Here is a 50,556-nt window from a genome sequence, read left to right as displayed (position 1 = left end):
GGGCCCTCGCACTACTAATCTCCCCCCCCCCGGCCCGCTGTCGTGTCGCCCCGCCGACGTCCACCCTTCGACGAGGAGACCCTTCACCCGTGCCCGAGCAGAACCCAACGCCCGTGACGGGCCGCACCGATTCGGCGGTGACCGCGCGCGACTGGGCCGCGGTGACCGCACTCGGGTTGGCGGTCTTCACGATCACCACCACCGAGATCATGCCCATCGGCCTGCTCCAGCCGATGGCCGCCGACCTGGGCGTGTCCGAAGGGCTCATCGGACTCACCGTCACGGTGTTCGCCTTCGTCGCCGCGGTGGCCGCACCCACGTTGTCGTCGCTGACCCGCCGCATCGACCGCCGCAGGATCGCGCTGGCGGTGATGGCGGTGTTCGTGGTCGGCAACACCCTCACCGCCCTCGCCCCGAACTACGCGACGCTGGTGATCGTGCGGGTGCTGATCGGCGTGGCCCTGGGCCAGATGTGGACCATCGTCGCGCCGACCGCGGTGGCATTGGTCTCCACCCGTCATGCGGTGCGCGCCAACACCATCGCTTTCTCCGGCGTGTCGATCGCCTCGGTCGCCGGGATGCCGTTGGGCACCTTCGTCGGTCAGCTCGCCGGTTGGCGGAGTGCCTACTGGGCGTTGTCCGGATTGTCGGCGGTGACGTTGGTGGCACTCGCCGTGTTCATGACGCCCGTCGCACCGGCCGGAAGCCTGTCCCTGCGTCGACTGCCGTCGATGCTGCGCGAGCGCAACCTGCGCGTCACGATCATCGTCACCGCACTGGTCATCACCGGCGCCTACGCCGCCTACACCTATGTGACGCCGCTGATCGTGGACACCATCGGCATCGACGCCGACCTGGTGAGCGCGGTGCTGCTGGCGATGGGTGTGGCCGGGGTCGCGGGCAACTTCGCGGCCGGTGCCTTCCTCACCCGGACCCGCTCGATCCGCGGATCCCTCGGCGTCCTCGTGGGCCTGCTCGCCGTCGCCCTGGTCCTGGTGGTCGCCACGTCGTCGCTCACCCCGCTCGTCCTGGTGGTGCTGATGGTGTGGTCGGCGGGCTACGCCGCGATCCCCATCGGCCTGCAGACCACGGTCTTGCGGGTGGCGCCGACACACCGGGAGGCGGCCACCACCATCTACTCGACCACGTTCAACCTCTCGATCGGTCTGGGTGCACTCGTCGGCGCCGTGGCGATCGACCGTGCGGGCTCCCTCGCCCCAACCCTGATCGGCGCGATCTGCGCGGTCGCGGCCCTCGCGGTGACGTTGCGGTTGCCGACTAGGGTGTAGTCCGTGGACGCGACGATCTATCACAACCCGCGATGCTCGACCTCCCGCAAGACGCTGCAGAAACTGCGCGACGCCGGGATCGAACCGAGCATCGTGCGCTACCTCGACGAACCGTTCACCCGGGAACAGCTCGACACGTTGCTCGCCGATGCGGGGCTCACCGCAGCTCAGGCGGTGCGTAAACGGGAATCCCTGTACTCCGAACTCGGTCTCGCCGACGCCGACGAGGAGACGCTGCGTGAGCAGATGGTCGCTCATCCGGTCCTCGTCGAACGTCCCTTCGTGGTGACGGACAAGGGCACCCGATTGGCCCGCCCCGTCGACAATATCGACGAGATCCTCTGACACTCGCGCGCACGACAATCCGGACATAGCTCTCGGCGTTCTCGACGCCTGTCATCCCCTGTGCTAGAACGGCACTGGTCAACTATTTAGCAACGCTAACTAGATAGGGGTGTGTCATGTGCGGTATCACCGGATGGCTCGGATTTCATCACGATCTGCGCAACGAACGTCACGTCATCGACGAGATGACGGCGACGATGACACGACGAGGCCCCGACGACTGCGGGGTCTTCATCGACACCCACATCGGCCTCGGTCACCGCAGGCTCGCGATCATCGACCTGCCGCTCGGGCATCAACCGATGACCGTCGAGACCCCCGACGGCGTGGTGGCCATCGTCTACAGCGGCGAAACGTACAACTATCGGTAACTGCGCACAGAATTACGTTCGCGGGGGCATCATTTCATCACCGACTCCGACACCGAGGTGGTGTTGCACGGCTATCTGGAGTGGGGTGCACACCTCCCCCATCACCTCAACGGTATGTTCGCCTTCGCGGTCTGGCACGGCCGTACCGATGAGTTGACGATGGTCCGAGATCGACTGGGAATCAAGCCGTTCTACGTCTCGGAGACCGCCGACGGGGTGGTCTTCGGCTCCGAACCCAAAGCGCTGCTGGCCAATCCGCTCATCGGTCGCGACGTCGACCTCGACGGACTGCGCGAACTGTTCGCGATGACCAAACAACCGGGCTGGGCGCTGTGGCGTGATATCCGCGAACTCGAGCCCGGTGCGATGGTGACCGTCAACCGCAGCGGATGGCAGCACCACACCTACTGGACGCTGCCCGCTCGCCGGCACCGCGACTCCCTGGACTTGACCATCGACACGGTGCGCGATCTGCTCACCGACACCGTCGATCGCCAGCTGATCGCCGACGTCCCGCGGTGCGTCCTGCTCTCCGGCGGGCTCGACTCCAGTGCGCTGACCGGTCTGGCCGCCAAGCGTCTGGGTACCGAAGGACAACGGGTGCACAGCTATTCGGTCGACTTCGCCGACCAGGAGTCCAACTTCATCCCCGACGAGATGCGCGACACCCCCGATTCCCCGTTTGTCCGGGACGTCGCCGCACACGTGGGATCGATGCACCGCGACGTCGTCCTCAATCTCGCCGATCTCAGTGATCCCGACGTGCGCCGGGCCGTCATCGCCGCGCGGGACATCCCCGCGGGCTTGGGCGACATGGACACCTCGCTGTACCTGCTGTTCCGGGCGATCCGGGAGGAATCGACGGTCGCCTTGTCAGGCGAGTCGGCCGACGAGGTGTTCGGCGGCTACCGCTGGTTCTTCGACGAGGCCGCCCGCACCGCACATACGTTCCCGTGGTTGGCATTTCAATCGTCGATCACCACCGGCCGCGACGCGCTGCTCACCCCGGACCTGCGCCGCGCCCTCGACCTCGACGCCTACGTCGACGAACAGTACTCGGCCGCGCTCAAGGCGGTCCCCGTCGTCGACGGCGAGACCGGCGACGAACGCCGGATGCGCGAGATCTGCAACCTGCATCTGACCCGAATGGTGCGGATGTTGCTCGATCGCAAGGACCGCGCCTCGATGGCGGTCGGACTCGAGGTGCGGGTGCCGTTCTGCGATCACCGACTCGTCGAGTACGTGTACAACACCCCGTGGGCGTTCAAGACCTTCGACGGCTGGGAGAAGAGCCTGCTCCGCGAGGCAACCCGACATGTGTTGCCGCAGTCGGTGATCGATCGCACCAAGAGCCCGTATCCGTCGACGCAGGACGTCAAGTACGCGGAGTCGCTTCAGCAGCAGCTCGCCGATGTGGCCGCCGACCGAGATCATCCGGTGTTCTCCCTCGTCGATCACGACTGGGTGAGCTCTGCCGTCGGCGCCGATGCCGCGTCGCTGACCGGGGCGCCCCGGACTCAGCTCGATCGCACGCTGGACCTGTACCACTGGATCGACATGTATTCGCCGACCCTGCACCTCGCCTGAGGCGGGCACTCCGTCGGCTCAGATGGCCAGCACGAGCCTGACCACACCAAAGATCACCCACCCGGCGAGCACAAACTTGGCCACCGGATTCCAGATCAACCGATCGAGTCTCGGCGGCTCCCGGTGCCGCACGCGCTGAACGATCGCCGCTACGGCCAGCAGCAGCAACCCCATCAGCAGCGGCAGCCCGAACGGGTGTGCCGCAAAGGATTGCGCCCAATCACCGTGCGCGCCATACACCCATGACCGGGTCAGGCCGCAGCCCGGACAGGGAAGACCGGTCGCCAGCCGGAAGGGACACAGGATCGGGCCGTCGTCGATGTGGGCGGGACTCAGCGCGAGAGCGACTCCGAACCCGGCGACGCCGATCGCACCGGCCACCTCGCTGGGCGCGAGCCGGTGGGTTCGAGTGGGAACGGTTACGCTCATCGACCGGTTCTGCTCAGTCGCGCAATGGCCGGTTGTTGACGTCGGGCACCTTGCCGACGAGCATCAGGATGCCGTCGATCAGGGGCCAGATCGCGCCGACACCGCAGGTCAGCCACGTGACGGCGATCTGTGCGATGCCGATGCCGGTGTATCCGAGGTAGAAGCGGCCGACGCCGAAGCTGCCGAGGAACAGTTGCAGCAATCCGGCGGTGAGTTTGCTCTTGTCGGAGAACAGGCCGGGCACCTGGACGGCCGGAAACGGGTACGGAGCGTCCGCCGACCGGACCGGTGTGCTCGCCTGCAACTGGCCCGACACCGCCATGTACTGCAGTTCGGGAAGGCTCAGCGGCCCCTGTTCCTGACCGAGGATGTTGACGTAGAAACTGCCGGTCGGCTGAGGCCCGTAAGGTCCGGGTTGCTGGTAAGCCATGGCGTCGATGCTAGGCCAGCGGTCCCGTGGTGCGCAGAACCCGTGTCGTGTGTTCGTCGGGCAACGGCCGCACCACCGCGGGCACGACCACGCCTAGCAGACCCTTCAGCAGGGCCTTGGTCATGTCGAAGTAATCGAAGTAGTCGCGCCACACGGTGATCTGCGCGTCGGCGATCTCGAAACGCCCGCACACCCAGAACTGCAGGATGAACCGCCCGAGCCGGATCTCGTCGACACGTTCGGTGAGGACCACACCGGCCTCTTCGTCGGCGCTCACGTTCACCATCCGGTAGTTGAACGAGGCGGGTGAGGCGTCGAACTGTTTGAAGATCCTCTTGACCTTCGCCCGTCCGCGAATGGTGGGCGTCGAGACGTTGGTGTAGGCGATCTGATCGGCGACGTCGATCATTCCCGCGGCGCTGTCCCCGCGGGCGAGTGCGTCCAGAAATCCGGTGACGATGTCGATGGGGGTCCGTGAGGTCATGGCCGTCAGTATGCCGCCCGTCACCCCCACCCCGCGCGGATATGACATCCGCGCAGTTCATCGGCTATTCTGTTCGGGTTGTCTCGGCGAGGGTGAGTGATCACCGTGATCGGCGCGGCCACGCTACGTCTCCTCTGGCGCCTCTGTGCGAGTGCGCCGCGACGGTCGTGATGTGGGTGTCGGCGCAGGTCCGCATCCGAGAAGCACCGACCGGCCGCCCCGCGGCCCCGCACGAAGGAGAAGCCCCATGGCAAACCAGACCGCCACCCTGGCCGTCACCACCCGTACCGAGAAGGGCAAAGGCGCCGCACGCCGCGCCCGCCGCGAGGGCCTCGTCCCCGCCGTCCTTTACGGCCACGGCACCGACCCGCAGCACCTGAGCCTGCCGGCCCGTGACCTCGCCACGATCCTGCGTAACAACGGCACCAACGCCGTCATCGACCTCGACATCGAGGGCACCAGCCAGCTCGCGCTGACCAAGCAGGTCGACGTCCACCCGATCCGCAACTACATCGAGCATGTCGACCTGCTCGTCATCAAGCGCGGCGAGAAGGTGACCGTCGAGGTCAACATCGTCGTCGAGGGTGACGCCGCCCCGGGCTCCCTGGTCGTCCAGGACGCCAACACCGTCGAGATCGAGGCCGACGCGCTGTCGATCCCCGAGCAGATCACCGTCGACGTCGAGGGCAAGGAAGTCGGTGTGTCGATCCTGGCCTCCGACCTCGATCTCCCCGAGGGCGTCACCCTGGTGACCGACGCCGACACCCTGATCGTCGCCGTCAACGAGGCCCCGACCGCTTCCGACCTCGAGGAAGAGGCCGTCGAGGCCGGCGCCGAGGTCCCGACCGAGGGCGAGTCGGAGTCGGAGTAATCTCCGACCGACGACTCTCTGGAGTCACAAAACGTGAAACTCATTGTCGGGCTGGGTAATCCAGGTCCGAAATACGAGAAGACACGACACAACATCGGCGCGATGGTCGCCGATCGTCTGGTCACCTCCGCCGGTGGGCGATACTCGGTGCACAAGCGCTCCGGCGCTGAAGTGGCATCGGTACCGTTCGCCGGCGGTTCGGTGCTGGTGGCCAAGGCCCGTACCTTCATGAACACCACCGGCCGTCAGATCGGTCCGCTGGCGAAGTTCTACTCGGTGTCACCCGAGGATCTGATCGTTCTGCACGACGAACTCGACATCGATTTCGGGCTGGTCCGGCTCAAGCGGGGCGGCGGCGAAGGCGGACACAACGGCCTGCGTTCGATCAGCCAGACCATCGGCACCCGCGACTACCTGCGGGTCCGGCTCGGCATCGGACGCCCGCCGGGACGCCAGGATCCGGCCGACTACGTCCTCAAACCCTTCCCGTCGGCGGCCCGCGCCGACGTCGACCTACTCATCGAACACGGCGCCGACGCCGTCGACCTGTTGCTGCGATACGGTCTGGAGTCCGCCCAGAACACCGTGCACGCAAGGTGACGCCTGCGGCCAGGGGGCCGCGATGTCACGATGAGGTATGTCGGATGCGACGCTGAGCCTGATCGTGCTCGCTGTCACGGTGGTGCTGTTCATCTGGAATCGACTGCCGGTGACGATGGTCGCCATCTCCTCCGCGCTGGTCCTCTACGCCTTGGGCCTCATCGACCTGTCCACCATGGCCTCCGGCCTCGGGCAGAGCGTCATCGCCTTCATCGCCGCTCTCTTCGTGGTCAGCGAGGGCCTCGAGGCGTCCGGGATCACCGCATGGGCCGGTCGCCTGCTCAGCAACCTGGCGGGCACCGGCCGGTTCCGGGTGATCGCGGCCATCATGATTCTCGCCGCCCTCCTCAGCGCACTCATCACCGTCAACGGTGCGGCCGCCGCCCTGGTGCCGGTGACGGTGTCGGTGGCACGTCACGCCGGTCTGCGGCCGTCCAAGGCGCTCATCCCCCTCGCGTACGCCGCGAGCGCCGGATCGATGCTGACGTTGTCGGGCAGCCCGGTGAACGTGATCGTCGACGAGGCCGCCGTCGAGCAGACCGGCTCGGGATTCGGCTATTTCGAGTTCGGCCTCATCGGTGTCCCGTTGGTGCTGGTCACCATCGCGATCACCGCGACCATCGGCCATCGTCTGCTGCCGATCCGCGAATCCCTCTCGCTACCTGCCGATTTCAGCAGCTACGTGTCGACCGTCGTCGAGCACTACGAACTCGACGCCTCCGGTGCGGGTGATCAGACCTTCCGTCTGCGCGTGGGTACGGAGTCTCCGGTGATCGGGTCGAGTCGACGGCGATTGGAGTTGGCCGACGGGTTGCGTGCCGTGGGCGTGCAGGGCCAGTCCGGCAAGGTGCTCTCGTCGGGCCACGAACTCGCGCCCGACGACGTGCTGGTCGTGTACGGCCGACGTGACGTGGCCGAGAGTTTCGCTCATGCAAATGATCTCACCGTCGAGGACGTGATCGGTCGGCGACGCAACAGGGGCCGATTGGTCGATCGGGACCTCGGCGTCAGCGAGGTGGTCATCCCACCACGCTCGGAGTGGATCGGGCGCAAGGCTTTTCCCGGGATGGTCCGTGCCGAGGACGGACTGCTGGTGTTGTCGGTGCGGCGTTTCAGCTCCGACGTAGGACCGAAGTCGGTCGAACTCGCCGAGGGTGACGCACTGCTCGTCCACGGTCCGTGGCGGGTGATCGACGCACTCGTCGACGACCAGAACCTGATGGTGGTGGCGTCCTCCGAACAACTTCGCCGCCAGACCATTCCACTCGGACGCAGCGCCCCGCGCGCCGGTCTCATCCTGGTCGCGATGATCGTGTTGCTGGCAACCGGGGCGGTCCCACCGGTGGTGGCCGGCCTCCTCGCCGCCGTCGCGATGGTGCTGACCCGGGTCATCGCCAGCGAGCAGGCGTACCGCGCGATCCCGTGGCAGACCCTGGTGTTGATCGCCGCGCTGATCCCGATGTCGGAGGCCATCACCGACAGTGGTGGCGCCGAACAACTCGCGAAGCCCATCGTCGACCTCGTCTCCGGACACAGTGCCTACGTCCTGCTGGTCGCGCTATTCGTGCTCACCGCGGCGCTCGGCCAGTTCATCAGCAACGCCGCGACGGTGCTGATCGTGATCCCCGTGGCGCTGGCCGCGGCCCGCGATCTCGGTGTCGACCCCCGAGGCATCTTGATGCTGACGTGTGTTGCCGCGGCCGCCGCGGTACTGACCCCGATCGCCACGCCGGCCAACATGATCGTGATGAATCCCGGCGGCTACCGGTTCGGCGATTACTGGCGCCTCGGCATCGTCATCATGGCCGCCTGGCTGGTGACCAGCGTGCTCCTGGTGCCGGTGTTCTGGCCGCTGAGCTGAAACGCGCGGCCGAACTGATGAACCGGCGAGTTGAACCGCCGCGTGTGACGCGCCGAACGCCGGGACCATCGGCTCACGTGTGGCGCCCGCCGAGGCGCATACACTCTCTCACGGCGCAACCCGAAGGAGAGACACGTGGGACAACTCGCGGTGAACACCGGACATCAGAATGTGGCGATGCTGGGCATCGGTGCCTACCGTCCCCGACGGCTGGTCAGCAACGACGAGGTGTGCGAGGTCCTCGACAGCACCGACGAGTGGATCTTCGAGCGCAGCGGCATCCGCAATCGACGCTGGATCAGCGGTGACGAGTCCGCGCGGTCGATGGCCGCGGCCGCGGCCGAACGCGCCATCGCGAACTCGGGGGTCGACAAGGAGAAGATCGGCGCGCTGATCCTCGCCACCAACAGCTGGAAGACGAAGATCCCGCACGGCGGCCCGATCGTCGCCTTCGACATCGGAATCAACGGCATTCCCGCCTACGACGTCGCCGCCGGGTGCGGTGGGTTCGGGTACGCGCTCGGCGTCGCCGCCGACACCGTACGCGCCGGATCCGCCGAGTTCGTGCTGGTGGTCGGCGTGGAGACGATGTCGGTGGTGATGGATCCGACCGATCGCAACACCGCCTTCATCTTCGGCGACGGCGCCGGCGCGGTGGTCGTCGGACCGAGTGAGCTGAACGGGATCTCGCCGACCGTCTGGGGTTCCGATGGTGAGAACGCCGAGGCCATCGGCCAGAACTACGACATCCCCGAATACATGGACCGCGCGCAGGAGTTCCAGCACAAGGACCCGGAGACCGATCCGGTCGGCCGGATGGTCGTGACGATGCAGGGCCCGCGGGTGTTCCGCTGGGCCGCCATCACCCTGCCCAAGGCCCTGGCCGCGGTCATCGACACCTCGGGGGTGTCGGTGGACGACATCGAGGTGTTCATCCCGCATCAGGCCAACGCACGCATCAACGAACTGATGAAAAAGAACCTCGGCTTCCCGGAGGATCTCCCGATGGCGGGCGACATCGAGAACACCGGCAACACGTCGGCGGCGTCGATCCCGCTCGCGATGGAGGAGATGCTGGCCACCGGCAAGGCCAAGGGCGGACAGACCGCCATGCTCCTGGGATTCGGCGCCGGCCTGTCGTATGCGGGTGCCATCGTCACGCTGCCGCCGGCGCCTGCGGTGAGCAGCTTCGACGGGCTCGACTGACCGCCGATCCTGTTTCCGCACAACCGGTTTACTTCCCGCGCAACCGTTTTGATTCCCGCGTAACCGTTCTCTTCCCGCGCAACGATATGAGTGCGCGGGAAGAGATCGAGTGCGCGGGAGGCCGGGCCGCAAACTCGTGCGGCGAAGGGTCACCGCGGGATCAGCCCGAGGTGACGCAGCCGCTCCTCGAGCATGGGGATGACGGCATTTCGCTCCAGATCCGCCCAGATCCAGCGCGCCACCATCGGTCCGGTACCGCGGATCTCGTCCTCGCGACGCTTCTCCCGCATCACCGCGTCGGCGATAGATTCGCCTGCACGGCGAAATCTCCCGTACTTGCTCAGCCCGTCGAACTCACCGACGAGGAGCCAATCCCAGTCGAAGTCGGTGTAGTAGGTGCGGCCCGAGGGCACCACGATCTTGTGTTGCAGTCGCGGAACGGTGAATCCGGCGACGATGATCTCGGCGCGGCTCCACGATTCCCCGACGCTGCCCGACAACGGGTTCGCCGACAGGAGCGCCTGCTCCGCCATCACACCGTTGCGGCGACGTCGGGTCACGATCATCTCGTGCATCAGCGCGCGGTCGGCATCGCACCGGAGTGCGTGGTCGAAAACCGTCAGCGCCTGGGCGAAGGTGCCCGAGGTGGCGACGTCGACCGCCGTACGTTCGAGTGAGGTGACCGCGACGCCGTCGATCGTCACGATCTCCGTGGGCTCGATCGGTGCCACGTGCACGTGCCGATGGGTGCCGATCGATCCGCCCGACGACGCGCCTCTCGTGACGTGGACGCGTTCCAGATCGGGTTTCAGCAGAGGTAGGCCGTGCATTGTCGCCGCAGATGAGTGGCTGAGCGGGAGTGCGGGTCCGGTAGCCAGCTTCGACGTGGCCACCGCAATCGACCTGAGCCGGTGCAATTTCTGCGCACCGTCATGTCCGTCGAACTCGGCGCTCGGTTCCACGTCGACGCCGGGGATGAGTGTGATGAGTTGGCCGTCTCTGACGTCGTTGGCGCGACGGGCGTCGGTGATGCCCTGCCGAAGCGCCGCGTCACGGCGAATCAGACCGTATCGATCATGGGGATATGTGGTCACGGGAGTTGGACGCAACGCGATGGTGTTCGGTTCCATCGGATTCCGTGCCGTTCTTCCGCGCGGCCGTGCATTCCCGCGCACTCGTCTGCTCCCCGCGCAACGATATGAGTGCGCGGGAAGAGATCGGATACGCGGGAGCGAGGTCAGCGCCGCACGCTGTTCTCCGGCGACAGATCCACCCGCCGCAGCAACTGCGCGTTGAGTGCGACGACGACCGTCGACACCGACATCAGGATGGCGCCGACGCTCATCGGCAGCAGGAAGCCGATGGGGGCGAGAACACCGGCGGCCAACGGCACCGCGATGAGGTTGTATCCGGCTGCCCACCACAGGTTCTGCTTCATCTTGCGGTAGGTGGCGCGGGACAGTTCGATGACCGACAGCACCGACCGCGGGTCCGACGAGGCGAGGATGACCCCGGCCGAGCCGATGGCGACGTCGGTACCCGCGCCGATCGCGAGGCCCACGTCCGCCTGCGCCAGCGCGGGCGCATCGTTGACGCCGTCGCCGACCATGGCGACCCGGCGGCCCTCGTGCTGGAGTTCGGCGACGGTGTGCGCCTTGTCTTCTGGTCGCACCCCGGCGTAGACGCGGTCGATGCCGAGGTCCGATGCGACCGTCTCGGCGACGGCCGTCGCATCGCCGGTGACCATCACGACGTCGACGCCGCGGCGCCTCAGCGCGTCGACGGTCTGGCGGGACTCCGGGCGGATCTCGTCGGCCAGCGCTACGGCGCCGATCACCTCATCGTCGGCGAGGACGTGCAGGATGATCGCTCCCTCCTCGCGCCAACTCTGGGCGATGGGCAGCTCGTTGGCGCCCGCATCGTCGAGGAGTGCCGGACCGCCCACGCGGATCGTGCGGCCGTCCACCGTGGCGCCGACCCCGACCGCCGGCGACGAGGAGAAGTCCGACGCCGCCGGAACGTCGAGACCGCGGTTGGCGGCGGCCCGGGTGATGGCCCGGGCCAACGGGTGCTCACTGTCGGTCTCGGCGGCCGCGGCCAGGGCGAGTACCTCGTCGTCCGCGGACCCGGAAGCCGATTCGATGCCGGTGACCTGCGGTTCCCCGCGCGTCAGGGTGCCGGTCTTGTCGAAGAGGACGGTGTCGACGGTGCGCATCGATTCCAGCGCCAGGCGATCCTTGATGAGCACTCCCCCGCGTGCGGCACGTTCGGTGGCGATGGAGACGACCAGCGGGATGGCCAGGCCCAGGGCGTGCGGGCAGGCGATGACGAGCACGGTGATGGCCCGTACGATCGCCGAATCGGGCATGCCGATGGCGGTCCAGATGATGGCGGTGAGTACGGCGGCGCCGAGGGCGTACCAGAACAGCCAACGGGCGGCGATGTCGGCGAGGCGTTGGGCCCGCGACGTCGAGTTCTGGGCGTCGGACACGAGTTTCTGAATCCCGGCGAGGGCGGTGTCGTCGCCGACCGCGTCGACCTCGACACGCAGCCCGGAATCGGTGGCGACGGTCCCGGCGACGACGTGATCGCCGACGTCCCTTCGGACCGTTGCCGATTCACCGGTGACCATGGATTCGTCGACCGATGCCGAGCCGTCGACGATGGTGCCGTCGGCGGGGATGGACGCGCCGGGACGGACCACCACGACGTCGCCGACGCGCAGGTCGCCCGGCGCGACGGTGACGATGTCGTCGCCGTCGACGCGTTCGGCCGTATCGGGCAGTAACGCCGACAGCGAATCCAGCGCGGACGTCGTCTGCGCGAGCGAACGCATCTCGATCCAGTGCCCGAGGAGCATGATCACGACGAGAAGTGCCAGCTCCCACCAGAAGTCGAGCTCGTGGTCGAGCAGGTGCAGCGTCGAACCCCACGACGACAGGAACGCGACGGTGATGGCAAGTGCGATCAGGAGCATCATTCCCGGTGCGCGGAAACGTATTTCACTGACCGCTCCGGTCAGGAACGGTCGACCACCCCAGAGATAGATGACGGTACCGAGGATCGGCGACACCCAGCGCAGCCACGCGGCGTCGGGCAGCGTGTAGCCGAGGAGGTCGGCGAACATCGGACTCAGTGCCACGGTGGGGATCGCCAGGACCAGGGTGATCCAGAACATTCGCCGGAATTGGGCGACGTGGTCGTGGTGGCCACTGTGTCCCATGCTCGCGTGGTCCATGCCGCTGTGGTCCATGCCGCTGTGGTCCATGCCGCCGTGGTCCGAGCCGCTGTGGCCCATCGAGCCATGGCCCATGGACTCGTGATTCACGGACCCGTCATTCATGACGTCATGTGCCGCCTGGGAGCGGTCGTGTTGCGGGGTGGACATACCATCCACATATACCCCTATAGGGTATATGTGGCAACCGTCTCCGCCTCAGGCATTCTCCTTCCGGAAAACCGATGTGCCCCACCAGGTTCCCAGTGTGGCCAGCACGACCGCGGCCAGCACCGACCACAGCACGGCCATCGTGGCGATGTCCCCGCCGAAGCTGTCGCGGACACCGTCGACGATCCAGCGGAACGGCATGAAGTCACTGAGACTCTGCAACCACTGCGGCCCCAGGGTCATCGGCAGCAGGATGCCCGACAGCAGCAGCACCGGCATCATCACCATGTTGATGACCGGGGCCATCACGTCCTCACTCTTGGTGGTGAGGGCCAGCGCATTGGACGCCGCGGCGCACGCGCCACCGATCAGCAGGGTGATGACGATGCCGACGGTCACGCCGAGCACCGATCCGCGCATCCCCATGATCCAGCCCAACAGCACCAGGATCAGCGCCTGGACGAACAACTGCAGGACATCACGCATGAGCCGCCCGGTGAGCAGCGCGGTGCGACTGGCCGGCGTCACCCGTTCGGCCTCGATGACGCCTTCGCGCCACTCCCCGATCAGGCTGAAGCCGGCGAACAACGCGCCGAACAGGCCGAGCTGGACGAGGAGCCCCGGCACCAGGAAGGTGTACGGGTTGTCCGCGCCGCCGGGGAACTGTGCGACCAGGGGTTTCAGCAGCGGCCCGAACAGCACCAGGTAGAGGATCGGTTGCAGCACACCGATGAGCACCCAGGCGGGATTGCGCAGGTTCATCCGGATCTGGCGGCGGAAGACGATGTGGGATTCGCGCAGAAAGGTCATCGCAGGGCTCCTTCGTTCTCGAGCTCGGTGGCGGCGGGGTTGTCGGTGGCGGCCTCCGCGTCGCGCAGGGAACGGCCGGTCATGGTGAGGAAGACGTCGTCGAGGGTCGGCCGGATGATCTCGATCGACTCCAGGTCGATGGATTGCGTCGTCAGGTCGCGCATCAGGCCGGGCATCTCGCGTCCGGCGCGCAGCACCCGACCGCGGACGTGACAGCCGTCGGTCTCCACCGGCCCGGCGATGGTGGCGAGCCGGGCGGCGGCCGCGGTCACGTCGCCGGCGTGGGCGACCTGCAGGTCGACGAGGTCACCGGACACCCTGGCCTTGAGGTTGTCGGCGGTGTCGGCGGCGACGATCGTGCCGTTGTCGATGATCAGGATGCGGTCGGAGAGTTCATCGGCCTCGTCGAGGTAGTGGGTGGTGAGGAACACCGTGGCACCACGGTCGGCGCGCAATGCGCGGATGTGCTCCCACAGATTGGCCCGCGCCTGCGGATCGAGGCCGGTGGTCGGCTCGTCCAGGAACACCAGGCTCGGGTCATGGACGAGCCCCATGGCGATATCGAGCCGGCGCTTCTGTCCGCCGGACATGTTCTTGGGCATGCGATCCCACAGGCCGTCGAGCTGCAACCGCTCGAACAGTGCTCTGCCCCGATTCGTGGCGTCGGCGCGCGAGAGCCCATAGAGCATGCCGTGGTCGACGACCTCGTCGCCGGCCTGCGCCTGACTGAACGTCCCGCCGGCCTGGGAGACGTAGCCGATGCTGCGCCGCACCATGACCGGATCGTCGACGATGTCGTAACCGTTGACGGTCGCGGTGCCGGCGGTCGGACGCAGCAGCGTGGTGAGCATGCGCAGGGTGGTGGTCTTGCCCGCGCCGTTCGGGCCGAGGAAGCCGACGACCTCGCCTTCGGCGATGTCGAGATCCACTCCGTCGACGGCTCTGACCTCGCGTTTGTTCTTCCCTCGTCCGGTCTGGAAGGTCTGCACCAGGCCTCGTGCGTGGATCATGGGTCTCCTCGTCTCGCTGGGTGGATGGCGGTCGCGATGGTGTTATGACCACTGTGCGACCCAGCATTCATCGGATTGCGGACAATGAGTGTCCGCGTACATCGTCTGCTCACGCCTACTTCCAAGTAGTGGGGGTTGTGTGAGACGGTCTATGGCGGATCGCATAGCGGAAGGAACTCACGATGACCGTGATCGCAGAAACCACCGGCGTGAACAACATCGGCATGCTCGGGATCGGCGCCTACCGCCCCGAACGCGTCGTGACCAATGACGAGATCTGCGAGAACATCGATTCCTCCGACGAGTGGATCTACACCCGCACCGGCATCAAGACGCGACGCTTCGCGCGGCGCGACGAGACCGTCGTCGACATGGCCGTCGACGCCGGGCGTAAGGCCATCGCGAACGCCCTGCTGTCCGGCTCCGACATCGACGCGGTCATCCTCGCCACCAACACGCACCTGCTGCTGACCCCGGCGGGCGCGGTCAAGGTGGCCACCGAACTCGGCGCCAACGGTGTCCCGGCCTTCGACGTCACGGTCGGCTGCGCCGGATTCGGGTACGCGATGGCCATCGCGACCGACATGGTGCGCGGCGGCAGCGCCACCCACGTTCTCGTCATCGGCGCCGAGCAGTTGTCGGTGGCCATGGACATGACCGACCGCACCAACTGCTTCATCTTCGGTGACGGCGCCGGTGCCGTGGTCGTCGGACCGACCGAGGACCAGCAACTCGGTCCGGTCATCTGGGGTAGCGACGGCACCCAGTACACCGCGATCGCCCAGGACATCGACTGGGTCACCTTCCTCGACAGCGACCGCGTGCAGCGCCCCTACCTGCGTATGGAGGGCACCGCGGTGTTCCGGTGGGCGGCGTTCGAAATGGGCAAGGTCGCCCAACGTGCCCTCGAGGCGGCCAAGATCGGCGCGGAAAACCTCGACGTGTTCGTCCCGCATCAGGCCAATTCTCGGATCAACGACCTGCTCGCCAAGAACCTGCACCTGCCCGAGGGCACTGTCGTCGCCAACGACATCGAGCACACCGGCAACACGTCGGCGGCGTCGATCCCGCTCGCCATGGAGGATCTGCTGTCCACCGGCAAGGCCAAGCCCGGCGATACCGCGCTGTTGCTGGGCTACGGCGCCGGTCTCAGCTACGCCGCCCAGGTGGTCAAGTTGCCGCCGGTGCCGTTCGAGTGATGCCGCATCCGACGCCTCGCGTCTGACGTTTTGGTGGGCTCCGACCTCGCCCGATAGCCTCGTCAGGTGAGTTCTGATGTTGCCACCGAGGTGAAGCGTCGCCGTACCTTCGCGATCATCTCCCATCCCGACGCCGGTAAGTCGACGATGACCGAGGCCCTGGCGTTGCACGCCCGCATGATCAGCGAGGCGGGCGCCATCCACGGCAAGGCTGGACGCAAGTCCACCGTCTCGGACTGGATGGAGATGGAGAAGGCTCGCGGCATCTCGGTGTCGTCGACGGCATTGCAGTTCAACTACTCCCCTCGAGGTGCCGGCGCCGACGACGAGCCCGCCGTCATCAATCTCGTCGACACCCCCGGTCACGCGGATTTCTCCGAGGACACCTACCGCGTGCTCACCGCGGTCGACGCCGCGGTGATGTTGATCGACGCCGCCAAGGGACTCGAACCGCAGACGCTCAAGCTGTTCCAGGTGTGTCGCCATCGCGGCATCCCGGTGATCACCGTGATCAACAAGTGGGACCGGCCGGGCCAGGCACCGTTGGAACTCATCGACGAGATCAACGAACGGATCGGCCTGCTGCCGACCCCGCTGTATGTTCCGGTCGGCATAGCCGGTGACTTCCGTGGTCTGCTGGATCGGCGCACCGGTCGTTACATCCATTTCACCCGTACCGCGGGCGGCGCGACGATCGCCCCCGAGGAGATCCTGGATGCCGACGCCGCGTCGGCCCGCGAGGGCGACGCATGGAACGACGCTCTCGAGGAGAGCGACCTGCTCTCGGAGATGGGGCAGGATCACGACCAGGAACTGTTCCTCGGCGGACAGACGTCGCCGATGATCTTCGCCTCGGCGATGCTGAATTTCGGTGTGCGACAACTGTTGGAGACGTTGGTCGAGTTGGCCCCGGCGCCGGGATCGCGCACCGGCATCGACGGTACCGTCCGTGAGCCCACCGATCCGTTCAGCGCCGTCGTGTTCAAGGTGCAGGCCGGAATGGATGCCAGCCACCGAGATCGGTTGGCGTTCATGCGGATCGTGTCGGGCGAGTTCGAACGCGGCATGGTCGTCACACATGCGCAGACCGGAAAGCCGTTCGCCACCAAGTACGCCCAGGCCGTCTTCGGTCGTGATCGCTCGACCGTCGACACCGCCTATCCCGGCGACGTCGTGGGTCTGGTCAACGCGACCGCCCTGGCCCCTGGCGACACTCTCTACGACGATCCGAAGATCCAGTTCCCGCCGATTCCTTCCTTTGCGCCGGAACACTTCTCGTCACTGCGTGCCACCACCGCCGACAAGTACAAGCAATTCCGCAAAGGCATGGAGCAACTCGACAGCGAGGGTGTCGTCCAGGTACTGCGCAACGACATCCGCGGCGACACGTCCCCGGTGCTTGCGGCCGTCGGACCGATGCAGTTCGAGGTGGTCACCGCACGCATGAAGTCAGAATTCAACGTGGACACGGTGATCGAGCCCCTCGGCTACACCTTGGCCCGTAAGACCGATGCCGAGAGCGCCGATGAACTCAACCGTCAGCGCGGTGTCGAGGTGTTCACCCGCACCAGCGACGGCGTGCTCCTCGCCCTTTTCAGCGACAAGTGGCGGCTGCAGTACATCGAGAAGGAACTCCCCGACCTGACGCTGGAACCGCTTGTGGCCGCGGCGGATTGACGCACACCGCAAACCCGGTTTCCGCCGGTCGAGCTGCTCTTCCACCCGCCCGTCGAGTGCGCCGCGCGAGCGAAGCGAGCCCCGTGGCGTGTCCGCCGGGCCGAGGTTGTCGAGGTCGAGACCACCTTCGCAATCTGATGCCGGAAACCGGTTGCAGCGCCACCACCCGGGAGCAGGCCGACGGCAGCCGCCTACCGCGGGTAGGTGGTGATGGTTTCCCCGGTGACGGGGTCGCGCCAGATGACCGCCCGATCGGCGAGCATGGTGGGGATCAGCAAGCCCATGTGTTTTCGTTGGTGGTCCGGGGTGCACAGCGGCATCAGGTTGAATTCCACCGTCCAGCCACCGGTGATCGGATCCTGGTGCACGAATTTCACCACGCGATCGATCTGGCAGTCACTGGCCGGCCGACCGCACTGCGGATACCGGCAGGTGCCATCCAATTCGATGATCTTCTCCCGCAACCACGCCGGTATCCGATACGTCAACGCACCCGGTGGTGGGAGCAGATAGCCGCCGTGCCCGGACGGGTCGACCGGCGTTGCGGGGAACGGATCATCGAGACGACGCCACGCCGCCGGTATCCGATCCAACGAGGTGGCCGTGCTGATGCCGGGTATGTCCAGGGTCGGAAACTCGGTGACGGTCACCAACTGTCCCGAACTGATCAACACTCTGGCATGCGAGTCGTCCACCACGCCGAAGTACTCCAGCCGGGCCTCCCGCTGCCCGGACGGATCGGTGATCAACGACAGCGACAACTGCAAATCGCTTTCGGGTTCGGTGTCGATGTTGAGGTGCGCCTCGGCGGTATCCGTTGCCGCACAATCAGCGTCGCCCTCGGTGATCGTCTCGGGATCGACGGTCACGTCGGCTGCGACGTCAACGTCCGATTGGGGATCATCGGTCACGTCGGCATCCGCATCGACATCGCCAGACAGATCAGCCGCGTCAACATCGATGTCGAGGTCGGTCAGGCCACAGGGTTCCTCCGGCAACGGGACCGCCCGCGAGCAGTCACCCCGACCGCACTCACACGACAGGTACGCACCGGGTAGTCCCTGGATTTCGGCGAACGCCGCGACCTGCACCTCACCCCGACGACGCTGATCACGCGGGCAGATCCGCTCACGGACCATCTGTGCGATCCGCGCCGCCAGATGCGCACCCACCTCCCCCGGTGCGTACACCGAGATGCTGCAGTGCCCGTTGGTGTCCCGACGGACCCGCACATTCTGATCGCGTGCGGCGGCCTCCTCCCGGCGGTCGGCGGCACCGTCGGGATCCAGGGCGATCACCATTTCGGCGACCTGATCCCGCAGGGTCGTGTCCGCCTGATTACGTCCGGCGAGTTGCAGTGCACGGGTTTCGGCGAACGCGCGCACATCCTCGTCGGACAGGACGACGATCTCGCCGGCGATGATGCGGATACGTTCCAGGGACTGGTCACCGGCCAGGAACGCCGCGGTTACCGTCGGGAGTGTCGACAGCAGGAAGCTCAGCGTCATCCACGCGGTGGCGTGCGGTACCGACACACCCAGCGCGGTCGAGACCTTGCCGGTGGCGGCTTTGTCGACCGCACCGGTGGTGTGCACATTGGTCACGTGACCCGACAGCAGCATCTCGTCGTACACGGCATGCCCGACCCGCGCCGCCGACAACACCTTCCGGGCGATCACCTGCCGTTCCTGGCGTTGCAACGATCGGGCCAGAGCGGTGGCCTGCTCGGCGGGGAGGTGATCGATCATGGCGGCGTCGTCGGCGGTCATCGACAGTTCCGGCGCGGTAGTCGTGCGAATTGTGGTGTCGGCCATGATGTTCACCCCCTTGATCGGTCGCTCCAACTGAACTGACTCAAGTGTAGCGACGACCACCGACAACTTCTTCAGCGCGGAATCTGTTGGGGATGAACGCTGTCGGCTGTATCACGCGTGGGTTCGGTTGGTGGTGGCGCGATTTCGTCGTCGGGTTGCGGAGGTGACCTCGTCAAGCTCGGCACGGCGGATACGCGACGAGGTCGCCAGGATCGCGCGGCGCACTCGGCCAGCGGGGGTTTGCGTCACTGGACCTGCGGGAACGGCCGAGCGACCAGGTCAGGCTCCGATGATGGCTGCCACCGTGGCGGGGTCCACGTCGTCGATCTCGGCCGGGTCGAAGTTCGGGGAGCGGTCTTTGTCGACGAGTACCGCTCGCACTCCCTCCCGGAAATCGTTTGTCATGGTGATGTTCTCGGCCGCGTTGAGTTCTCGTTCCAGGCATTCGTCGAGTAGCGAGTCGGCGCCGAGTTCGAGCAGTCGCGCGGTCACCCACAGGCTGGTCGGGGATGCGTTGCCGATCAGATCGAGCATCTCGGCGGCCCACTCGTCGCCGACGGCGCCGCGCAGGCCACCGACGATCGCGGTGACATTCGAATCGGAGAAGTACTCACCGATCGCCTCGACCGGCAGTGGTGGATGGTCCTCGTGTTTGGTCGGATCGGGCACGAGGATGTCGCCGAGCGGGGCGCCGGAACGGATTCGGTCTGCCACGGACGGCAGATCCGCCGACGGTACGAAGTGGGTCGCCAGCCCGACCGACAGCGCTTGCGATCCGCGTACTCGAGAACCCGTCAGTCCCAACCACATTCCGACGCCGCTGGGAAGTCGCGGGAGAAAGTAGGTGGAGCCGATGTCGGGGAAGAAGCCGATAGCGGTCTCCGGCATGGCGATCATCGCCTTCTCGGTCACCACCCGGATCTCGCCGTGCACACTGATACCGAGGCCACCACCCATCGCCGGACCGTCGATCAATGCGATGTGCGGCTTCGGGTACTCGGCGATCAGCTGATTCAGGCGGTACTCCCCCGCGAAGTATCGGGTGATCGCCTCACGGTCTCCGTCGATCGCGAAATCCCGGATCGCGCGGATGTCGCCGCCGGCACAGAACGCTCGTTCACTGGCCGAGGTCAGCAGCACCGTCTCGATCAACTCGTCGTCGGCCCACTCGCGCAAGATCTGATCCATGTCGTCGACCATCGACTGGTCGAGTGCGTTGAGCGCCTTGGGTCGATCGAGAATGATCTCGCCGACACCGTTGGCAACGTGCGTACGGATGAACGACATGATCTCAACGCTAGCGCGTCCGGTCCCGCAAAAGCCATTGACACCGACCCACCGTCAGGGGATATGGTCGTGTTCTTATTGCCCACCCGAGGAGTGATCTCACACCATGAACCACTGAGGCCGGTCATCCATCGCGACGTCACCGATGCTCGCGATCCCCCCGCACCTCAGGAGTACCCATGGCTTCCTCCCCTGCGTCGCACCCGTCGACGCCCGGCACACCCACATCGTTGTCCCTCTCGGACCTGACGTTCACCTGGCCCGATGGCACCGTCGTCTTTGACGGCATCTCACTCACGATCCCGGCGGGTTCGGTGTCGCTGGTCGGCGCCAACGGCGCGGGCAAGACGACCTTGCTGCACCTTGTCGCCGGCACCCTCCAGCCCACCCGTGGCAGTGTCAGCGTCCGCGGCGACGTCGGACTGGTCCCCCAGCATCCGGACGCCGACCCTGCCGCCACGATCGCCGATGTCCTGGGCATCACCGCGAAGCGCTCGGCACTGTCGCGCATCGAGAACGGATCGAGCGATCCGCTCGACTTCGAGATCATCGGCGACGACTGGGATATCGAGGAACGCGCCGCTGCGGAACTCGCTTCGCTCGGACTGGTCGCCGATCTCGACCGCACCGTCGGCACCCTGTCCGGTGGAGAGTCGACCATGCTCGCCATCGCCTCGACGCTCCTTCGCCGCCCGTCGATCCTGCTTCTCGACGAACCCACCAACAACCTCGACAGGAACTCCCGAACAAGGCTTTTCGAGTCGATCGAGCGATTCCCCGGGGCTGTCCTGGTGGTCAGTCACGACCTGGAACTACTCGAACGCGTCCAGCACACCCTCGAGCTCTACCACGGAGATCTGCGACTCTTCGGCGGGGGATACTCGGCCTACCGTGAGATCATCGACGCCGAGCAGCAGGCGGCGTCGGCAGCGGTCGCCAACGCCGAGAACGACCTGCGCAAGCAGAAACGGGAGATGGTCGACGCCCAGGTCGCCCTGGATCGTCGGGCGCGCACGGCCGCGAAAGCCGAACGTGAGAAACGGGTTCCGAAGATCGTCGCGCACCTACGACGCGACGCCGCGCAGGTCTCGGCGGGCAAGTTCCGGGGCGAACACCGCGACGACGTGAAGACCGCGGCCGATCGCCTCGAGTCGACCCGCGCCGATGTCCGCGACGACCGCAGCACCCGGATCGCCATGCCCGCCGTCGACCTGGCCTCACATGCCCAGATCGTCGCCGACGACCGGACGCGAATCGACGGACCGGAGCGGGTGGCCCTCGTCGGAGCCAACGGATCGGGGAAGACCACGCTGATCACCGATCTGATCGAGCGCGGTCACATCATCGTGCCCTATGCGTATATACCGCAACGCATCACCTTCCCCCACTCGCATTTGAGTATCGCCGAGCATGTCGCCGCCGCCCACCCCGCGGCGACCACCCAGCAGGTCAGAGCCCACCTGGCCCGATTCCTGTTCCGCGGCACCGCGGGTGACCGGGTGCTGGCCGAACTTTCCGGTGGTGAACGTCTTCGCGTGGCGCTGGCCTCGGCGCTGCTGACCGATCCGACGCCCAAGCTCCTGATCCTCGATGAACCGACGAACAACCTCGACATCGACACCACCGAGGAACTGATGTCCGCGCTACGACAGTGGACGGGAGCACTGCTGATCGTCAGTCACGACACCGAGTTCCGGCGGCAGATCCGCATCGACCGCGAGATCACCGTGCCGACAGCGTGACCGGTTTCAGCAGCACCGTCCCTGCGGGTTCTTCTCGGTGTGATCCCAACGCGCCCGCCAATATTCGCGTTCGGTCATCGGCGGACGGTCATCACCGTCGGCGCGATGCGCCGCGTGATGGTCGAGGTAGCGCTGATAGTCCCGGTCGCCCATCACGCTGCCCACATACCACGCCACCTGACCACCGGCGCGGCGCAGCGACGCGATGACCTGCGCGCCGGTCACGGTGCCGCCTCCGCGGGTGACCGGTGCCCGTGTTTCTGCGCCTGGAGGGCATCCCACTCGTGCTGCACCTCGCGTTCGGGCGCGGTGGTGATCAGGCCGCGTGGACCGAAGATCCGGGACGGCACCGGTTTCTCCTCGGTGGTCGGCAACCCACCGCGCCGCCACGCCTTCACCATCAGGTACACCCCGACGACCACTACGATCAGCACCAGCACGGCGAAGATGATCGACAGCGTCCCCTGGATGAAGGTATTGCGGATGACCGCATTCATCTCGTCGAGGTTCTTCGCGGTCTTGAAACTCGTCTCCCCGGCATCCTTGGCGTTTACGAAGGCACTGTGCTGCGCCCAGTACCCGATCGACGGATTCGACGAGAAGATCTTCTGCCAGGACGCCGTCATCGTGACGATCACATCCCATACCAGCGGAACACCGGACACCCACGCCCACTTGGACTGTCCCCGTTTGAACAGGATGACGGTGACGACGGTCAACGCGACGGCGGCGAGCAGCTGATTGGCGATGCCGAACAGCGGGAAGAGGGTGTTGATGCCGCCGAGCGGGTCGGTGACACCCATCAGCAGGATCGAACCCCATGCGGCGCAGACGATCACCGTGCATAGCCAGGCGCCTGGCCGCCACGACGGGTCCTTGAATCGCTGAGCGCCGGGGATGTTGCCGATGCCGTCGGAGAGCATGAAGCGCGCCACCCGCGTACCCGCATCCACCGTGGTCAGGATGAACAACGCCTCGAACATGATCGCGAAGTGATACCAGAAGGGCCGCAACGACTCTCCACCGATCGCATCCTGCAAGGTGTCGGCCATCCCCATCGCCAACGTCGGTGCGCCACCGGTCTTCGACACAATCGACGACTCCCCGACCGCCTCTGCGGCCTGCGTGAAGTCCTCGGCCGTCACCGACTGACCATGCACCCCAAGACCGTTGACGTAGTCGGCGGCGCCCTGAGCGGTACCGTCGGTGAGCGCCTTCGGGGCATTCATCCCGAAGTAGATGTGCTGATCGAGGATACATGCGGTGATCAGCGCCATGATCGCCACCGACGACTCGGTGAGCATGCCGCCGTAGCCGATGATCCGCGCCTGTCCCTCCTTGGCCAGGAGTTTCGGGGTGGTCCCCGAGGCGATCAGGGCGTGGAATCCGGAGAGCGCACCACAGGCGATCGTGATGAACAGGAACGGGAACAGCGCACCGGCAAACGCGGGACCCTTGCCGTTCCAGGCGAATTCGCTGACCGCGGGTGCCTGCATCACCGGCTGCACGATGACGATGCCGAGCGCCAGCAGCGCGATGGTGCCGACCTTCATGAAGGTCGAGAGGTAGTCACGTGGCGCGAGCAGCAACCACACCGGCAACACCGCGGCAGCCACGCCGTAGATGATGATCGCCCAGCTCAGAAACACCGGCGACAGACTGAACCAGTCGCTGCCCCAGGATGATTCGCCGACGTAGCGGCCGGCCACGATGGCCGCGAGCAACAACACCACCCCGATGATGGAGACCTCGCTGACCCGACCGGGCCGTAGGTACCGCAGATAGACACCCATGAACAGCGCGATCGGGATGGTCATCGCGATCGAGAAGACACCCCACGGACTTTCGGCCAGGGCGTTGACCACCACCAGCGCCAGCACCGCGATCAGGATGATCATGATGACGAACACGGCCAGGATCGCCGCGATACCGCCGACCGGCCCGAGTTCGTCGCGCGCCATCTGTCCCAGGCTGCGTCCGCGGCGCCGCGTCGAGATCGACAGCACCAGGTAGTCCTGCACGCAGCCGGCGAACACCGCACCGAGGATGATCCAGATCGTGCCGGGCAGGTAACCCATCTGCGCGGCGAGCACCGGCCCGACAAGCGGCCCGGCCCCGGCGATCGCGGCGAAGTGATGACCGAACAGCACCCGCCGGTCGGTCGGCATGTAGTCCTGCGCGTTGTCGAATTCCTCAGCGGGCGTGGCGTGATCATCACGCGGACGCACCACCTTCATCTCGATCATCCGCGCATAGAAGCGGTAGGCGATCACATAGGTGGCGACCGCCGCGACAACGAACCAGACCGCGTTGACGTTCTCCCCACGAATGAAGGCGATCAGAGCCCACGCCACCGCACCCAGCAGTCCGATGATCGCGAAGAGAATCTTCTTCGGCGTCGTCATCGGCGTCCGGTCGATGATCGCGACCGGTGGCAGATCCGGATCGTTCTTGACGAACTCGACGTCCGGATAGCCGTCCCGACGTTCGGCGATGGGTGATGTCTCGGTCATCGTCATGGCGGTGGCGTGCCTTCCGATTGCTCGACAGGTCCACAAACAGTGGCCTGCGTCACTATACGCGCGGTCCTCGCGGCGGCATACTGACACCCGATGAGCAGCAACGCCACTCCCGTCGTCCTCGTCCACGGTCTCCGCGTCAGCGGTGCGTCGATGCACCGCATCGCCGCGGCGATCACCGAACGCCCCGTCATCCACCCGGATCTGCCGGGCCACGGCGACCGCAGCGCCGAAACGTTCACGATGGACGACGCCGTCGACGCCGTCCTCGACGCCATCACAACCGTCGGGGAGCCCGCGGTGGTCGCCGGGATCTCCCTCGGCGGCTACGTCGCAATGGCCGCCGCGGGGCGTCACCCAGACTCGGTCGCCGGGCTGGTGACGATGGGATCGACCGCGCAACCGAGTGCGCTTCTCGCAGCACCGTTTCGGGCGTTCGGCGCGGCCACCAGTGTGCTCCCCGCGCAGGCCGCGGCCATCAGCCGCGGCCTGACGCGAGTCGCGTTGGGCCGGCAAGTGGCGCAGGACATGGAGGCCGGCGGACTCGCACTGCACTCCATCGCCGACGTCGTCGACGCCATCGCGGATTTCGACGCGCTCGGTGAGCTGTCCGCCTACCCGGGACCGATACTCTTCGCCAACGGCGGCTGGGACCAATTCCGCATCCACGAAAAGACTTTCGCCGCATTGTCGACGCAGGCCGAACTGCGCATCATCGGCCGGGCGTCGCACCTCTACCCGCTCATCCAGCCGGAGATGACCGGGGCGATGATCGGCGATTTCGCGACCCGGATCGATGCGAGCGTACCGAGCTGAGCCGCACCCGGCGACTCACCTCGAGCCTCACTCACTCCAGCTTTTCCGCGGCCTCCAGCCACGCGGCCTCGGCGGCGTCCTTGTCCTCGATGACCTGACGCAACTCGGCGCCGAGCGACACCAACCTGTCCGGGTCGGTGGCGGCCGCGGCAAGCGCGAGATGCAGTTGCTCCTCGCGTTTGGACAGCTGCTCGAGTTGACGCTCCGCGCGATTGGCCGCCTTTCGGGCCTCGCGGTGTTCGGCGGCGCTGACGGCCGGAGCCGCGGCGCTCGCGGCCTCGGCGGCACCGTCCGCCGACGGTGACGATGCCGCGGTGGCCTCGCCCGATGCCGCCTGCGACGACCCCACCGCCGAGCCGGATGCCGATGCGCCACGCTGCATCTCCCGACGGCGCACGAGATATTGCGCGATGCCGCCGGGCAGGTTGGTGAGTGTGCGGTCGCCGAACAGCGCCCACGTCGAATCACAGATCCGCTCGATCAGATAACGGTCGTGCGAGATCACCACCAGTGTGCCGGCCCACGAGTCGAGCAGATCCTCGAGTTGCTGCAGCGTGTCGATGTCGAGATCGTTGGTCGGCTCGTCGAGCAGCAACACATTCGGCTCGGCCATCAACACCCGCGTCAGTTGCAGCCGGCGTCGTTCGCCGCCGGACAGATCGCCGACCGGGGTGCGCTGGCGTGCCGGCGAGAAGCCGAGACGCTCGGCGAGCTGACTCGCCGACATCTCCTTGTCGCCCAGCATGATTCGCGCGGCCACCGATTCCACGGCGTCGAGCACACGCTGGTCGGGATCGAGATCGTCGAGTTCCTGACGCAACCACCCGATGGTCACCGTGACGCCTTCGACGCGGCGGCCGGGCGTGACGTCGACCTCCCCGGCCAGCGCGCGCAGCAGCGTCGTCTTGCCGGACCCGTTCACCCCCACCAGACCGATCCGCTCCCCCGGCGCCAGCCGCCAGGTCAGATCATCGAGAAGTGTTTCCCCGGAAGGGGTTTCGATGTGCGCGTCCTCGAGCTCGATGACCACCCGGCCCAGCCGCCGACGCGCGAACGCCGACAGCGCGACCGAATCGCGTGGTTCGGGCACATCGCTGATGAGCTTCTCCGCGGCCTCGATCCGGTAGCGCGGCTTGGATGTTCGCGCCGGCGGACCACGCCGCAGCCACGCCAGTTCCTTGCGTGCCAGGTTGCGACGACGCTCCTCGGCGGCGTCGGCCAACCGGACCCGCTCGGCGCGGGCGAACACCCAGTCGTTGTAGCCGCCTTCGTATTCGTCGACATTGCCGTCGTGCACCTCCCAGGTGCGCATGGCGACGGTGTCGAGGAACCAGCGATCGTGGGTCACCACCACCAGCGCACTGCGTCGCGTGATGAGGTGCTCGGCGAGCCACTCCACGCCCTCGACGTCGAGGTGGTTGGTCGGTTCGTCCAGGATGAGCACGTCTGCGTCGGCGACCAGCGCCGCGGCCAGACCCACGCGGCGTCGCTGGCCACCGGACAGTTCGTCGACGCGGGTGTCGAGCAACTCGTCGATGCCGATGCCGGCGAGGATCGAACGGACCCGCGCATCGCCGGCCCACTCATGCGCGGCGACCTCGGGACCACCGACGACGACCTCCGCGACCGTTTTCCCGGCCGGCAGTTCACCACGCTGGGTGACGACGGCGATGCGTGCACCACCAGCCCGTGACACCCGGCCCGAATCGGGTTCGGTGACACCGCCGAGGATTTCCAGCAGCGTCGTCTTGCCGCCGCCGTTGAGGCCGACGACGCCGATGCGTTGACCTTCGTGCACACCGAGGCTCACCTCGTCGAGCAGTGCGCGGATGCCGTAGCTCTTACTGATGCGATCGGCGTTGATCAGCGCGGATGCGGGGGCAGGAGACACCGGTAGACGGTATCAACCACCGTGGCGCACGGGTACATCACCGTCAGTCCCGCCCGAATGCCGAGGACACCGTCGTCATCACCTCGCCGAGCGCGCCGGCGACGACCTCGGTGTGGTCGTCGCGGCTGTGGGTGTGCAGATCGACGTCGGTACCGGACTCCTGCATCGACCGGACCAGTGTCGCTGTGAGCGGGAACGGAACGATCGGGTCGAGCAGTCCGTGGTCGATGCGGATCGGCACGGTGTAACCGCCGGTCGGGACGCGGGTGTAGTCGGCGAGTGCGGCGGTGACGGCGTCGTCACCCAGCGGTTCGTCCAGCAGCGATCCCGGCGCCACCGACCGCAGCACCTCGGACACCTCGCCGTTGCACTGTGACCGGGCCAGGTCGAGATAGCGCTTGCCGTCGTCGGAGAGTCGGTCGGTGATGTGCAGGTCCGGCCGGGCATGATCGAGCCCGGCCAGGATGTAGAGGTAGAGCGCGCTGATGGTGTTGACCCGTCCCAGGCTCGGCACGCTCGGGGTGAACGACTTGGTGAGGACTCCCTCGATCCCCGACGCCGGTGCGATCGCGACGATCTCCCGCAGGTCGAGTTGCGGTGCGTACGAAGGCGCTTCGTGGCCGGCGAACAGGGCGGCGTGCCCGCCCTGGGAATGCCCGACCGACACCCACTCGGTGCCCAGGCTCGCCTCGGTCGAGCGGGCGGCGCGGATCATGTCGATCACCGAGTGTGCGGCCGCCCGTCCACCGAGGTATTCGGTCTCGCCGGCGGCGCCGAGGCCGGCGTAGTCGGTTGCGGTGACGGCATAGCCGGCCTCGAGTGCGTCGATGACGGGCCGGTCGACGCCGCTGCCCTTGCGGGTGCGGCTCGGTGCGCACTGATCGGCGATCCCGGTGGTGCCGTGCGCCCACGAGAAGATGCGCCACCCGCCGCGCGGTGCCGTGCCCTTCGGCAGGTAGAAGACGCCGGTGGACAGGGCCATCCGATCGTTCTGGTCGCGCGTCACGTAGGTGACCTGCTCGCCCGATGCGGCGCCGGGCGGAAGATCTTCGGCGGCAATCGATTCGGTGCTGAGCACCCGGCCGGCCAGCGGCGCCGCCATGGTGGGTGCGGCGGTGATCACACCGACGGTCACCGCCGCGCTCAGCGCCGTCCCGAGAACACCCGCCGCCCTCACCGTCGAGTACATGCGTCGCCTGCTCACGCGCTCGGCACCTGCCGCGTCGCACCACTGACCGGACCCGATGCGGTCCGCACCGAACGCGCCACGCCGGCGCCGGACAGTTCGGCGGCCACCGCGACGGCCGCATCCGCGTCGGCGCACAGGAACATACACGTCGGGCCGGACCCGGAGACGATTCCGCCCAGGGCGCCGGCGTCGATCCCGGCGCGCAACGTGCGACGCAGACCCGGCTGCAGGCTCAGCGCAGCCGGCTGTAAATCGTTGTGCAGCAAGGGGGCGATGACGTGTGGGTCGCCGGCAGCCAGGGCCTGCACCAGCGCATCCGGCCGGAGCTCATCGGGATCCGGTGTCAGGTCACGGTCGGCGCGTAGCCGGTCGAGTTCACGAAAGACCGACGGCGTGGACAATCCGTCGCGGGCGAAGGCCAGGACCCAGTGCAGTTCGCCGCGCGCCAGCACCGGCATGAGTTGCTCGCCGCGGCCGGTACCCAGGGCGGTACCACCCTGCACCGAGAACGGCACGTCGCTGCCGAGCCCGGCGGCGATGTCCAGGAGATCGGCACGCGGGACGTCGAGTTTCCACAACGCCGCCAATGCGACCAGCGCGCCCGCCGCGTCGGCGCTGCCGCCGGCCATACCCCCGGCCACCGGAATCCGTTTGACGATTTCGATGGCCACCTTGGGATCACGACCGGCGTACTCACCGAGTGCTCGCACGGCGCGCACCGCGAGGTTGTCGTCGTCGAGGGGCACCTCCGCGACGTCGGCGCCGCGACCACTGTCGCGGGTCATCTCGACCGACAGACCCGCGGCACGCGCCACCGTGACGTCGTCGTAGAGCGATAGTGCCTGATAGACCGTCACCAGATCGTGGTAGCCGTCATCGCGCAGCGGGCCGACGCCGAGGTGCAGGTTGACCTTGGCGGGCACGCGCACCGTCACGGCGTCGGAGATCACCGACAGGGATGCTGGGGACACGGGGATCCAGAGTAGGCGTTCATCCCGGTCACGGCCGCCATCGCGTGTCCAGAAGCACCGCGACATCGTCGACGACCCGAACCGCGCCGGCGTCGAGTAGTTCGGCGGCCGCGGTGCCACCGGTGCGGACGGCCACACAGGACATGCCCGCCGCTGTCGCCGCGGCGACGTCCCACACGCTGTCACCGACCAGGACCGCACTGCTACCACCGGCCCGGCGCAGCGCCACGGTGAGCAGGTCCGGGGCCGGCTTGGAGTTGTCGGCATCATCGGCACTGGTCACGACGTCGACGTCGGTCGAGGCGAGTCCGAGACGCTCGAGTGCGGCGTCGGTGAACTCCCGGGCTCCCGACGACGCGATGGCCACCCGGTAGCCGGAGCCGGTCAACGCACGGACGAGGTCGGATGCGCCGGGGATGGCGCGTACCTCCGGCAGGACCTCGCGGTAACGTTCGGCCCACTCATCGCGCAACCGGTCACCGAGGGCATCCTCGACCTCGGACCCGCAGACCTCCCGAACCAGCAGATCACCGCCCATGCCGATGGTCCGGTGCACACGCCACCACGGCGGGGTGAGCCCGTGAGCTGCGAACGCCCGCTGCCATGCCAGAGCGTGCAGGTAGCCGGAGTCGATGAGCGTACCGTCGACGTCGAGGAGCACGGTGTCGACCGATCCGCCACCCGCCCGGCCCCGATCTGCCGGCCCGGTGTCACCGCGATCGTCGGTCGATCCTGATGAATCCACAGATGCTCCTCCCGGGTCCAGACCACGTGCCCGCATTCCCCACTCCACCTTGCCACCGGAGTACTCCGGTGGCAGAGAGCGAGATCATGGCGACACGATTTGGCTACACCCTCATGACCGAACAGGCCGGTCCCCGGCAGCTGGTCCGCGATGCGATCGCGGCGGAATCGGCGGGCTTCGATTTCGAGGTTTCCAGCGACCACTACTCACCCTGGCTGTCGGCGCAGGGACACGCCCCGTACGCGTGGTCGGTGCTCGGCGCGGTCGCCCACGCCACCGTCGACGTCGAATTGATGACCTACGTGACCTGTCCGACGATGCGCTATCACCCGGCGGTGATCGCCCAGAAGGCGGCCACGATGCAGTTGCTCGCCGACGGCCGATTCATCCTCGGACTCGGTAGCGGCGAGAACCTCAATGAGCACGTCGTCGGCGCGGGATGGCCCGCCCTCGGCGAACGACAATCCATGCTGTCGGAGGCCATCGAGATCATCCGTGCACTACTCGACGGCGGCGTCGTCGACCATCGCGGGGAGTTCTTCCAGGTCGATTCGGCCCGTCTTTGGGATCTCCCCGACGCCGGGGTCCCCATCGGTGTGGCGGTGTCGGGGAGCCGTGGCATCGACGAATTCGGTCCGCCGGCAGACCATCTCATCGCCGTCGAACCCAGCGCGGACATCGTCGAGCAGTGGAACGCCCACCCGGACACCACCTCCATCGGGCAGGGCCCCGCACATGCCCCGGCCCGCGCCATCGGCCAGATCCCGATCTGCTGGGATCCCGATCGCGATGTTGCCGTGACGCGTGCCCATGAGCAGTTCCGCTGGTTCGCCGGCGGCTGGGACGTCAACGCCAACCTCCCGACCACTGCCGGCTTTGCGGCCGCCACCCAGTTCGTCACGAAAGACGATGTGGCCGCGAATATCCCGTGCGGACCCGACCTCGACGAGCTGGTCGACGGGATTCGCCCCTACTGGGAGGCGGGCTTCAGTGACGTCGCGTTGGTGCAGATCGGCGGCGGCAGCCAAGAGCGTTTCCTCGACGAGGTGGCACCGGCGCTGCTGGACAAGCTCCGCTCAGCCTCCGGTTGAGGCGGGCACCTGCGCCAGCCGCACGAAGTCGGCGACGTCGAGTTTCTCGCCGCGGATCTGCGGGTCGATGCCGGCGGCGCGCAGGCGTCGTTCGGCCTCGGCAGGTGAGCCGGCCCACGTCGCCAGGGCCGAGCGCATGGTCTTGCGACGTTGCGCGAAGGCCGCGTCGATGACCGCGAACACCGCGGCGCGCCGGGCGGGATCGGTGGAGTAGGTGTCGCGACGGTCCATCCGGACCAGACCCGATTCCACCTTGGGTTCGGGCCAGAACACGTTGCGTCCCACCGCACCGGCGCGCGCGACGTCGCCGAAGTAGCGGGCCTTCACGCTGGGCACGCCGTAGACCTTGTTGCCCGGCGGCGCGGCCAGCCGGTCGGCGACCTCGGCCTGCACCATCACCAAAGCCGTTGCGATGGTGGGACATTCACTCATCAGGTGCAGCAGCACCGGGACCGCGACGTTGTACGGCAGATTGGCGACCAGCGCCGTGGGCGCGGCCGGCAGGTCGTCGGCGCGCACGGTCATCGCGTCGGCGGTGACGACGTCCAGCGATCCGTGTGGCGCGTAGTCCGCCGCGGTCTGCGGCAACCGACCCGCGAGCACCGGGTCGATCTCGACCGCGATCACCCGTGAGACGGTGCCGAGCAACGCCAGTGTCAGCGATCCGAGACCCGGTCCGACCTCGAGGACGACGTCATCGGATCCGACCCCGGAGGCGGCGACGATGCGTCGCACCGTGTTGGCGTCATGGACGAAGTTCTGTCCGAGCGTCTTGGTGGGACGGACGCCCAGTTCGTCGGCGAGCCGACGGATCTGTGCGGGTCCCAGGAGCCGGCCGGAATCGTCCCCGGACGGTACGTCGTCGATGCTCAGCGTAGGCCCAGCTTGGCCGAGCACGACGGCCACGCACCCCAGCCCTGAGCGGCCTGGGTCTTCTGCGCGATCGCGATCTGCTCCTCGCGGGTGGCCAGGTCGGCGCGCGGTGCGTACTCGAGTCCGCCCCAGCGTTCCCAGGTGTTCTGGTCGAACTGGACGCCGCCGTAGAAGCCGTTGCCGGAGTTGATGGCCCAGTTGCCGGTGGCCTCACACTGTGCGAGCTGATCCCAGACCCCGACGGGCACAAACGGGGCGCCCGGCTTGGTGCCGACCCGGACGGTCGCGGCGACCGGCTGGGTGAGGACCTCCTGGCCGACCTTGACACGCTTGACGACCTTGCCGTTGACGGTGGTCACCTCGTAGCGGACGTTGGCCTTGCCGGGGGTACCGGGCTTGACCACCACGCGGCGATCCTTGATCAGGGTCGGATCGTCCTGGGTGATGTCGGGTGCGGTGATGTTCTCGGGCACCGTCGTCTCGGTGGTGCGGATGCGGGTCACATTGATGGTCATGCCGTCGGCGACCTTGGCGGTCGCGGCCGGGGTGACCTTGTCGGTGTCGACGAGCGGGGCGCCGATGTCGGCAAGGGCCTCGGACACCGTTTCGGCCGGCACGCTCTTGATCGACGGCACGCCGCCGTCGATGATGATGAGCTTCTTCGGCAGGGTGACGTCGACCACGGCGCCGTTGACCGGGATCGGACCACCGGCGTTGAAGTTGGTGGCGTCGTCACCGTGGGACAGACCCTGCTGCGCGAGGAGATCGTTGACGTTGACCGCGGTGGTCTCGACGACACGTCGCTGTCCCTCGACGTCGAGGACGACCTGCTTCTTGCGGTGGAAGACAATGGTCTGCCCGTCAGAAAACGACGAGTCCAGTGCCGGCTCGACGACGTCGCCGTTGGCCGGGTCGTAGCCCTGCGAGTTCAGCAGTGAGTCGACGTCCATGGACATGGTGGCGACCTGGATCTTCTGGCCGTCCACGTCGATGGTGACGTTCTTGTGCATCGTCACGCCCATCACGCCACCGGCGGCGACGGTGCACAGCACCGCTCCGATGGCGACGCGTGCACGCATCGAGTCCAACGTGTGAATCTTCGCTAAAACAGACAAGGAGAAGCATCCTGATCGGGAACGTGGCGTCCGTCTGAAACCCCACAGGCTGACGGATCACAATACGATAACGAGACAGGATGATTAGCGCAAAGGTAGCCGGTAGACGCGTCGCGCGTTAACGCCGAGCTGCCGAGCCATCGTCACGTCGTCCGTTTGGCGGATGTCGGCAAGCCCACGCGCCGTGTATGGCAGGCAATACGACTGATTCGGCTGGCCACGGTAGGGATGCGCAGTGAGGAACGGCGCATCGGTCTCCACCAGGATCTGGTCATCGGGCACCAGGCGAGCCGCTTCACGAAGCTCCGCGGCATTGGCGAATGTCACAGTTCCGGCGAAACTCAGCAGATAGCCGCGCTCTATGCATTCGCGTGCAACGTTTCGGTCACCGGAGAAGCAATGCATGATCACGACGTCGGGCGATCCTTCCGCCGCGAGAATGTCGAGCAGATCGCGATCGGCCTCGCGGTTGTGGATCATCAACGGCTTGCCGACGCGCTTGGCGAGTTCAATATGCCAGGCGAAGGCGTCCTTCTGGATGGCGGGGTCGGCCGCCGACTCGGATCGGCCCGGCCAGTAGTAATCCAGCCCCGTCTCCCCGATCGCCACCACCCGCGGGTCGACCGCCATCTGCTCGAGTTCGGCGCGGGCGGCGTCGTCGAGGTCACCGGCATGCGTCGGGTGCAGCGCCACCGCCGCGAACGCCCGCTCATCCCACCGGGCGGCATCGACCGCCCATCGCGCGTCGACCATGTCGTCGGCGACGGTGATCACCTGACCGACCCCGACCGCATCGGCATGATCGAGGATCGCTCGCACCGACTCGGGGTCACGACCACCGCAGGCGGCGAGATGGGTGTGGGCGTCGACGAGGCCGGGCAACGGCGCCGGATCCGGCGGCGGCTCACGACGGCGACGCTTCTTGGCTTCCTTGGCGCTGAGCTCCTTGACGGGAGCGCTGTCGGCGGGATTCTGAGCGCTGTCAACGGAGGAGTGAGCGCTGTCAACGGAGGTCGGGCTGTCGGCGGCGGACATGGGCCCCACTGTAAGGGGGCACGATCCAGGCGGATGTCCCCGCTCCGCTCAGAGCTCGACGGTTCCGGTGATCACCGTCGTACTCATCCCGCCGATCCAGATGTTGTCACCGTCGTCGGTGACGAACACCCGACCCGTCCGCCCGAGGGCGGCGCCCTGGGCGGCGACGTAGCTCCGCGGTGCGCGGCCGTCGCGGCGTAGCCACGTCGCGATGCCGGCGTTGAGGCTGCCGGTTACCGGATCCTCGGGCACCCCTTCGCCGGGAGCAAAGGCCCGCACCTCGATCAGGACCCCCACCTCGGGACGGGTGGCGTCGGAATGCTCGCCGACGATCCCGACCTCGTGGTCACCGAGCGCCGCGAAATCCGGACGCACGTCGAGGACGCGGCGCGCCGAGTCCAGCTGCAGGACCATCCACTGCGGTCCGTTGACCACCCATTCGGCGGCGAGAACATGTGCGGGATCGACACCCAACGCCGCGGTCACCGCGGCGACGGTGGCGGCGTCGACGGGACCCGACCTGCTCAGCGGCGGCGCGGCGAACGCGAGACGCTGCCCGTCGCGTCGGATACGCACCAGTCCGACACCGCATTCCTGGACGAGGTACTCGCCGGTGATGTCGGCTCCGGCCTCGAGGAATGCATATGCAGATCCGAGAGTCGGGTGCCCCGCAAAGGGCAGTTCGCCGCCCGGCGTGAATATTCGCAGCCGGTAGTCGGCGGCCGGGTCGGTGGGCGGCAGCACGAATGTCGTCTCCGACAGGTTCGTCCACCGCGCGAAGGCGGCCATCTGCTCGTCGTCGATGCCCTCGGCGTCGAGGACGACTGCCACCGGGTTTCCGGTGATCGGAGCGGCGGCGAACACATCGACCTGTGCGAAGCGACGAGACATGGCCCCATGGTTGATCATTCGAGCCTGCCACGTCCACCGGTTTTCGCACCTCCCCGGACGACGCTCGCGCCGACATCAGCGCATACCAAGCCCGATCCGCCGCAGACAGGTAGCGTTTGCCAACGTGTTGGGTTTGCCAGATACGGTCACCGTCGCACTGTTCGATCTCGACGGGGTCCTCACCAGTACCGCTGTCCTCCATCAGAAGGCATGGAAGGCTGCCTTCGACGCCTTCCTGCGTAAGCGAGATGGCGACGGATTCACCCCGTTCACCGAGCAGGACTACCTCGACTATGTCGACGGCCGACCTCGCGACGACGGCGTGCGCGCATTCCTCGCCTCTCGAGGCATCGACGACGTGTCACCCGCCGATGCCGACGCGATCGGCAGTGGCAAGAACGAGATGTTCATGGCCAGCCTCGAACGCGACGGCGTCACCCCGTACCCCGGATCGGTGCGCTATCTCGAGGCCGCACGCGATGCCGGGCTGCGGATCGCGGTGGTGACCTCGTCGAAGAACGGCAAGGCCGTGCTCGATGCGGCCGATCTGTCGAAGTTCGTCGAAGTACGCGTCGACGGACTGGAAACCGCCGCAGCAGGATTGCCGGGTAAACCGGCACCGGATTCGTATCTGCTCGGGGCGCAGCGCATGGGTGTGGAGCCGACCGCCGCGGCCGTCTTCGAGGATGCGATCTCCGGAATACAGGCCGGCGCCGCCGGCAACTTCGGCTATGTCGTCGGCATCGACCGGGTCGGTGGCACCCAGGCCGCGTCGATGACGGCTGCCGGAGCGTCCATCGTCGTCAACGATCTCGAGGAATTGCTGCCTGCATGAGTACCAGTGATCACGCATTCGGATTCGATGTCCACCCCTGGCAGCTGCGCTGGCGAGGGCTCGACATCGACATGCTCGGTCGCACCGAGACACTGTTCGCCCTGTCGAACGGACACCTGGGCCTGCGCGGCAGCTTCGAAGAAGGCGAACCCGTCGACCACCCCGGCACCTACCTGAACGGGTACTACGAGCAGCGTGGTCTGCCGTACGCCGAAAGTGGTTACGGCTACCCGGAATCCGGCCAGACGGTGGTCAACGTGACCGACGGCAAGATCATCCGGCTACTCGTCGAAGACGAGCCCATGGACCTGCGGTACGGGCGCACCGAGGAACACGAGCGCGTCCTGGACTTCCGCACCGGAACACTGCGCCGCAACACGCTGTGGACCTCCCCGACCGGGCGCACCGTGCGCATCCGGTCCGAACGCCTGGTGTCGTTCACCAAACGCACCATCGCCGCCATCCACTACGAGGTGGAGCCGATCGGCGAGGACATGAAACTCGTCCTACAGTCGGATCTGCTTGCCAACGAACCGGTTCCGCTCCCCGGCAACGATCCGCGGCTGGCCGCGGCGCTGGATTCACCGTTGGTCTCCGACCTGGCGACCTGCCGTAACTACTGGGGCATTCTGGTTCACCACACCAAGAAGTCCGGCCTGCACATGGCCGCGGGCATGGATCATGAGATCGACTTCCCGGACCGCGCAGACACCTTCATTCGCGCCGACGGTGATCTCGCGCGACTGACCGTGGCCGCCAACGTCCCGCAGGGCACCAAGCTCAGCCTGACGAAGTACATGGGTTACGGCTGGTCGGCGCGCCGATCGGTACCGGCCCTGCGTGCTCAGGTCGACGCCGCACTGGCCATGGCGATGGAAACCGGTTGGGAATCGCTGAAGGCCGATCAGGGCCGATACCTCGACGATTTCTGGCGCGACGCCGATGTCGAGGTCGACGGCGATCCCGAACTGCAACAGGCGGTCCGGTTCGCGTTGTTCCATGTCCTGCAGGCCGGTGCGCGCGGTCAGTCCCGTGCCATCCCGGCCAAGGGTCTCACCGGACCCGGCTACGACGGCCACACCTTCTGGGACACCGAGAGTTTCATTCTGCCGATGCTCACCTACACCGTTCCCGCCGCGGCCGGTGAGGAATTGCGCTGGCGGCATGCCACCATCGACAAGGCGAAATCGCGTGCGGCCGAGTTGGCTCAGCGCGGCGCAATGTTCCCGTGGCGGTCGATCAACGGTGACGAGTGCTCGGGATACTGGCCTGCGGGTACCGCCGGTGTGCACGTCAGCGCCGACATCGCCAACGCGACCGGCCGATACCTGCGGGCCACCCATGACGAGCAGTTCGAAACCGAGTGCGGCGTCGAACTGTTGGTGGAGACCGCGCGCCTGTTCGCCGGTATGGGCCACCACGACATCAACGGCAATTTCCGCATCGACGGCATCACCGGACCCGACGAGTACACCGCGGTGGTGAACAACAACGTCTTCACGAATCTTGCTGCGCAACAGAACTTCCGCGACGCGATCGACGCGGTGCATCGACGGCCCGATCTCGCCCAGGAGTTGGGTGTCACCAATGCCGAGACAGCGCACTGGGAATCGTGCGCCGACGACATGACGTTGCCCTACGACGAGGCGCTCGGGGTGCATCAGCAGTGTGAGGCGTTCACCCTGCTCGGTGCCTGGGATTTCGAGGAATCGAAGGGCAAATACCCACTGCTGCTGAACTATCCGTACTTCGACCTGTACCGCAAGCAGGTGGTCAAGCAGGCCGATCTGGTGTTTGCGATGTACATGTTCGGCGACGCCTTCACACCGGAACAGAAACTGCGCAACTTCGACTACTACTATCCGTTGACCGTGCGCGACTCGTCACTGTCGGCGTGTTGTGAGGCGGTCACCGCGGCCGAGGTCGGCTACCTCGATCTCGCCTATGATCTGATGGCCGAATCGGTGTTCACCGACCTTCATGACCTGCACGACAACGTCGCCAGTGGTCTGCACATCGCCGCCCTGGCCGGCGCGTGGACCGACTGCGTGGCCGGCTTCGGCGGTATGCGCGACTTCGGCGGACACATCACCTTCGCCCCGCGACTGCCCAGCAAGCTGGACTACCTGTCCTTCCGCATGATCGTCCGGGACTCCAAGATCGTTGTGGCCATTGACAAGGCGACGGCGACCTATCGGTTGCTGTCGGGTCCGGCGATCGATCTGGCCCACCACGGTGAGAAGTTCACCCTCACCGAGGGCACACCGGTGAGCATGCCGATCCCGGAGATCGAGCGACGCGACCCGCCCAAGGCACCGCCGGGATGCGAGCCGTATCAGCGTCTGCTGTAGGGGCGCTCGCACCATGCCGTAGGGGTGCTCGCACCATCCGGAGCCGCCCCCGGATCCGTCAGTGCGTCGGTGACGCACCCGGATCCGGGGTGACGTGACGGTTCGCGAGCTCACCGAGCTTACGCAACACTCGTTTGCTCGATTCAGCCCACGGCATGAGGATCGGGAAGACGTGGAACATCCCGCGTTCCTCCATCGCCATCAGCGGTACGTCGGCGGCCCGGAGATTCTCCACGAACTGGCGGATGCCGTCCCGGAACATCTCGACCTCGCCCCAGCAGACGAAGGTGGGCGGGAACCACTCCGGGTCCGGGTGACCGTAGACGGCCGAGACACGTTCGTCGTTGGGCTGCACCCCGCGCAGGTACGGGGCGACCGGGATACTCCACGGCAGGATGTCGTGGGCGGCGTTCTCGGTCACCGAATCGTGATCGAGATCGAGATCGATCTCGGGCGAGAACAGGGCCAGCGCAGCGGGTTTCGGCAGCTGATGGTCATGCAGGTAGGACACCAGGGAGGTGGCCAGTCCGCCACCACCGGAATCGCCGGCGATGATCAGATGGCCGGAATCAACACCACGGGCGAGCAGACCCCGATAGACATCGGCGGCGTCGTGCATCCCTGCCGGGAAAGGGAATTCGGGCGCCATCCGGTAGTCGGCGATGAAGATCTCACAACCGGTGATCCGCACCAGGGCGGCGGCGAAGGCCGAGTACATCATCGGTGACGTGCCGATGTAGCCACCGCCGTGCAGGTAGAGGATCGTGCCGTTGATCGAACTCTTGGTTTCGGCGCCGTCGACGTAGGAATCCGAGCTGTCCTTGGCCCGGCACCAGATCCCGGAGACCCCTCCGATCTCGTCCTCGACGATCTCCACCCGTCCGGCCACGCCGATGACCGGCGGCAGGACCACCTGACAGACGTCGTCGAGGATCTTCTCCATCGAGCGGAACTCCTCGATGGGAAGCCCCATCGAATACCCCATGAACGCCCGGATCGTTTGCCGCGTCACCGACTGACCGACGTTGTCGAGAAGCCCACCCGGCCCACGCCACGGCTTGGTGAACGGTACCCGCGCCAGACCGTTGAGCATCGTCTCGGCCAGGCCCACCACGGTCAGCGCCGTAATCGGCGCCGACGCCGTGTCAACGTCGTCTCGATCAGCCATCACCATGCCGCCAGCGTAACGGGTGACAGCCGACCCGGTGAGACCCTGCGGGAGGGCGGTCGCCCGGAGGTTCAGTGTGTCGGGGTGGCCTCGGGGTCCGGGGCCACGTGCCGGTCGACGAACTCGTTGAGCAGCCGGTACACCTCGTGTGAACTCTCCGCCCATGGCATCAGGATCGGGAAGACATGGAACATACCCCGCTCCTCCAACGCGGTGACCTCGATACCCGCCTTCTCCAGCGAGGTGACGAAGTCGCGGATCGGGTCGCGGAACATCTCGTCGGCACCCCAGCACACGAAGGTGGGTGGGAACCACTCGTCGTCCGGCTCGGCGTAGACCATCGACACGCGTATGTCGTCGGGCTGCACGCCGTGCAGGTACGGGGTGACCGGCACGTTCCACGGCAGGATGTCGGTGCTCGCGTTCTCGGTGATCGACGGATGGTCCATGTCGAGATCGACCTCGGGTGAGAACAGGGCGACCGCAGCCGGGCGGGGCAACCCGACCTCGCGGAGGTACCCGGCCAGCGAGGTCGCCAGGCCACCGCCGCCGGAGTCACCCGCGATCACCAGGTGATCGGCGTCCACGCCGCGTTCCAGCAATCCCCGGTAGACGTCGGCGGCGTCATGCACACCGGCCGGGAACGGGAACTCCGGTGCCATCCGGTAGTCGGCGATGAAGACCTCACAGCCGGTACCGCTGACCAGCGACGCGGCGAAGGCCGAGTACATCATCGGCGTCGTGCCGATGTAGCCGCCGCCGTGCAGGTAGAGGATGGTGCCGTCGATCGCGGTCTTGCGTTGATCGCTGTCGACGAACTCGTCTGAACTGGCGCGCGAGCGCAACCAGAGACCGGGCACACCGTTGATCTCGTCGTCGGTGACCTCGACGTCATCGGTGAGGTGGATGAACGGCGGGATGACCACACGGCACAGGTCGTCGAGAACCTTCTCCATCGACCGGAACTCCTCGATCGGCAGGCCGACGATGTAGCCCATGAACGACCGCACCGCCTGCCGGGTGACCGATTGCCCGACATTGTCGAGCAGCCCGCTCGGCCCGTTCCAGAATCTCCGGAACGGCACGCGGGCCAGACCATTGAGCATGTTGTCGGCAAGACCGACGAGGGTCAATCCCGTCACCGGCGCCGATGCGGTCGCCACTTCGGGGCGGTCTGCCATCACCATGGGTACCAGATTAAGGCGTGTATTCGGCGCTCACCTGGGCACAATGTCGACGATTCTGTGCCATGACCTCCTGCGCCACGCGTTCTGTGCCATGACCATCGTCGGGAGGAGGCGGCGGCCGGGCCACGGGTCGGGCCGACGGCGCCCACCCAGTATCCTGACAACCACTATGCCCACTGATCTGACCAGCACCGACGCAGGCTCGTCGGACGGCCCGACCTCGCACGGCGCCGGCCGCCCGTATTACCTGACCACCGCGATCGCCTACCCGAACGGCGCCCCGCACATCGGGCACGCCTACGAGTACATCTCGGCCGACGCCCTCGCACGGTTCAAGCGACTCGACGGCTTCGACGTCCGGTTCCTCACCGGCACCGACGTCCATGGTCAGAAGATGCAACAGACCGCGGAGAAGGAGGGCATCCCGACCGCGGAACTCGCACGCCGCAACTCCGACAGGTTCCAGGAACTCCAGGACCGGCTCGGGTCCAGTTACGACCGGTTCATCCGCACCTCCGACGACGATCACAAGCGCGCGTCGGAGGCCATCTGGCAGCGCATGAGCGAGGCCGGCGACATCTACCTCGATGCCTACTCCGGCTGGTACGACATCCGCGACGAACTGTTCTACGCCGAGTCCGACACCGAGGTCAACGAGGCCGGTGAGCGCGTGGCCACCGACAACGGTCATGTCCTCACCTGGACCGAGGAACAGACCTACTTCTTCCGCTTGTCGGCCTACCAGGACAAGCTCCTCGATCTCTACGAGAGCCATCCGGAGTTCATCGGGCCGGATGTCCGCCGCAACGAGGTGATCAGCTTCGTCAAGGGCGGGTTGACCGATCTGTCGGTGTCGCGCACCACCTTCGACTGGGGAGTGCCGGTGCCCGGGCACCCCGATCACGTCATGTACGTCTGGGTGGACGCTCTGACCAACTATCTGACCGGCGTCGGATTCCCGGACGACACAACAACATTCGATAAGTACTGGCCGGCGGATCTGCATGTGATCGGCAAGGACATCATCCGCTTCCACTGCGTGTACTGGCCGGCGTTCCTGATGAGCGCGGGCATCGAGCTGCCGAAACGCGTGTTCGCCCATGGCTTCCTGTTCAACAAGGGCGAGAAGATGAGTAAGTCCGTCGGCAACGTCGTCGATCCCGACAACCTCATCGACGAGTTCGGCCTCGACCCGGTGCGGTACTTCTTCCTGCGTGAGGTGTCCTACGGTCAGGACGGGTCGTATTCCACCGACGCGATCGTGGCGCGTATCAACGCCGACCTCGCCAACGAATTCGGCAACCTCGCCCAGCGCACCCTGTCGATGATCGGCAAGTACTTCGACTCGGCGGTGCCCACCCCGGGCGACCTCACCGACGCCGATCAGACATTGCTCACCGCCACAGGCGAATTGCTGCCAACGGTGCGTGCCCACTTCGACAACCAGGCCATCCACCTCGGCCTCGAGGCGTTGTGGTCGGTGCTGGCCGACACCAACCGCTACATCTCCGCCCAGGAACCCTGGAAACTGGCCAAGACCGATCTGGAACGCACCGGCACCGTGCTCTACGTCTGCGCCGAAGTGGTCCGCGTCGTCGCACTGCTGGCCCAGCCGGTACTGCCCTCCTCCTGTGGGAAACTCCTCGATCTGCTGACGGTCGGCGAGCACCGCGACTTCACCGCCGTGGCCGACCAACTCACGCCGGGATCGCAGTTACCCAAGCCCACACCGGTTTTCCCGCGTTACGAGGGATGACCGGAGGCAATGTCGGCCACCGCACCGGACGTCCTGCGGGCGCTGCATGCCCATACCCGTGAACGCGGCCTCCCCCCGCCGGCCGCACTGATCGGCGACTGGTGGGATGCCGACGCGGTGATCGCACCGTCCATCGACATCCGGGCCGGACACCTGCCCGAGGATCGGCCGGACCGATTCTGGTTGGGCTACCGCGGGTTCGACGGTCGACGACGGGACGAGACGGAGCTGCCGGTGAGTGCGGGCGGCGTCACGGCCCATCTGCTGGTGCTCCGCGAGGGACGATGGCACACGGTGTCCGCCGACGACTCCACGCCCCCGGCGTGGGTGGACGACGTGGTGGAGCGGTCGTCGGCGACGGCACAGTCCCGAGCCGGCTGGACCGCGACGTGGACGCCGCCCGACCGTGATCACCACCTCGCCGCCATCGCGGAATGCCTGGAGGCCATTCGAGCGGGCGAGATCTACCAAGCGTGTGTGTGCACCCGGTTCGACGGCGCCCTCGACGGGTCACCCCTCGACTTCTACTGCGACCTGACCGCCACCACCCGACCCGCGAAATCCGCTTTTCTGCAGGGTGATTGGGGTGCGGTGACCAGTTTCTCCCCGGAGAGCTTCCTGCGCCGCACGGGAAACATCGTGACGTCCTCACCCATCAAGGGCACGCTGCCGGCCGATGCCGATCCGAACCTCTTGGCCGCGTCGACCAAGGACATCGCCGAGAATGTGATGATCGTCGACCTGGTCCGCAACGATCTGAGCCGGGTCGCGGTCACCGGTTCGGTGCACGTCACCGCTCTCCTCGAAGTGGTGGCCGCGCCGGGCGTGTGGCACCTGGTGTCCCGGGTCCAGGCGATCCTGCCACCCGAGGTGGGCAACTCCGGACTACTGGAGGCGACCTGGCCGCCGGCGTCGGTGACCGGGACCCCCAAGATTCGGGCCCGAGAACTCCTCGAGGACTGGGAATCCCACCCGCGCGGTGTGTACTGCGGCGCGGTCGGCCTGGCCGGACCGGACGGTCTGCTCGACCTCAATGTGGCCATCCGGACCGTCGAGATCGCTCCGGACGGTGGGCTACACCTCGGCGTCGGCGGCGGCATCACCATCGACTCCGATCCGGCGCGCGAATGGCAGGAATGTCTCGACAAGGCCGCCAGCATCGTGACCGCCACCGCCACAGTCGATCTCGAGGTGGGGATGTCGTGCCGCGAATCGTAACGCTGGCGACCGCAGCGAGATGGCGCACCCCGACCGCGCTGTGGCAGGGTCTGCGCGCCCAGCGAATCGTCCTGCGTCTCCCCCAGGCCGACGGCGACGACGGAGTGATCACCGGCGACACCGGCGATGGGACAACACGACTCCTCGTGATCGGTGACAGCCTCGCCGGTGGGGTCGGCGTGGCGCACCATCACCACACCCTCGCCGGTGGCGTCGCCGGGCGACTATCTGAACGACTCGGCGGTGAGGTGCACTGGCACGTCCGCGCCCGAACCGGCTATACCGCAGGCGAAGTGATCACACTCATCGACCCGGACCTGCTCGCGAACGCTGACGTGGTAATCGTATCGGTGGGCGCCAACGACACGAAGAACATGCATACCCCGCGTCGCTGGCGTACCGAACTCACCGCACTGCTGGCCGAGATCACCTCCGGCGCCGCCCAATCCGCGCGGATCGTGTTGCTGCCGGTCCCGATGTTGCAGATGTGTCCGGCGTTGCCGCGCACGCTGGCGACCGTATTGGGTGCGCGCGCAGCGCATTTCGATGACATCGCGTCGCAGGTGTCCGCCGGTTTCCCCGGCATCGGCCGCTTCGCGCGGTTCGTGCCGCCCGGCGGGGCCGACCTCTTCGCCGCCGACGGATTCCACCCGTCGGAGAGCTTCCACGCGATCTACGCCGAGCAGATCGATGCGGTGTTGCGGGCGGACAGCGTCAGCGGGGAATCAGCGCAGGGATCCGGGTGTGGCGACCCCACGATGACGGAACTCGATCACTTCTGACGCGATGTCGAAGTCGTGACGGTAGTTCATGACCTCACTCCGACCGCGCCGCCAGCACCGTCTCGTACACCTCACGTCGGGAGACGCCTGTTCCCCGGGTGACCTCCTCGCACGCGGCCTTGAGCCGCATGCCGCCGTCGGCGAGGGCCTGCGCCCGGGCGGCGAGTTCGTCGAGGTCGGCCTCGGCGGGCGTGGCGCCGCTCAGAACGACGGTGATCTCACCCTTCACCCCGGCCGCAGCCCATTCGGCGAGTTCGGCCAGGGTGCCGCGGCGCACCTCCTCGTAGGTTTTCGTCAGCTCCCGGCAGACCGCCGCACGACGATCCGGCCCCAGCACGTCGGCGGCCACCGCCAGCAGATCGGCCAGCCGGTGGGGCGATTCGAAGAACACCGCGGTACGGGATTCGTTGCGCAGCGTCGTCAGCCAGTCCCGTCGCGCCCCCGGTTTGCGGGGTGCGAAACCCTCGAAACTGAACCGCTCCGACGGCATCGCCGACACCGCCAGCGCAGTGGTCACCGCCGACGGCCCGGGCAGCGCGGTCACCCGCAGGCCGGCCTCCGCGCACGCGACCACCACGCGGTACCCCGGGTCGCTGACCGACGGCATCCCGGCGTCGGTGATCAACAGCACCGTCGCCCCACCGGCGATGGCCTCCACCAGCCGTGGCGTGCGCGCGGCCTCCACCTGGTCGTAGTAGCTGATCAGCTCACCGCCGATGGACACGCCCAATCCCGCGGCCAGTGCGCGGGCGCGGCGAGTGTCCTCGGCCGCCACGATGTCGGCCGACTCCAGTGCCGCCACCAGTCGCGGCGACGCGTCGTCGTAGCGACCCATCGGGGTGGCAGCGAGGACCAACGCGCCCGGCCGGTCCGGTGGCGGCATATCCGGCAAAGTCATGCCGACAGCGTACGGCTGCGTGAGCCGGCACCAACCGACCATTACGATCGGACGAGTGACACTGACCGCCGGCGGCGTCGTATTGGGCGAGCCGCATCACAGCGCCGAGATCACGTCGTCGGCGCATGCGACCTCGCCGACCCCCGGCCCGGAGATCCCGACCCCGCTGTTCGGGGCGACGGATCGGCGGCGTGGGCTGATCGTCGGCCTGATCATCGGCGCCATCGCCACCATCACCCGGTTCTGGCTGCTGTGGACGCCGACCGACGACGGCACCCCGATCTTCGACGAGAAGCATTACGTCCCGCAGGGCTGGCAGGTGCTCACCGGCGGCAACTGGATCGAGGACAACCCGGCCTACGGCCTGGTGGTGCATCCGCCGGTCGGCAAGTGGCTGCTGGCGATCGGCGAGTCGATGTTCGGGTACACCCCGATGGGGTGGCGCGTCATGTCCGCGCTCGCCGGCATCGCGATCGTGGTGATGATCTACGCATCCGTGCGCCGGATGACGCGGTCGACGCTGATCGGCGCGATCGCCGGCATCTTCGCGATCTGCGACGGTGTGCTGTTCGTCCAATCCCGGCTGGGCATGCTCGACATCTTCCAGGCCTTGTTCGTCGTCGCCACGTTCGCCGCGGTCATCGCCGACCGCGATCAGGTGCGCGAACGCATGCACAAGGTCTACCTCGAGGGCCGCATCGGCGATTCGGTATACGGGCCGCGGATGGGTTTCCGCTGGTATCGCTTCACGGCCGGGGTGATGCTCGGCCTGACCTGTGGCACCAAGTGGTCCGGCATCTACTACGTCATCTTCTTCCTGCTGCTCTCCCTCGGATTCGACGTCGCCGCGCGACGCGCCTATCACGTGAAGCGTCCGTGGGTGGGCACCCTCATGCGCGACGTGGTGCCGTCGGGTCTGAGCATGGCGGTGATGCCGGTCGCGATCTACCTGGCGACGTTCATCCCGTGGTTCTCCGGCGAGACGTCGGTGTACCGCTATCAGGTGGGCAACACGATCGGCACCGGCGGCACCTGGTCATGGGTGCCCGGCGCGTGGCGCTCACTCTGGTATTACGAGGCCGGAATTCTCAAATTCCACGCAGGCCTGACCAATTCCGCGGGCAACCATCACCCGTGGGAATCCAAACCCTGGACGTGGCCGATGAGCCTGCGTCCAATGCTCTACGCACTGGAGAACGGACCCGATCGCTGCGGCGGCGGCGAATGCGTCCGCGCGCAGATGCTGATCGGCTCTCCCGCGATGTGGTGGCTGGCCCTGCCGATGCTGTTGTGGGGCCTGTGGTCGTGGTTCGTCCGTCGCGACTGGCGCTACGCCGCCGTCGTCACCGCTTACGCCGCCGGCTTCCTGCCCTGGTTCATCGAACTCGATCGGCAGATGTACTTCTTCTACGCGACCGTCCTGGCACCGTTCCTGGTGATGGGGCTGGCGTTGTGCTGCGGCGACATCCTGCGCGGCTCGAGACGGGCGGTACCCGGTACCAGACCCGAACGTCAGGCCCTCGCGGTCCTCGTCGTCGCCATCTACGTCGGGCTGGTGGTGGCCAACTTCGCCTGGCTGTGGCCGATCCTGACCGCATCCCCCATCTCACCGACCATGTGGCGCCAGCAGATCTGGCTGCCGAGTTGGGGCTGACGCCCACTCGACGCGAATCGGCGCCCACTCGACGGGAACGGGCGCCCACTCGACGCGAAACGGCACCCACTCGACGCGAATCGGCGCCCACTCGACGGGAATGGGCGCCCACTCGACGTCAGTCGGAGGACTGGACGATGGGGGTGACCGGGGTGCCGTCGTCGGCCGGCATCTCGCCGGTGCTGATCACCTCGGCCTGTTTGCGGATGTGATCGTCGACCTGACCCGCCAAGATCTGCCGCGACACGATCAACGGGTCGCGGCGCAGATCCATGAACAGCGATACGCACATGCCGATCATCACCAGGACGAACGGCAGGGCGGCGATGATCGCCATCTGTTTGATGCCGTTGAGCGCCTCGTGGTTGGGATCGTCACCGCCGATGGCGAGGAGCAGTGCGGCCACGCCGCCGGTGAGCACACCCCAGAAGATGGTGGTGAGACGACGGGGTTCCTCCGCACCGCGTTCGCTGAGCGTTCCCATCACCAGTGACGCCGAGTCGGCACCGGAGACGAAGAAGATGGCGACCAGGATCATCACCAGTGCCGACGCGATTCCCGTCCACGGCAGGTTGGCCAGGACGTCGAACAGAGTGTCCTCGCTGGCGGCGGTGGCGGGGTCGAACGGAAGGATCCCGTCCATGTTCTGCCGGATCGCGGTCCCACCGAAGATGGCGAACCAGACCAGCGACACCGCGACCGGCACCACCATCACGCCGAAGACGAATTCGCGGATGCTGCGTCCACGCGAGATCTTCGCCAGGAACATGCCGACGAACGGCGTCCACGACACCCACCACGCCCAGTAGAAGATCGTCCACCCAGCGAGCCACTCCTGACCGTCGGCGTCGACGGTGGCACCGGATCGGGCGGAGAAGAACGGCAGGTCATTGAGGTAGGCACCGAGCGTGGTGGGCATCAGATTCAGGATGAACACCGTGGGGCCCACGACGAAGACGAACACCGCGAGGATCAACGCCAGCACCATGTTGATGTTCGACAACCACTGAATGCCCTTGGCGATCCCGGATACCGCGGACAGGACGAAGCATGCGGTGAGGACCGCGACGATGGCGACGAGCAACATCACCCCCGGATTGTCGACCCACCCGACCTTGCTGATACCCGATCCGATCTGCAGCGCACCGAGTCCCAGCGAGGCCACGGTCCCGAACAATGTCGCGAAGATCGCGAGGATGTCGATGATCTTGCCGATCGGACCGTGGGCGCGTGACCCGAGGATCGGCGAGAACACCGAACTGATCAGCTGATTGCGGCCGCACCGGTAGGTGCCGTACGCAATCGCGAGGCCCACAACGGCATACATCGCCCACGGGTGAAAACCCCAGTGGAACATGGTTGTTGCCATCGCGGTGCGCACATCCTCCGCGGACATCTCCGGGGGTGCGGACACGTAGTGGAACAACGGCTCGTAGGAACCGAAGAACATCAGGCCGATTCCCATTCCGGCGCTGAACATCATGGCGATCCAGCTGATCGTGCGGTACTCGGGCGCCTCGCCGTCGCGACCTAGCGGGATACGACCGTACTTCGACAGCGCCAGATACACCGCGAAGATCACGAAACCCGATGCGGACAACACGAACAGCCAGCCGAGATTTCCGGTGATCCAGCCGAGCACGTTGTCGGTGACCGTGTTCAGGTTGTCGGGCGCGGCCAGACCCCAGATGACGAAGGCGATGATGAGCACAGCGGTGACGCCGAAAACCGTCGGATCCAGCGTGACTCGCGTTCGGCGGGGAGGAAGGTGAGTGGACACCAGATCACACAACCAAACCTTGATGTGTTTTCTCAACTCCTGCCGAGTGCACGCAACAACAACGTGACCATCGCGTCATCGTCGATTCCCTGCTCACGCAGCGCTTTCACGTGGTCGACGGTGGCCCGTTGGGCCGCCGACAGCCGCGCATCGGGTCCGGCCTTGATGAAAGAGCCGTGCCGACCCCGCGTTTCGATGATCCCGGCCGCCTCGAGTTCTCGGTAGCTGCGGGCCACGGTGTTGGCGGCCAGGTGCAGGTCGGTGGCCAGGGCCCGCACCGTCGGTATCCGGGAGCCCACCAGCAGCGTCCCGTGGTCGACGAGTCCGATCACGCCGAGACGCACCTGTTCGAACGGCGGCGAGTCGGCCGTCGGGTCGATGTGCAGCAGGGACGCGAGGTCGACCGGGGTGTCCGGCTGTCCACTCATCGCATGTCTCCTTTTCGGCTCGCGTCGCAGTGCGTCTGGTTCACAGCGGATCGCGTGCGAGCGGACACGACATGCAGCGTGGTCCACCGTGTCCGACATCGAGCGCCGCACCGTCGATCTCGATGATCTCGATGCCGGCATCGGTGAGGCGCCGGTTGGTGTCGGCGTTGTGCCGGTAGGACACCACCACGCCGGGTGCGATCGCCAGGGTGTTGGAACTGTCGTCCCAGGTTCCCGAAGATGGTGTTGCCGAGGCGATTTCCGGATCGATGAGACGTAGACCGGCGATGCCCATCGCGTCGGCCGCGGCGTCGGCGAACCCACGCGCCCCCGACGCCACCACACCCCCGTCGTCATCGGAGCGAATGGTGAACGCGGACATGCCATCCCGGATCGCGGGATGGACGACCATGGCATCGATGTCGACCATGGTGCACATCGTGCCGAGGTGCATGAAGGCACCGGGTCGTTCGATCGGGATGGCCAACACGGTGTGCGCGAGCCCGTCGGTGAGCAAACTCTCGGCGAGTGCCTCGGCGCCTGCGGGAGTGGTGCGTTCACCCACGCCGACGGCGACGACGCCCGGCGCCAGCAACAACACATCACCTCCCTCGACCGGGGCGACCCGTGACTCGTATGCGCGCCGGGCACCCATGAATCGCGGGTGATGGGCGTAGATGAGGTCGACCAGCGACGCCTCCCGCACTCGCGCCCGCCGCGCCAGCGACGAGATCGCGAATCGTTCCCTGACCCAGAACGAGCTGTCGCGGCTGTAGAGCAGATTCGGCAGTGGTTCGATGGCGAACTCCGCGCCGGTGTACATCTGCCGGACCAACGACCCGCCGGCGGAGACCGCGATATCCGGCAGCTCGTCGAAAGTGATTCCGGCGGTGAGTATTCGGCCTAGCTCCGGCGCCGGCAACCCACGGAGGTGTCGGCTCAACTCCTCGGCCAGCCGGGCAC

42 protein-coding genes and 1 pseudogene (1 of these 43 only partly in view) are annotated in these 50,556 nt (G+C 66.8%); 18 read left to right on the top strand and 25 right to left on the bottom strand.

The window, feature by feature from the left end:
- Window positions 1-89: 89 nt before the first annotated feature.
- From ACWDPV_RS19935 to asnB, 3 genes and pseudogenes are all read left to right on the top strand, one after another.
- A complete protein-coding gene (locus ACWDPV_RS19935; protein WP_449744325.1) occupies window positions 90-1,289 on the top strand; it encodes an MFS transporter in 1,200 nt (399 codons plus the stop codon).
- 3 nt (window positions 1,290-1,292) lie between these two features.
- Window positions 1,293-1,634: an arsenate reductase (glutaredoxin) gene (arsC, locus tag ACWDPV_RS19930; protein WP_449744324.1), complete on the top strand. Its 342-nt coding sequence runs from the start codon at window positions 1,293-1,295 to the stop codon at window positions 1,632-1,634.
- A 116-nt stretch (window positions 1,635-1,750) separates the two neighbouring features.
- Window positions 1,751-3,592 (top strand): annotated as a pseudogene (asnB, locus tag ACWDPV_RS19925) (asparagine synthase (glutamine-hydrolyzing)).
- 18 nt (window positions 3,593-3,610) lie between these two features.
- Here asnB and ACWDPV_RS19920 read toward each other — a convergent pair.
- The 3 genes from ACWDPV_RS19920 to ACWDPV_RS19910 are packed head-to-tail and all read right to left on the bottom strand — an operon-like array spanning window position 3,611 to window position 4,935.
- The gene (locus tag ACWDPV_RS19920; protein ID WP_449744323.1) at window positions 3,611-4,021 is read right to left on the bottom strand and encodes a DUF2752 domain-containing protein; all 411 of its coding nucleotides are present in this window, start codon (window positions 4,019-4,021) and stop codon (window positions 3,611-3,613) included.
- A 13-nt stretch (window positions 4,022-4,034) separates the two neighbouring features.
- Complete coding sequence (locus ACWDPV_RS19915; protein ID WP_449744322.1) at window positions 4,035-4,451, bottom strand: TM2 domain-containing protein; 417 nt, start codon at window positions 4,449-4,451, stop codon at window positions 4,035-4,037.
- 10 nt (window positions 4,452-4,461) lie between these two features.
- A complete protein-coding gene (locus tag ACWDPV_RS19910; protein ID WP_449744321.1) occupies window positions 4,462-4,935 on the bottom strand; it encodes a limonene-1,2-epoxide hydrolase family protein in 474 nt (157 codons plus the stop codon).
- 247 nt (window positions 4,936-5,182) lie between these two features.
- On the opposite strand from ACWDPV_RS19910, the gene ACWDPV_RS19905 reads away from it, so the two are divergent.
- The 4 genes from ACWDPV_RS19905 to ACWDPV_RS19890 all read left to right on the top strand — a co-directional run bounded on the left by ACWDPV_RS19905 (window position 5,183) and on the right by ACWDPV_RS19890 (window position 9,473).
- Window positions 5,183-5,806 carry a 50S ribosomal protein L25/general stress protein Ctc gene (locus ACWDPV_RS19905; RefSeq protein WP_348809535.1) on the top strand — a complete coding sequence of 208 codons (624 nt, stop codon included), beginning with the start codon at window positions 5,183-5,185 and terminating at the stop codon, window positions 5,804-5,806.
- Between the two features lie 33 nt (window positions 5,807-5,839).
- A complete protein-coding gene (gene pth, locus ACWDPV_RS19900) occupies window positions 5,840-6,406 on the top strand; it encodes an aminoacyl-tRNA hydrolase (RefSeq protein WP_449744320.1) in 567 nt (188 codons plus the stop codon).
- A 37-nt stretch (window positions 6,407-6,443) separates the two neighbouring features.
- Complete coding sequence (locus tag ACWDPV_RS19895; RefSeq protein ID WP_449744319.1) at window positions 6,444-8,267, top strand: SLC13 family permease; 1,824 nt, start codon at window positions 6,444-6,446, stop codon at window positions 8,265-8,267.
- 177 nt (window positions 8,268-8,444) lie between these two features.
- Entirely contained in the window at window positions 8,445-9,473 is a 1,029-nt protein-coding gene (locus ACWDPV_RS19890; RefSeq protein WP_449744337.1) for a beta-ketoacyl-ACP synthase 3, read from the top strand.
- Between the two features lie 149 nt (window positions 9,474-9,622).
- On the opposite strand, the gene ACWDPV_RS19885 is transcribed toward ACWDPV_RS19890, so the two are convergent.
- The 4 genes from ACWDPV_RS19885 to ACWDPV_RS19870 form a co-directional block, all read right to left on the bottom strand.
- Window positions 9,623-10,567: a hypothetical protein gene (locus ACWDPV_RS19885; RefSeq protein WP_449744318.1), complete on the bottom strand. Its 945-nt coding sequence runs from the start codon at window positions 10,565-10,567 to the stop codon at window positions 9,623-9,625.
- A gap of 143 nt (window positions 10,568-10,710) precedes the next feature.
- Window positions 10,711-12,816, bottom strand: a complete 2,106-nt coding sequence (locus ACWDPV_RS19880; RefSeq protein ID WP_449744317.1) for a heavy metal translocating P-type ATPase — start codon at window positions 12,814-12,816, stop codon at window positions 10,711-10,713.
- 93 nt (window positions 12,817-12,909) lie between these two features.
- Window positions 12,910-13,671: an ABC transporter permease gene (locus ACWDPV_RS19875; RefSeq protein WP_348802919.1), complete on the bottom strand. Its 762-nt coding sequence runs from the start codon at window positions 13,669-13,671 to the stop codon at window positions 12,910-12,912.
- Entirely contained in the window at window positions 13,668-14,681 is a 1,014-nt protein-coding gene (locus ACWDPV_RS19870) for an ATP-binding cassette domain-containing protein (RefSeq protein WP_449744316.1), read from the bottom strand. Before ACWDPV_RS19870 ends, ACWDPV_RS19875 begins: the two co-directional genes overlap by 4 nt.
- A 182-nt stretch (window positions 14,682-14,863) precedes the next feature.
- Between ACWDPV_RS19870 and ACWDPV_RS19865 the strand changes: the two genes are divergently transcribed.
- Window positions 14,864-15,880: a beta-ketoacyl-ACP synthase III gene (locus ACWDPV_RS19865; RefSeq protein WP_348809530.1), complete on the top strand. Its 1,017-nt coding sequence runs from the start codon at window positions 14,864-14,866 to the stop codon at window positions 15,878-15,880.
- Window positions 15,881-15,946: 66 nt separating this feature from the next.
- Complete coding sequence (locus ACWDPV_RS19860) at window positions 15,947-17,557, top strand: peptide chain release factor 3 (RefSeq protein WP_449744315.1); 1,611 nt, start codon at window positions 15,947-15,949, stop codon at window positions 17,555-17,557.
- A gap of 191 nt (window positions 17,558-17,748) precedes the next feature.
- On the opposite strand, the gene ACWDPV_RS19855 is transcribed toward ACWDPV_RS19860, so the two are convergent.
- Together ACWDPV_RS19855 and ACWDPV_RS19850 are read right to left on the bottom strand one after the other, a co-directional pair.
- Complete coding sequence (locus ACWDPV_RS19855) at window positions 17,749-19,371, bottom strand: HNH endonuclease (protein WP_449744314.1); 1,623 nt, start codon at window positions 19,369-19,371, stop codon at window positions 17,749-17,751.
- Between the two features lie 279 nt (window positions 19,372-19,650).
- Window positions 19,651-20,658, bottom strand: a complete 1,008-nt coding sequence (locus ACWDPV_RS19850) for an enoyl-CoA hydratase/isomerase family protein (RefSeq protein WP_449744313.1) — start codon at window positions 20,656-20,658, stop codon at window positions 19,651-19,653.
- A gap of 179 nt (window positions 20,659-20,837) precedes the next feature.
- Between ACWDPV_RS19850 and ACWDPV_RS19845 the strand changes: the two genes are divergently transcribed.
- A complete protein-coding gene (locus tag ACWDPV_RS19845) occupies window positions 20,838-22,400 on the top strand; it encodes an ABC-F family ATP-binding cassette domain-containing protein (RefSeq protein WP_449744312.1) in 1,563 nt (520 codons plus the stop codon).
- A gap of 6 nt (window positions 22,401-22,406) precedes the next feature.
- Here the strand turns inward: ACWDPV_RS19845 and ACWDPV_RS19840 are convergent, their stop codons facing one another.
- Both ACWDPV_RS19840 and ACWDPV_RS19835 read right to left on the bottom strand, forming a co-directional pair.
- Window positions 22,407-22,625 carry a YbdD/YjiX family protein gene (locus tag ACWDPV_RS19840; RefSeq protein ID WP_348802927.1) on the bottom strand — a complete coding sequence of 73 codons (219 nt, stop codon included), beginning with the start codon at window positions 22,623-22,625 and terminating at the stop codon, window positions 22,407-22,409.
- Window positions 22,622-24,919 (bottom strand): carbon starvation CstA family protein, encoded by a 2,298-nt coding sequence (locus ACWDPV_RS19835; RefSeq protein ID WP_449744311.1) that lies wholly within the window; start codon window positions 24,917-24,919, stop codon window positions 22,622-22,624. Before ACWDPV_RS19835 ends, ACWDPV_RS19840 begins: the two co-directional genes overlap by 4 nt.
- A gap of 93 nt (window positions 24,920-25,012) precedes the next feature.
- Between ACWDPV_RS19835 and ACWDPV_RS19830 the strand changes: the two genes are divergently transcribed.
- Window positions 25,013-25,735: an alpha/beta fold hydrolase gene (locus tag ACWDPV_RS19830; protein ID WP_449744310.1), complete on the top strand. Its 723-nt coding sequence runs from the start codon at window positions 25,013-25,015 to the stop codon at window positions 25,733-25,735.
- Between the two features lie 31 nt (window positions 25,736-25,766).
- On the opposite strand, the gene ACWDPV_RS19825 is transcribed toward ACWDPV_RS19830, so the two are convergent.
- Genes ACWDPV_RS19825 through ACWDPV_RS19810 form a run of 4 tightly spaced genes read right to left on the bottom strand, consistent with a single transcriptional unit; the run spans window position 25,767 to window position 30,447 of the window.
- Complete coding sequence (locus ACWDPV_RS19825; protein ID WP_449744309.1) at window positions 25,767-27,626, bottom strand: ABC-F family ATP-binding cassette domain-containing protein; 1,860 nt, start codon at window positions 27,624-27,626, stop codon at window positions 25,767-25,769.
- Between the two features lie 43 nt (window positions 27,627-27,669).
- Entirely contained in the window at window positions 27,670-28,815 is a 1,146-nt protein-coding gene (locus ACWDPV_RS19820) for a lipase family protein (protein WP_449744336.1), read from the bottom strand.
- Window positions 28,816-28,826: 11 nt separating this feature from the next.
- Window positions 28,827-29,786, bottom strand: coding sequence for a 4-(cytidine 5'-diphospho)-2-C-methyl-D-erythritol kinase (locus tag ACWDPV_RS19815; protein ID WP_449744308.1), 960 nt, complete (start codon window positions 29,784-29,786; stop codon window positions 28,827-28,829).
- Window positions 29,787-29,814: 28 nt separating this feature from the next.
- Window positions 29,815-30,447 (bottom strand): HAD family hydrolase, encoded by a 633-nt coding sequence (locus ACWDPV_RS19810; RefSeq protein ID WP_449744335.1) that lies wholly within the window; start codon window positions 30,445-30,447, stop codon window positions 29,815-29,817.
- A gap of 170 nt (window positions 30,448-30,617) precedes the next feature.
- On the opposite strand from ACWDPV_RS19810, the gene ACWDPV_RS19805 reads away from it, so the two are divergent.
- Window positions 30,618-31,622, top strand: coding sequence for a TIGR03557 family F420-dependent LLM class oxidoreductase (locus tag ACWDPV_RS19805; protein WP_449744307.1), 1,005 nt, complete (start codon window positions 30,618-30,620; stop codon window positions 31,620-31,622).
- Here ACWDPV_RS19805 and rsmA read toward each other — a convergent pair.
- The 4 genes from rsmA to ACWDPV_RS19785 all read right to left on the bottom strand — a co-directional run bounded on the left by rsmA (window position 31,608) and on the right by ACWDPV_RS19785 (window position 35,536).
- Window positions 31,608-32,528: a 16S rRNA (adenine(1518)-N(6)/adenine(1519)-N(6))-dimethyltransferase RsmA gene (gene rsmA / locus ACWDPV_RS19800; RefSeq protein WP_449744306.1), complete on the bottom strand. Its 921-nt coding sequence runs from the start codon at window positions 32,526-32,528 to the stop codon at window positions 31,608-31,610. The genes ACWDPV_RS19805 and rsmA overlap by 15 nt on opposite strands.
- On the bottom strand, window positions 32,492-33,574 hold the full coding sequence (locus ACWDPV_RS19795; RefSeq protein WP_449744305.1) for a transglycosylase family protein: 1,083 nt from the start codon (window positions 33,572-33,574) through the stop codon (window positions 32,492-32,494). Before ACWDPV_RS19795 ends, rsmA begins: the two co-directional genes overlap by 37 nt.
- A gap of 120 nt (window positions 33,575-33,694) precedes the next feature.
- Entirely contained in the window at window positions 33,695-34,645 is a 951-nt protein-coding gene (locus ACWDPV_RS19790; RefSeq protein ID WP_449744304.1) for a TatD family hydrolase, read from the bottom strand.
- Window positions 34,646-34,693: 48 nt separating this feature from the next.
- A complete protein-coding gene (locus ACWDPV_RS19785) occupies window positions 34,694-35,536 on the bottom strand; it encodes a PhzF family phenazine biosynthesis protein (protein WP_449744303.1) in 843 nt (280 codons plus the stop codon).
- Window positions 35,537-35,660: 124 nt separating this feature from the next.
- Between ACWDPV_RS19785 and ACWDPV_RS19780 the strand changes: the two genes are divergently transcribed.
- Window positions 35,661-36,371: an HAD family hydrolase gene (locus tag ACWDPV_RS19780; protein ID WP_449744302.1), complete on the top strand. Its 711-nt coding sequence runs from the start codon at window positions 35,661-35,663 to the stop codon at window positions 36,369-36,371.
- Entirely contained in the window at window positions 36,368-38,722 is a 2,355-nt protein-coding gene (locus ACWDPV_RS19775) for a glycoside hydrolase family 65 protein (RefSeq protein ID WP_449744301.1), read from the top strand. The genes ACWDPV_RS19780 and ACWDPV_RS19775 overlap by 4 nt, the downstream gene beginning before the upstream one ends.
- Window positions 38,723-38,780: 58 nt before the next feature.
- On the opposite strand, the gene ACWDPV_RS19770 is transcribed toward ACWDPV_RS19775, so the two are convergent.
- Both ACWDPV_RS19770 and ACWDPV_RS19765 read right to left on the bottom strand, forming a co-directional pair.
- The gene (locus ACWDPV_RS19770; RefSeq protein ID WP_449744300.1) at window positions 38,781-39,896 is read right to left on the bottom strand and encodes an alpha/beta hydrolase; all 1,116 of its coding nucleotides are present in this window, start codon (window positions 39,894-39,896) and stop codon (window positions 38,781-38,783) included.
- A gap of 65 nt (window positions 39,897-39,961) precedes the next feature.
- On the bottom strand, window positions 39,962-41,077 hold the full coding sequence (locus ACWDPV_RS19765; RefSeq protein WP_449744299.1) for an alpha/beta hydrolase: 1,116 nt from the start codon (window positions 41,075-41,077) through the stop codon (window positions 39,962-39,964).
- 169 nt (window positions 41,078-41,246) lie between these two features.
- On the opposite strand from ACWDPV_RS19765, the gene metG reads away from it, so the two are divergent.
- From metG to ACWDPV_RS19750, 3 genes are read left to right on the top strand one after another with little or no spacing between them, the layout of a single operon-like run.
- Complete coding sequence (metG, locus tag ACWDPV_RS19760) at window positions 41,247-42,833, top strand: methionine--tRNA ligase (RefSeq protein ID WP_449744298.1); 1,587 nt, start codon at window positions 41,247-41,249, stop codon at window positions 42,831-42,833.
- 9 nt (window positions 42,834-42,842) lie between these two features.
- A complete protein-coding gene (locus ACWDPV_RS19755) occupies window positions 42,843-44,051 on the top strand; it encodes an aminodeoxychorismate synthase component I (protein WP_449744297.1) in 1,209 nt (402 codons plus the stop codon).
- On the top strand, window positions 44,036-44,833 hold the full coding sequence (locus ACWDPV_RS19750) for an SGNH/GDSL hydrolase family protein (RefSeq protein ID WP_449744296.1): 798 nt from the start codon (window positions 44,036-44,038) through the stop codon (window positions 44,831-44,833). Before ACWDPV_RS19755 ends, ACWDPV_RS19750 begins: the two co-directional genes overlap by 16 nt.
- A 34-nt stretch (window positions 44,834-44,867) precedes the next feature.
- On the opposite strand, the gene rsmI is transcribed toward ACWDPV_RS19750, so the two are convergent.
- A complete protein-coding gene (gene rsmI / locus ACWDPV_RS19745; RefSeq protein WP_449744295.1) occupies window positions 44,868-45,731 on the bottom strand; it encodes a 16S rRNA (cytidine(1402)-2'-O)-methyltransferase in 864 nt (287 codons plus the stop codon).
- A gap of 109 nt (window positions 45,732-45,840) precedes the next feature.
- Between rsmI and ACWDPV_RS19740 the strand changes: the two genes are divergently transcribed.
- Window positions 45,841-47,385, top strand: a complete 1,545-nt coding sequence (locus ACWDPV_RS19740) for a dolichyl-phosphate-mannose--protein mannosyltransferase (protein WP_449744334.1) — start codon at window positions 45,841-45,843, stop codon at window positions 47,383-47,385.
- Between the two features lie 118 nt (window positions 47,386-47,503).
- Here ACWDPV_RS19740 and ACWDPV_RS19735 read toward each other — a convergent pair whose 3' ends face one another.
- The 3 genes in view from ACWDPV_RS19735 to ACWDPV_RS19725 are tightly spaced (at most 40 nt apart) and all read right to left on the bottom strand, a layout consistent with a single transcriptional unit that may run on beyond the window.
- Window positions 47,504-49,165 carry a BCCT family transporter gene (locus tag ACWDPV_RS19735; RefSeq protein WP_449744294.1) on the bottom strand — a complete coding sequence of 554 codons (1,662 nt, stop codon included), beginning with the start codon at window positions 49,163-49,165 and terminating at the stop codon, window positions 47,504-47,506.
- 32 nt (window positions 49,166-49,197) lie between these two features.
- Window positions 49,198-49,593, bottom strand: a complete 396-nt coding sequence (locus tag ACWDPV_RS19730; RefSeq protein WP_449744293.1) for a GntR family transcriptional regulator — start codon at window positions 49,591-49,593, stop codon at window positions 49,198-49,200.
- Window positions 49,594-49,633: 40 nt separating this feature from the next.
- Window positions 49,634-50,556, bottom strand: the 3' portion of a protein-coding gene (locus ACWDPV_RS19725) for an arginine deiminase (RefSeq protein WP_449744292.1). 322 nt of this gene lie beyond the right edge of the window; the window shows 923 of its 1,245 coding nt (coding positions 323-1,245); its start codon lies off the right edge, out of view — the gene reads right to left on this strand; the stop codon is at window positions 49,634-49,636.

It is taken from the genome of Gordonia sp. NPDC003504 (genome assembly GCF_053587995.1).
The sequence above is the reverse complement of the archived record's forward strand: the minus strand, read 5'-3'. Positions and strand labels throughout refer to the sequence as shown.

Excerpts from the sequence above, each read along its gene's own strand:
- ACWDPV_RS19870 (WP_449744316.1), bottom strand. The coding sequence starts at position 14,681 with ATGATCCACGCACGAGGCCTGGTGCAGACCTTCCAGACCGGACGAGGG.
- rsmI (WP_449744295.1), bottom strand. The coding sequence starts at position 45,731 with ATGACTTTGCCGGATATGCCGCCACCGGACCGGCCGGGCGCGTTGGTC.
- ACWDPV_RS19770 (WP_449744300.1), bottom strand. The coding sequence starts at position 39,896 with ATGGTGATGGCTGATCGAGACGACGTTGACACGGCGTCGGCGCCGATT.
- ACWDPV_RS19830 (WP_449744310.1), top strand. The coding sequence starts at position 25,013 with ATGAGCAGCAACGCCACTCCCGTCGTCCTCGTCCACGGTCTCCGCGTC.
- ACWDPV_RS19790 (WP_449744304.1), bottom strand. The coding sequence starts at position 34,645 with ATGTCCGCCGCCGACAGCCCGACCTCCGTTGACAGCGCTCACTCCTCC.
- ACWDPV_RS19890 (WP_449744337.1), top strand. The coding sequence starts at position 8,445 with ATGCTGGGCATCGGTGCCTACCGTCCCCGACGGCTGGTCAGCAACGAC.
- metG (WP_449744298.1), top strand. The coding sequence starts at position 41,247 with ATGCCCACTGATCTGACCAGCACCGACGCAGGCTCGTCGGACGGCCCG.
- ACWDPV_RS19895 (WP_449744319.1), top strand. The coding sequence starts at position 6,444 with ATGTCGGATGCGACGCTGAGCCTGATCGTGCTCGCTGTCACGGTGGTG.
- ACWDPV_RS19920 (WP_449744323.1), bottom strand. The coding sequence starts at position 4,021 with ATGAGCGTAACCGTTCCCACTCGAACCCACCGGCTCGCGCCCAGCGAG.
- ACWDPV_RS19775 (WP_449744301.1), top strand. The coding sequence starts at position 36,368 with ATGAGTACCAGTGATCACGCATTCGGATTCGATGTCCACCCCTGGCAG.
- ACWDPV_RS19765 (WP_449744299.1), bottom strand. The coding sequence starts at position 41,077 with ATGGTGATGGCAGACCGCCCCGAAGTGGCGACCGCATCGGCGCCGGTG.
- ACWDPV_RS19910 (WP_449744321.1), bottom strand. The coding sequence starts at position 4,935 with ATGACCTCACGGACCCCCATCGACATCGTCACCGGATTTCTGGACGCA.
- ACWDPV_RS19845 (WP_449744312.1), top strand. The coding sequence starts at position 20,838 with ATGGCTTCCTCCCCTGCGTCGCACCCGTCGACGCCCGGCACACCCACA.
- ACWDPV_RS19805 (WP_449744307.1), top strand. The coding sequence starts at position 30,618 with ATGGCGACACGATTTGGCTACACCCTCATGACCGAACAGGCCGGTCCC.
- ACWDPV_RS19820 (WP_449744336.1), bottom strand. The coding sequence starts at position 28,815 with ATGTACTCGACGGTGAGGGCGGCGGGTGTTCTCGGGACGGCGCTGAGC.
- ACWDPV_RS19755 (WP_449744297.1), top strand. The coding sequence starts at position 42,843 with ATGTCGGCCACCGCACCGGACGTCCTGCGGGCGCTGCATGCCCATACC.
- ACWDPV_RS19795 (WP_449744305.1), bottom strand. The coding sequence starts at position 33,574 with ATGCGTGCACGCGTCGCCATCGGAGCGGTGCTGTGCACCGTCGCCGCC.
- ACWDPV_RS19915 (WP_449744322.1), bottom strand. The coding sequence starts at position 4,451 with ATGGCTTACCAGCAACCCGGACCTTACGGGCCTCAGCCGACCGGCAGT.
- ACWDPV_RS19875 (WP_348802919.1), bottom strand. The coding sequence starts at position 13,671 with ATGACCTTTCTGCGCGAATCCCACATCGTCTTCCGCCGCCAGATCCGG.
- ACWDPV_RS19855 (WP_449744314.1), bottom strand. The coding sequence starts at position 19,371 with ATGGCCGACACCACAATTCGCACGACTACCGCGCCGGAACTGTCGATG.
- ACWDPV_RS19850 (WP_449744313.1), bottom strand. The coding sequence starts at position 20,658 with ATGTCGTTCATCCGTACGCACGTTGCCAACGGTGTCGGCGAGATCATT.
- ACWDPV_RS19865 (WP_348809530.1), top strand. The coding sequence starts at position 14,864 with ATGACCGTGATCGCAGAAACCACCGGCGTGAACAACATCGGCATGCTC.
- ACWDPV_RS19785 (WP_449744303.1), bottom strand. The coding sequence starts at position 35,536 with ATGTCTCGTCGCTTCGCACAGGTCGATGTGTTCGCCGCCGCTCCGATC.
- ACWDPV_RS19835 (WP_449744311.1), bottom strand. The coding sequence starts at position 24,919 with ATGACGATGACCGAGACATCACCCATCGCCGAACGTCGGGACGGCTAT.
- ACWDPV_RS19905 (WP_348809535.1), top strand. The coding sequence starts at position 5,183 with ATGGCAAACCAGACCGCCACCCTGGCCGTCACCACCCGTACCGAGAAG.
- ACWDPV_RS19880 (WP_449744317.1), bottom strand. The coding sequence starts at position 12,816 with ATGAATGACGGGTCCGTGAATCACGAGTCCATGGGCCATGGCTCGATG.
- ACWDPV_RS19730 (WP_449744293.1), bottom strand. The coding sequence starts at position 49,593 with ATGAGTGGACAGCCGGACACCCCGGTCGACCTCGCGTCCCTGCTGCAC.